Below are 57671 nucleotides of genomic sequence, written 5' to 3'. Positions count from 1 at the left end.
GACTCCGTCCGCTGGGCCTGGCGCATTAAGATCAAACTACAGCTCGATACCGAACTCTTCCTCCGTCTGCGGGAGGGAGCGGAGGAAGAGGCGATTCGAGTCTTCGGCGAAAATTTGCGCGATCTCCTTCTCGCGGCGCCCGCCGGTTCCCGCCCAACGATGGGGCTCGATCCGGGGCTCCGGACCGGGGTCAAGGTCGCCGTGGTCAGCGCCACCGGAAAGGTGGTCGACCACACCACCATCTTCCCTCACGCTCCAAAAAACCAATGGGAAGAATCGCTTTCCGTCTTGGCCGGTCTGGCCCGCAAGCATCAGGTCGAATTGATCAGCATCGGAAATGGGACCGCCTCGCGCGAGACCGACAAGCTGGCGAAAGAGCTGATCAAGCGCCACCCGGAGCTGACGTTGACGAGCCTGGTGGTGAGCGAGGCGGGGGCGTCTGTCTATTCCGCCTCGGCGGTGGCAGCCAAGGAATTTCCCGACCTCGACGTCACCTTCCGCGGGGCGGTGTCGATCGCGCGCCGCCTGCAAGACCCCCTCGCCGAGCTGGTGAAGATCGAGCCGAAGGCGATCGGCGTCGGCCAATACCAGCACGACGTCAATCAGCTCCGCCTGACCCGCAAGCTGGGGGCGGTCGTGGAAGATTGCGTCAATACGGTCGGCGTCGATGTCAACACCGCCTCCGCGCCGCTGCTGTCGCGGGTGGCCGGACTGAGCGATTCGACCGCGGCCAACATCGTCACCTTTCGCGAGGCGCAGGGGGCTTTCCGCCACCGGCGGCAGCTGCTGGAGGTTCCCCGGCTGGGGCCGAAGGCCTTCGAGCAGAGCGCCGGGTTTCTCCGGATCATGAACGGAGAGAACCCGCTCGATGCCTCCGCCGTTCACCCGGAAGCTTACCCGGTGGTAGAGCGAATCCTCGGCGCCACCGGCCGCGCGCTGCGCGAGCTGATCGGCGACAAGCCGTTCTTATCGTCGCTGGCGGTGCAGGAATTTATCGATGAGAAGTTCGGTGAAATGACGGTGCGGGATATTCTCCGCGAGCTTGAAAAGCCGGGCCGCGACCCCCGCCCCGAATTCAAGACCGCTGCCTTCCGAGAAGGGGTCGAGACGCCGGCCGATCTGGTTCCCGGGAGCGTTTTGGAAGGGGTGGTGACCAACGTCACCAACTTCGGCGCCTTCGTCGATATCGGCGTCCATCAGGATGGACTGGTGCATGTCTCGGCGCTCTCGGAGCGCTTTGTGAAGGATCCGCGCGAAGTGGTCAAGGCGGGCGATGTGGTAAAGGTGAAGGTGTTGCAGGTCGATCTGGAGCGAAAGCGGATCTCCCTCACGCTTCGCCTAAACGACGGGGCCGCTCCCGTGCGGGCCGAAGAAAAGAGCGCCAAGCGCGCCGGAGAGAAAACGGAGGCGAAGCGCCGGCCCCCCGCCAAGAACCAGAGCCCGGCGCCGATGACGACGATGGCGGAGGCCTTTGCACGGCTTAAAGAGCGGAAGTCTTAAACTTCCTTGTCGGATTGATGCGGGAATAGCTCAGTGGTAGAGTGTCGCCTTTCCAAGGCGAAGACGGATGTTCAAGTCATCCTTCCCGCTCCACTCTTTTTACGGTTTTCCTGAATCGATCAGTTGAAGGAGCGCTCCTCCAATCGAGAGATCAGGGGCTGTCGCCGGCTCACCCCGTTGCTCTCATATTGCGTCATACTTCCCAGCAAGGATCCCTCGGTTTTCCTGATCGGGCAGCTTGGAATCACCTCACAGTAACCCAACTCATATTTTCGGACCCTCGTCCCGTTTGACAGAATATCGATCGCCCCGAGCCGATAAGCGGTGGCGACCGCAAAATCAGCGGTGTACCTTGTCTGCACATCGGGCCGGCCGTTTCGAAAGAAAAGAATGGCATTCGACTGGTAATCGATCCGGTTGATATAAATCTCACCGAGCGATTCGCTCTGATTCTTATAATAGGAATAGGTGATCGTGTCGTGATGGGTGTCGGTGACCGCGTCGAGCATCCACCGAAACGTTCCCAGCGGTCCTTCCTGCCGGGAAGCGGCGGTCCGGCCGAAGAAGGACAGGGTGCCGCTCCGGTCGGTGGCCTCCCACCCGCCATTCAGGTAACGGAGGTGAATCAGCGCTCCTTCACCCCATAGCAGCCCCGGCAGAGATCCTCTCGATGAATGATCTCCGAGGAAACGCCTCCCATATTTAAGACGAAGCAAGGGGTCGGACTGGTGAGGGGATCACAGGTGTAGTCCACCCCGTCTTGGGTGCGCCGCATGATATTCCCGATCGGGAGATCCCAGCCGGCGCCGAGAAAACCGTTCCCTGCAGAAGGATTATAGATCAGGGAGAGCTGCGGGGTGAGGCCATTTCGGCCGGGAGGGATCTCAATCGGGATCGAACCGCTCCAGGGAGCGGCGCTTTTCCCAATGGACCCCTTGTCTTCCATGGGAGGCGAGTGCTGGCCCTGGGCCGAAGGGGCTAAAACGATTAAACCAATGAGCACGATCCAGCCGTTCCATCCAGACCGTCGCAACAGCTGCATCTGCCGATCCTTTCTGGTTCTTCTGCTTCTGTGAGAGCGCCTTTCCCTCACGCCTGTCTAAAACTTTTTGCTGTATCGGCTTCAAGGTAGTATTACTTAGAGCAATAACAAATTGGCTTTCACCGAGTCAAGAAAAATGTTAAAGAAGTATTCCGATAGAGCGTATGGAACGCGACCGCTTCGTCATCGCAGTCGACTGTCGGAAAAAACAGATGACAATTTAATGGTCGATATTTTATAATCCTGCAACGCTATATCAGTAATGACCTATTTTGAAAAGCGGGGAGGGAGGGGATAGGCGTTGTTCCAGCGGATGGGAGTGAAATTGAAGAATAGACATGAACGAAAAGCGTCCTCCCGGAGCGATACGGCCCGGAGCGATACGAAAGGAAGGATGGATCCCTTACTTCGGGTTGTCCTTCGCGGGGGGATTCTCTCTGCCTTTCTGACAATTTTTTCTCTCTCCTTTGCCTCGGCTCAAGAAGCAGGACACTTCGTCGAACCGCAGCGCCCGCTCACCGAATTAAGCTTGGAAGAGTTGATGAATGTCGAGGTCGTGACCTATTCGAAACGGCCCGAGAAATGGTTTGATACCCCCGCCGCCATCTATGTGATCACGCAAGAAGACCTCCGTCGCTCCGGGGTGACCAATATCCCAGACGCCCTCCGGCTCGCGCCGGGTGTCGAGGTGGCACGGATCGATTCAAACCGCTGGGCGGTGGGGATTCGAGGATTTACCAGTCAGCTCTCCCGAGATCTCCTGGTCCTCATTGATGGGAGGAGTGTCTACTCGCCGCTCTATGCCGGTGTTTTCTGGGAGGTCCAAGATCTTCTGCTGGAGGATATCGACCGAATCGAGGTCATCCGGGGGCCGGGGGGCACCGTTTGGGGCGCCAATGCGGTCAATGGGGTCATTAATATTATCACGAAGAATTCCAGGGAGACCCCAGGAGGCCTCGCCACGCTCGGCGGGGGAACGCAAGAGCGGGGTTTCGGCGCTGCTCGCTATGGCGGTGCCGTCGGCGACCATCTTCATTACCGCGTGTATGGAAAATACTTCAACCGCGATGGCGCGTTTCATCCCAACGGAGATGAGTGGGATGATGGGTCGATGGGACAGGGAGGGTTTCGGGCCGACTTAGATCTTCCGAATCACAGCCTCGTCACCCTCCAGGGGGATCTCTACAATGGAAGGGCGGGGAAGAAAGAGGCCTTTGCCCTTTATCAACCCCCTTTCTCTCGGACGGTGGAAAAAGAGGCCGATCTATCGGGGGGGAATCTCCTCTTCCGATGGAGTCAGGCGCAAAGCGAGCAGTCCGACTGGACGTTGAAGGTCTATTACGACCGGACGAACCGCAAGGAGCCGATTTTTCGAGAAGACCGCGATACGGTCGATTTTGATTTCCAACACCGAATTCGTTTTTTTACCGCCCAAGAGCTCATGTGGGGAGTCGGCTACCGCGTCACCTCGGGCGATGTCCATGGGGTGCCGACGGTTGTCTTTGACCCTCCCCGCCGCACCGACGTCCTCTACACCGCTTTCCTCCAATACCGGGTGACGCTGATCCCGGACCGGCTCGATCTGACACTGGGATCGAAATTCGAGCACAATGACTATAGCGGTTTTGAGGTGCAACCGAGCGGCCGGCTCCTCTGGAAGCCGACCCCCAAACAGGCCGTCTGGACCGCCGTCACCCGGGCGGTGCGCACTCCGTCTCGCTTGGACCAAGATCTACAGGCGGCCGTTCTGCTCGATCCGACGACCCCCACCTTTTTACGTCTGGTCGGTACAAAGTCCTTTGAACCGGAGGAGGTCCTTGCTTATGAGGTGGGGTACCGCATCCAGCCGCTTCCCCGCTTCTCATTCGACATCACGCCATTTTATAATCAGTACTCCAACCTCTCCAGCTTAGAGCCGCATCCCCCTTTTATCGAATCAACCCCTCCCGATCCGACCCGGGTGATCGTTCCCCTTCTGATCGGGAACCGGATCGAGGGCCGGACCTACGGCGTCGAGTTTATGACCGACTGGCAGGTGCAGGAGTGGTGGCGGGTCAACCTCTTCTATTCCCTTCTCCGGATCGATCTCACCCCGGAATCGGGCAGCCTGGATCGGACGACCGAGAAAGGAACGGAGGGGACGAGCCCCCACCATCAGGTCGGGGTGCGATCGCTGATGGAATTGCCGGAAAATCTGGAGCTGGACTGGTTTTTGCGGTATGTCGATAAACTGCCGAGCCAGCGGGTCAAATCCTACTATAATCTCGATCTCCGCCTTGGGTGGCATCCGACGAAAAAAGTCGAGTTGGCCCTCGTCGGCCAGAATCTGCTCGACTCGCACCATCCGGAGTTCGGCGCCGGCAACAATGGGATCATCGAAAGCACCGAGGTGGAACGAAGTGTCTATGGAAAGGTGACCTTTCGATGGGATTGAGAAACAGATCGTTCCTCCCCCTTTTGATCTTCTTGATTTGGGTTCAGACCCTCGTTTCCGTCGAAGCGCAGTCGATACCGCCGTCGGAGTACCAAGTCAAAGCCGCTTTTTTATATAACTTCGCCAAATTTGTTGAGTGGCCTACGGAGACGCTTAATGGGGGCGAGCCGTTCGTCATCGGAATTCTCGGCCGAGATCCATTCAACGGCTTTATCGATGAGGCGATCTCAGGAAAGAGCGTTCGGGATCGTCCCATTGTCGTAAAGAGGTTCTCTAAAATTGAAGAGGCCGCCGGCGCACAGATTCTCTTTATCAGCGGCTCGGAGGGGGAAAAGGTCGGCCGCCTGTTGAAGCATCTGGACCGGACTCCGATTCTCACCGTCAGTGATCTCAAACGGTTTGCCGAACAGGGAGGGATGATCCAACTGGTCATGGATGAGAATCGCGTTCGATTTGCGGTGAATCTCACCGCCGTCGAGCGGACCGGCTTGAAACCGAGCTCGCAATTATTAAGATTGGCTCGGATTGTTCCAGAGGGCGGCTCAAACAAACGCATTCCTTCTGAAGCGGTCTATGCCGGTCTCTCCGACGATCATCGGTGGAAAATGCCGTATGAGAGTGAGCGCCGAGAGGCGCCGTCGCATTTAAAAAGGAAGGTCTTCTCCGGCGCGAACCGATAGGGAAGATAGACTCTCAAGGTCAAGCTTTCTTATCTATCCATTCTAATGATCCGTGCTAAAGCCGCTCCCCTCGCACGCGAACAGGGGCTTGCGCTCGGCGCCTCTGAATACCGGATCAAGCCGCTCAACCTCAAAGAAATTATCGGAAAAGTAAAAGCGCACCTTCCTGCTTGAAGCCGTTGGATCAAGATCCTTCCGAATTCGTTATCCGATTTTTTTTGGAAAGATCAGGGGAGCCTCCCTCTACTTTCTCTTCAAGGCGTTTGATGAAGGCATAGAGCTTCGGTTTCTCCTGTTCCATATGATCAAAGCGGATGCCGACGGAGCGGCGCGTCCCGTCGTGGATCGGGGTCACCCAGACCACCTCTCCGGAGATCGAATCACTCAAGGCTTCATCGGCATCGGTCAGATGAAGCTCGATGACGACGATTTCTCCCTTTTGGTATTCTTCTTCACAATTGTATATTCCGACGCCATGGGTGGAGATATCCCGGATCGAAACCAACCGTTTCGAATCGAGGCCTTGCGGCGTCAGGCGAGCGATGGAAACAAGCGGAATTCGAACGTGTTCTCTTCTCTCATCCATGGGGGAATCCTCCGCTCAAAAAATACCAGAGATCTCTCCCCCGTCAATAAAGAATGTCGACTACGGGGGAAGAAGGATTGTGCATCAATGATTTCCCTCCCTCCCTTCTCAGGGCCAAGACCCCGCAAATTGACATCTTTGATATACTGAATGGATCTATTGAATGCCTCCGACGGTGTCATCGTTTGAATGTCTTCGAGGGGTCAGCGTTCTTATCCTGTTCAAGCCCCGATGATCGTTTGAGCGTGCCGGTACCGACGGCGAAAAAAGGTCTGAAGGAAAGCGAGATGGATTTTATCGGTCAAAAAAGACTGAAGCGTGGATTGAGATTTAAATTTGTCCTTATGCTCAGCCTCCTCTTTATCCTCATCGGATCGATCCTCGGCGTCATCCTGCTGAAAACGATTCAGAGGCATTTTGAAGATCAATTTCAGAAACGGGGCCTGGTGATTGCAGAGAACATCGCGGCCCTTTCAATCTTCAGCATCGCCACCGAAGACAACACAATGCTGTTGCCGATGCTCAAAAAGATCTCTCGCGCCGAGGGGATTGAGTATGTGATCGTCTTAAACAACGACGGGAAGGTCATCGCGCACACCGAGGTGGCGCAAATTGGGAAGGTGTTGAGCGACCCGCTCACCGGACAGGCGCTGAGAACAGGCGAGGCGACCGTGTTCCCCTATTCTCACGACGGGGGAGAATATTATGATGTCATCGCTCCTTCCGAGGTCTCGACCGAAAAAGGGGAACCGCCGACGACCAAAAGGGTCGGGGTGATTCGGCTGGGGATCTCTTTAAAAACCCTCCAGAAGGATCTCGTGAAGTTTTCCCTGATCATCCTCTCGGTCTTGACCGCATTGATGTGCGGCGGGATTCTGGTCTCGTTGATTTTCGTCGGCATCATTATCACCCCGTTGGAGCGGATGACCGAGGCGGCCACCCAAATCGCAGAGGGAGATTTCAGTCAGCTCCTCACCGCCTCCTCCCAAGATGAGGTGGGGGTCCTGGCGCATGCGTTCTCGCAAATGTCGTCCGGTTTAAAAGGGATGATTAAAAAGATTCAAGACGCCTCGCTCCTGATCACCAAAATGTCGGAGCAACTCTTTGCCAATACCCAAAAAGTCAGGGAAGGGGCGATGCATCAGGCCGATGCGGTGGTAAATACCTCTTCTTCGATCGGGGAGATGAATGCGTCGGTCAAAAACATTTCCGAAAATATCGACGGCCTCTCTGCGCTGGCCGAAACGACCTCTTCTTCGGTCATTCAGATGAGCGCCTCGGTCGGCCATGTCGCCGTCAACACCGTGCATCTGGCCTCCTCGGTGGAGGAGATGGCATCGTCGTTGGCGCAGGTGTCGCGCTCCATCAATGAGGTGGTCGACCATGTCGGCTCGCTCTCCTCTAATGCGCAACAGACAACCGCTTCCATTAACGAAATGGATGCGTCGATCAAAGAGGTGGAGAAGCACGCCCGGGAATCGGCTTTTTTGACCGGGAAGGTCAGCCAGGATGCGGCGGAGCTGGGGGTCGGGGCGATCGAGAAGACGATTGCGGGGATGGAGAGAATCAAAGAGACGGTCGAGAAATCATCGAACGTGATCGACCAGTTGGACGAGCGGGCGGAACACATCGGAAAAATCTTAACGGTCATCAATGAAGTGACCCGTCAAACGAATTTGTTGGCGTTGAATGCGGCCATCCTGGCGGCCCAGGCCGGCGAGCAGGGAAAGGGCTTCAGCGTGGTGGCGGATGAAATCAAGAATCTGGCCGACCGGACCGGAGCGTCAACCCAGGAAATCGCCCAGCTCGTTCGAGATGTCCAATCGGAGGCGAAAGACGCCGTGGTCTCCATCCGAGAAGGCTCCCACAGCGTGGAGGAGGGGATGCGGCTCTCCATCGACGCGCGGACCTCGCTGAGCCAGATCCTGGAGAGCTCGAAGCGCTCGTGCGAAATGTCGCGTCAGATCGAAAATGCGACGGTCGCACAAGTGCGGGAGACGCACCATGTGACCCAGCTGATGGAGAAAATGAATCTCATGATCCTCCAGATCACCACCGCCATGCAGACGCAGAAAAAAGGGCTTGAAGAGATTACGGAGGCCTCCGATCGGATGAAGGATATCATGCAGGAGGTCAAGGTCTCGACGGAGGAGCAGGCGAAAGGAAGCATGCAGATCAGCGAAGCGGTGGAAAATGTGACGAGCCGCTTTCAGCAGATCGCGTATTCGATGGAGGAGCAGAAACGGGGAAGCGATATTATTATGAAATCGATTGTCGAGATCAACCAGATCACTCAGGTCAGCGCAGAAATGGTTCAACAGATGAATCAGGTGGTGGAAGGGCTGGTCGATCAGGCGAATGTACTCAAAGGGGAGGTCAACCGATTTAAGATCTGATCAAAACCGATCGCTCGATCGGATGCTTCACAGCCTTGTCCCGCTTATTTTAGACACCTTTCTGAAGACGCAATTTCCAACTGTGCCCGATTCATCCTACTTCCCTCATTAAAGATCCCCATTCCAGACCTCCTGAACCGAAGCCGGCCTCGGTTCGATCGTGATTAAAAAGAAGGCAAGGAGATGTTGAAAAAGCAATGAAGATCCCGTCATACTGTAGATAAAGACGGCGTCCGGTCTTCCTGTTGAATCTTCAACGGATCTCAGATCATCTTTAAATCGGGAGGGGTGATGAAACGGTTGGCGCTCGCAGGGCTGATTCTCCTTTTTGCCGCCTGTGCTCACAATGTGACGATCCCCCCGGCCGGGAATGATGCGGCGCCGACGATCCTCATCAACGCTTTCATCGTCCAGCAGCCGAGCGGATACAGCGGCGATGTCGAACCGGGCAAAGAGAACGTGGGGACGACCACTTCGGTCGGTGTGACCGAAGGGGCGCGGGTGATGTTCAGTGGAAGTGCGAAAAACCCGGGCGGGGTGCAGCAGTTCAGCGTCACGGTCAAGCAGGCCGACAAAGTCCTCTCTCAGGTGACGGCGACCGGCGCGCCCGATTCCAGCGGCAACGTCCCCGATCAACTCAGCATCGTGGGGAGCAACGGCGCCGGGGGACCGGGCAGTCAATCGATTGAGGTGACGATGTCGGCGCCGGTCATCGTGACGGCGACCGCCGCCAACTTTCACGCGATGAGCCAGACGATTACCATCACCTATAATCCGGTGCCGAGCAGCGTGATTATCGGCGGAGGCGGTGGCGGGCCGGGTGGAGGGGGTCCGACGACCGCCTCGCTTTTCCTCACCGTCGATCATCTGTTGGGACCGTTTCAGACCCAGACCTTTCCGCCTGATTTCTGCCGGGCGACCTTGACCTGGACCGTCACCCCGCTGACCCTCACCGGAACGACCGGCCTCACCACCCCGTTTAAGAATACGGTCATGGCGAACCCGGCCCCCTCCGCCACGTACGATGCGCCCTCCGGGTTGTATACGGCGCATTGTCCTTATGGACAGATGGTGGGAAATCTCCGCACCGGGACCTGGAATGCCGCGGTGAGCGCCGACGGCGCCGGCGGGAGCTGGCAGGCGCAGTGTCAGGTGACCGCCTCTCCCGGAATGAATGTGCGGCGGTTTCTGTGGGGCCAGCCGGGCTGCCAATGAGCCCCGAGACAAAGGGGTCGGGGTCGATCAGGTAACGGGAGGGGAAACTCCGGGGCGGCATGACCGAGAAACGCGAGAAACGATTGATTAAAGGAGGTTGCCTGTCAGACTATTGCGACGGTCTGCAAGGGTCCCTGATCCCCATTTTCGATCTGCGCGATTTACAGGAGTATCTCGTCGGCTACCGCCTGGAGCTTTCACTGAGGCCCCATTTCGGTGCACCGATCGCAGGGGCGGTTTATTATAGCAGCGATCCAAGACCTTACCTGACCCAAACCAGCCACTGCTGTTATCGTGTTTCAGATTCGACCGATCTGCTATTGGGCCGTTTCAAAGTAGCCCCCCACGCTCCGTTCCATCTTCCTATTGAACCGTATCGGACCGGGAATATCAAAGCCCTCCTCGATCTCGGAAGTAAAAACGACACCGGCGGGGGGACCTACCGGATCCGTATTCCGGTTCGAGAGGGAGTCGAATAACCCCTTAGACAAACGAATCCCGGAGGTGCGGCGCCGGACGCCGCGTTGATCCTCAGATCAACCTCCGGGATTCGTTTGTATGACTATTTATTGATGCTTGTTATACCTGCTTGGAGAGGAGAATTTTTTCCCCTTCCTTGAAGGTGACCTGGATTTTGTCCCAGGACAGGCGTTCCGTCACGACCCCCAAACCAAATTTGAGATGATCGATGACATCCTTCTCCTTAAATGATCCGGTCATGCTGTAGGGAAGTTTCTTTTTTGCGGCGGACAATTGGATCATCTTCTCCCAGGTCTCGTCCGCTTTTGCTTTCTTCGACTTCTTCGGGGTGGCATCGCGCGGGATGCTCGGATCAATATAGCGGTGGAACCCGCCGCAGGTTCTGCATTGAACCTTCGCGATTTTTTCATCGGCCACGGCAGCAATAATATGCTCTAGAGCCAGTTTACATTTGGTGCAGAAAGAGGTAATTTCCCCTCCCACTTTATATGACTGCTGTATGCTCATAAGCTCCTTTCGGTAAGAGTCTCTCTATTTTACACCTTTTGGAGGAGAAGTACCATTCCCAATGTTAAGAAATATGCAAAAGATTTCGCAATTAATGGATATTTCAATAAAAAAGGGGGAGGCCGGGCTAAAATGGACTCTGGGGGCGCTCCTGCTGCCAGGCCTTGAACTCCTCCCGGGCGCCGCGCTCGCACCTCTCCCGGCCGGGGCGGCTTTCAACCGCGTAACAGATCTCGAGCGCGGCCGAGAGGTGGTGTCGGTAGTAGAACAGGGCGATTTCCCCGATCGCTCCATAACAGGCTTCAAACGGGCCCGGGGGAAGGGGGAACCGGTCACACCCGCGCGGCGCCGAGAGGCGGTACTCGGCCGGGTCGAGGTGGAGGTATTGCATGGCATTCTCCATCCAGAGGCCGTCGACGCACCGCCGGCGGGCATAGGCGTCGGGAAGGGAGGCGCAAGGCTGTTGGGCGGCGACGATATTATCAGACAGATGCATCAAGCCGTGTCCCAGGCCGTGGAGGCAAGCGTCATATGCGAGGGCCTCCTTACGGAGATCGGCACAGAGGTTGACGATGTCGAGCTGTCCAAGCGAGGCGGCGTGGTGCACCGCCGCCGCCACGACGCCATGATAATAGCCCTTGTGGCAGCTTGCATCTCCCTCATGCATCGCGCGGAGGAGATTTTTGCGGGCCTCGAAGCTTGCCTGTCCAAGGTCGTGGGCGAGCGGGTGGCAGTCATCGAGGGTCTCCGATCGGACCATCGCCGCCAGCATCTGAAGCAGCGCCGCGGTCTTTCCGGATCGGACAGCGTCCTGAGCGACCGGGGCGAAACAGCGGCGCTGTTCTGCAGGGGTGGAATGCCGGACGCAGTCGGCGATCTTTGAAATGGTCAACCCGGTTCCGATCGACCCGGTAAGGCTCGCCAGGAAGAGGAGGGCCGCGCCGATCAGGCCGAGGGCGCTCCATCGGGTCAGAAAAGAGGAGGTGAGTCGTTTATGCCGGAAAAGTTGTCTCATGCGGGTTGACGCATTATAAAGGGGATCGGCGCCGCACACAAGCCGATGGGCGGATAAGGTTAACCGCGGACGCCTATTTTAAATCGCACGTACGTGGCACCGCGCACGAAAAGGGGACGCTTTCGAAAAAGCGTCCCCCGAGTCCCGAAGAAGAAATCTCTCTTCTTATCTTTCATTATCGTTCACTCTTTAACCCTTACACTTATGCAACCCCGACGAGCCCTCCAGCGATCGCCGCGATGCCGGAGACGACCGCGGTGATAAAGGACCACCAGGCTGCGGCCGCGATGACCTTTCGGGTCTCTTCTGCCTGCCTCAGCCCCTCTTTTTTCAGTTCGTTCATCCGGCGATCGACCTCGGCCTTCATCTCTTCGGCTTTATTCACCATGTTGTCCCGGGTCGACTCGATCTGGTTGAGAATGTGCTCGGCATCTTCCGGAGAGGTATCTCTGCGGGAGGCAATGAGCGCCTTCAGGGTCTCCCGGTCGATCGCGCTGAAGCGCTGAATCAGTGCGTCGGCTCCTCCTTTGGGATCTCGGAAGAGGCGGAGGAGATCATCGCGCAGCCCCTCATACTTCAGCTCCGGGCGATTCAGCGAATTGAGATAATCGCGCAGACGGGAGATCGCCCGCTCCTGCGCCGCCGTGAGCCGTTGTTGCACCCCTCCCCCGCCGCGGGCGCGAAATTCCCGGATAATCTGCTCCGCCCGGTCTGCGGTCCGTTCCGCCTCCTCCCGCGACATGTCTTCCCGCTGCGCCAAGAGCGAGGCGACGGTCGATTTGTTGAACGCCTCAGAGGCCCGGCTCTGAAGGAGGGAGGCGCCCCGCTTGGGATCATGAACCAAAATTTCGATTTCATGTTTAATACTCTCGGGATTGAGCGCCTCCTTGCCGGTGTTGCGGAGATAGTTCTCCCATTCCTGCCGGGTTCTCTCCGCCTCTTCTTTCGAATAGCCGGCGAGGCGCAGTCCGGCATCGACGACCTTCTCCGCCGTCGGCTTCTCCGATCGGGCCTCCTCCGCCACCGTCGCAGCCGCTCCCTTCGCCTTCTCTACCGTCTCCCGCCGTTGCTCCCGGGAGCCGTATTTCGTCTCGAAAGAAGCGACGAGCTGGTCGCGGTCGAGTTGGTCGTCGTGTGTGGTCATCGCCCGAATTTCGGTATCGCTGAAGAGTTTCTCCAGCTCATTGCGGATTTCGCGCGGCTCGATCGGCTTCGGCTTGAGCTCCTGAATGAACCGCTTCATCTCGGTGCGCAGGTCGTCCGGTTCCATCTCCCCAAAGAGCTCGTTGCGCACCGACGCGGCGACTTGAGCGGCGGTGTCGGCCGCTTTCTCCTCCGGAGCGCTGCCGAAAATAGAGGTGGCCGCCTGCCGCATGGAGCGGAGTCCCGACGTGGCGGTATGGATCAGCCCACCGACCAGAGAGGTGACCGCCCCCAACTGCAGGTAGGTCATGGCGAGATAAAAAAGCCCCCAGATCGTCAGCCCGATGATCGCGCCGAGGGCGGCGCTGGCAGTGAGGCTGATCTCGACCGCGAGCCAGCTGGCAAAAAAGAGGGCGAGGCTCGCCGTGATTAAACTCCAGAGTCCATAACCGGTGGTGATCTTTCGGGCCGACGCCATGACCCCTGATTCGTCCTTCTCCATTTTTTTTGATTTTTTAGGATCGTTCGTCTCTGGCCGGTCTACCGGCCCGAGGGCGGTGACCCCGGCCGCCACCGAAAGGTGGGTGAGCGCCAACTGAAACGCGACGGCGAGAGCGATTCCGACCAGAAGCGCGGCAAAGAAATGCGGCCCGGAGAAGAGAACGGCGGCGCCGCCCGGGGTGACGGCGACCGCCGCGTCTTGTGCATAAACAGGATGAGACCAAAGCAACAATGCGACCATTGCGCCGATCTGTTTAATCGATATTCTCATAAAAATCTCCTTTCAAAATCTCCGACCCGTTGATGCTGATCGAGGATGGGCGGGGGCTTCAAAGGTCGCCGGCCGCTCATCTCCTGAGGTTTGACTTGTTCTGGATCAAATCGGTTTTCTGCTGGATCAACGTCGGACAAATCCCAATTTCTATCGTAAGAACCTAGAGGAAGGGAGTCAATTAGATCAAAGGAGGGAGCAATCTACTCGAATGGATTAAGAGCGACAGGATGAAAACGAGTAAGCGGCATTTCTGGGTTGTGATGAATTCCATAGGAGTCTTCAACGGCAGGAGGCCCAAAGCGGCCTTGCCGATTTGAGCCTCTGTCTTGGTTCTCTTTTAATGAGGGCGGGTTGTATTGAACGGCGGCTCTGCGCCTTGTTAATGACGGCAGACGATGGTTCCTTCCATTCCGAGTCTGCGGTGTCCGGGAAGGGGGCAGAAGTATTTGAACTCCCCCTTTTTCGCGACGAACTTGACGACCGTCCGTTCTCCCACGGTGTCAATCCGGGATGATTTGACGTTGATATCGGGAGCCGTGAAGATATGGGGGCCGCCATCGCCGTTTTCAATGACGAGCTCCACCACGTCCCCTTCCTGAACTTCAATCGTCGGATTTTTGGTGCCATCCTTCCCGACGAAGGCCAGATCGTCCGACATGTTTGTTTTTAAGGTAAATGTTTCAGCATGCACCCTGCCGGCGGCTAGAAAGACAAGAGAGAGAAGAAGAACCATCGAGATCTTCATTTTTTATTTTTCCTTTCTACATTCCGATTTAGGATTTATGAGAGCGCCATCGTGCTATTTTTTTCATGCCGCTCGCTTTCCATCCGATGCACCTGCTGTGCCCGGGCGGTGAGCAGACACCCCTTTGAACAGGTGACCTCGCCGTCGAAATGCGGGCAGCGGACGACGTCGAGCCCTTTTCCGATTTTTTGAGGATTCCTGAAGATGTTGATTCCGAGGCGAACCTTCATCCCCTTTCCAGACTCGGGGCAGATCACTTTGACCCGTTTCACCATCGATCTTGCCGAGGAGAGCCAGTAGACGGTGGGGATCAAGGCAAGAACCCCGATCGAGAGAAGCCCGATCCAGGGGCCGACGGTTGAAGCGGACCAGATCGCGAATTCCATGGAGTACCTCCTTGGTTGGAGACCGGCCGTATTGGACCGGTGAGATGATTCATCGTTACAATACAGAGTTTGCCTCAACCGCTCGGAGGGGACAACACCACGAAAGGGGTGTTTTTGAAGCTAAGGGAGCTAAGCATAGAGAGGCGCTTTCTGGAAGGAGAGACCGCAGACATGTTATTTTAAGAAGGGGAGAGTGATGCGATAGAGAGGAGGCGAGGTGGAGAGAAGAATATTAGGACATTCCGGATTGGAGGTGCCGGTGGTCGGGATGGGGAGCTGGCGGACCCTCGATGTGAGTGGCAGGGTGGCTGAAGCGGAAGCCGATGCTCTCATTGCGCAGGCGCTCGAGAAAGGGGTGAGCCTCTTCGATTCATCCCCGATGTATGGAGAGGCCGAGCGGGTGTTGGGGCGTGCGCTTCAAGGGCAGAGGAGCGCGGCGATCGTCGCCACTAAAGTCTGGGCGCGCTCAGAGGCGGAGGGGCGCGAGCAGATGGATCGGGCGCTCGCTTTTTTCGGCGGCTCTGTTGATCTCTACCAGATCCACAATCTGGTCCATTGGCGAACGCATCTACCGGTTTTGGAGGGGTTGAAAAAATCGGGGGAGATCACCGCGATCGGTGCGACGCATTACAGCCCCTCGGCCTTCGACGAGCTGAGCGAGGTGATGAAGACGGGACGGATCACCGCCATTCAGATTCCCTACAACCCGAGAGAGCGGGAGGTAGAGCGGATGATTCTTCCGCTGGCGGCCGACCTCGGTCTCGGTGTGGTGGTGATGCGTCCGTTTGGAGAGGGGAGCGTTTTGCGACGGCTCTCCTCAAAGGCAACCGACGCCAATCTGAAGCCGCTCGCCCCCTTCGGTATTGAAACCTGGGCGCAAGCGTTGTTGAAATGGATTTTGAGCGATCGACGCTGCCATGTGGCGATTCCGGCGACCTCCAACCTCACACACCTCAATGAAAATGCCGCCGCGGGCGCGCCCCCCTGGTTCGGGCCCGATGAGCGGGCCTATGTTGCGCGGCAGGTCGGCTAAAATGAAACGGACGACTTCCTTGAATTATTTTTTGCTGTTCTCTTACGGCGGCGTCAGGTCGAGCGGTATCTCGGTGCTGTCATCGGCATAGCTGATTTGGAGCTTCGCAGCGGTTGTGTTTCGGGGAATGACGAAGAGAACCTCTCCTTCTTTGGCCGATTGGGCCGGGATCAACGCATTTAATCCCCCGTCGGGCGCCAGCGGAACGCCGTCTAAGACCAACCGGAAAGAACGGTCCCAAAAGTTCGCGTCGAACGGTCGGTGATTCATCATCCGCAGCCGGATTTGAAGCGTTTCTTTCTCCGCCGTTCGGGGCGCCACCTCCGCCTTGAGCAAAGTAAAGGTCGCCCTGGCGCTCCCCGGCTGATTGCCGAGTTTGTAATCGCGCATCGCGGGGAGCGTCACGGCGTAGGTTGTTCCGGACGGCGAGGAAGGGGCCGGCGGCGGAGCGGTCGTCACAACCGGAGGGCTCTTCGGCTCGAACCAGCCGGTCTGTTTGATCGCCACGATCAGCCCGGCGAGCGCGGTCACAACGGCGGTGAGACTGGTGAGGATGCCGGGAAGCGTCTGCAGCCAGTTCTTGAGATTTTTTCCGTTGTTCACCGACTTCTTCCCCCGCAGAGGAACGAAAAGATCTTGTTTCAAGATATTAATATCGACATAAGGAAATTAAAGAGTCAATAGAAAAGCGGCGAAAACAAAAGGGGACGCTTTACAGCGTCCCCCCAGCTTCATCGATATCGATATCTTGTTGATCCGGATGCCGCCGGCTTAGTTGCGCTTTGAGATTTTCTCGTCGACCGTCATGTTGTTGACCACCTTTTTTACGCCGTTGATGTCGTCGACCAGCTTGGTGGTAAGGTCCTTTTCAGCGGTATTCCGGGCGCGACCGCTTAAGGTGACCACCCCGTCGTTCGTCTCCACCTTGGTGTCCCCGGCGCTGGTGGAGCGATGAGAGAGCAACGCCATCTTGACCTGAGCGGTAATGGAGGCGTCATCGATATTCTGGCCGACGCTTTCATCTCGTCTGGGTTCGTCCCGCTTTGCCCCGCTCTTGGCGACCGTCATCAGATTTTTGACCCCCTTTACCCCTTCTACTTCTTTGGTATATTCGGCCGTCAGATCCTTTTGGGCCTCACTCTCGGCTTCGCCTCGCAGGGTGACGAGCCCGTTTTTGGCGTCGACCTCCGTTTTGACGGCGCTCACATTCTTGTGAAACAGCAGGGCCGACTTTACCTTGGTCGCAAGCCATCCATCCGAATCCTTGGCGGGCCGCTCCCCTTTCACCTTCAGTTGATTGTCGACCCGTTTAACGCCGGGTAATCCTGCCACGGTTTCTTGAGCCAGCGTCTGATGGGATTCTTGGTCGACGGTTCCGGTCAGGGTGACGACGCCGTCTTTTGAGTTCACATGAATCGAATCGTCTTTGAGATAGGTTTTAAACACGTACGACTTTTTCGCGGCTGTTTCGATCCGATCATCCGTGTCGGAGGCGTGCAGCGGGGCCGACGTGACGAAGAGAGCGATTGCAGCCGCCATCAGCAGTCTTGGATAGAATGTTCTCATTTGAGTTTCTCCTTATTTATGACTCCGGTGGCTTTCCAAAAATCCGTCTATCGTGGTGCGAGAGTCACGATCTTCTCGGCGGGTGTTGAGAGCCGACGTTGTCTTATTTAGAACGCATGTGAAAATAACATCCAAAGCACAATCAAGCCGAAGGGCACTCCTAATAACCAGGCGATAAAATATCTCATTGTCTCACTTTATATAAGCAACAAGAATGCCGGAGGGAAGTATACGAAAAAATAGGAGAATCGCCGATGGTGCGATCTTTTCTTATGAAACTTTTTGCAGGTTAAAGACAAGTGATATCTCAACCAGAGATCCCACAGCAACCTTTTGACTCAGATGCCAACAGTGGGATATCGGTGAGGAGCGTATGGAGGGGCAGGCATTTTCTTTTGGACTCTGAAACTTTTTTGTTTGTTTGAAGATCTCTACCCAAACAGGTCGCGGGTGTCGCTAACCTTCTCAGGATATTCGTGAGCGGGGTATCTTTCAAAAGACCCATTAATGATAGAAAGAGAAGATCCGTTGGCATGCTCGAGGATGAATCTTTTTGATCGTCTTCTCTTTATCGCTTTCCGTCTTCTTCTCTCTTCAAGTCCAGACGTTCTTCCGCTCGGATTGCTTTCATCCTGTCCCCTCCAGTAGAGGTGAGTCCTTTTCGAGGAGCGCCTGTTTTCCCTTCTTCCCTTCATAGAGCGATGAAGTAAACGCGGCTGCGCGGTTTACTTCATCCGACCCTTCCGGACCATCCGGATCACAATCAACCCAATCAATCCGAACAACTCGGCCGCATCGAGCGGTCCGCGCGATTGTCCTTCCGTCGGTGATACCATTGTACAGCCGCCGCCACCCCCTCCGCCGGCGCTGCTTTGCGCCGAGGAGACGCTCGGCGTGATTCCGGCCAGGCTGGCCGACGCATGGGCCGTGTGCTGGTAGTTGCCCGATCGGTCGTAAGAGGAGGCGGAGTAGTAGTAGGTCGTATTGGTTTCCAAGCCGGCGTGGACGGTGCTGACCGATTCGCCCGGCTGGCCGGAGAAGTCGCCGAGCACCGTCCCGTCGTTGAGATCGGTCGGGAAGCGGTCGGTCCGGTAGACGACATGGACCCCGACGAAGTCGGAATCGGAGGGATTGACCCAGTCGAGTGTGACCTGGTTATTGCCGGGGAGGGCGGTGAAACTCTGAACGTCGGCCGGCGGGGTGGTGTCGATCAGGCTGGTCGTCGTGAAGGTCTGGTCACTCGAGACGGAGAGATTCCCCAGCGCGTCGGCGCTCCGAACCCGGTAATGATAGGTCGTGTTGTTTTGAAGGTTGGTCACGGTTTGTGAATGGCTGTTGAGGAGTGTTGCATTCAGTGTGGTCAGCGTGCCGTAAGCGACCGTCTCTCCATACTCGATCTGGGTGGTGGCCGGCTCATCGGTCCCCCAGCTGATCGTTACCTGGTTGGCCCGGAGGTCGCTCGCCGTGATCAACGCCAGCACCGGCCCGGAGCTGTCGGGGGCGGCCGCGGTGGTGAAGGTGTTGTCGCCTGAAAAAGCGGTGTGGTTGGTCGCATCTTTGCTGATCACCCGGTAGTGATAGGTCGTGGAAGGATTCAGGCTGCTCAACGTTCGGGTATGGCCGGTCACGAGCGTTGTGTCGAGCACGGAGAGGGCGCCGTAGGCCGTCGTGGCGCCATACTCTACCTGAGAGGTGGCGACTTCGTTCGTGCTCCACGAAATCTGAGCGGAGGTGGCGGTCAGATTCCCGGCGGCGATGCCGGAGAGGACCGGCGGGGTCGTGTCAGGGAGCGCGGCGGTGGTGAAGGTGTTGTCGCCGGAGGTGGAGAGATTCCCCGCGGCATCGCTGCTGAGAACGCGGAAGTGGTAGGTGGTCGACGCCGAGAGGCCGGTCAGGTTTTGGCTGTGGCCGGTGGTCAACGCGCCATCGCGGGCCGTCGACGCGCCATAGGCCGCGGTGGTTCCGAACTGCACCTGGCTGTCGGCCGCTTCGTTCGTTGTCCAGCTGATCGTCGCGGCGCTGTTGGAGAGGCTGCCGACCGTGATCCCCGAGAGGACCGGCACCGTCGTGTCAGGCGCGGCGGTTGTGGTGAAGGTGTTGTCGCCCGAGGTGGCGGCATTGCCGGCGGCGTCTTGGCTGAGGACCCGATAGTGATAGAGGGTGCTCGGCTGCAGGCCGGTGAGGCCCTGGCTGTGAGAGATCGACAAGGTACTGTTGAGCGGCGTGATCGACCCATAGGCCGTGGTGGTGCCGAACTGCACTTGCGTGTCGGCTATTTCATTCGTGGTCCAGTGGATCACCGCGCTGCTGTTGCTGAGGCTTCCCGCGGCGATTCCCGAGAAGGTCGGCGGGGTCGTATCGGGCGCGGCCGGCGTGGTGAAGGTGTTGTCGCCGGAGGTCGCCGCATTGTTCGCCGCATCCTTGCTGATCACCCGGAAGTGATAGGTGGTCGAGGCCGAAAGGCCGGTGAGGCTCTGACTATGGGAGGTCGACAAGCTGCTATTGAGCGACGTCGACGATCCATAGGCGCTGGTAGTCCCGAACTGCACCTGGGTGTCGGCCGGCTCGTTGGTGGTCCAGCTGATCGTCGCACTGTTGTTTGAGAGACTCCCTGCGGCGATTCCCGAGAGGACCGGCGCGGTCGTATCGGGGAGATCGGGTGTTGTGAAAATATTATCGCCGGAGGTCGCCGCGTTGTTGGAGGCATCTTTGCTGATGACCCGATAGTGGTAAGTCGTCGACGCGCTCAAGCCGTTTAACGGCCGGGTGTGGCTTGTCACAAGGGTCGTATCGAGGGTGGACAAAGCGCCGTAAGCGGTCGTCGGCCCAAACTCCACCTGAGAGGTCGACAGCTCGCCGGTGCTCCAACTAATCACCGCCGAGGTGGGGGTCAAGCTGCCGGCGGTAATCGCCGACAGGGTGGGGGCCGACGTGTCGGGCGGGGCGGTGGTGGTAAAGGTGTTGTCCGCCGAGGTGGCTGTGTTATTGGCGGCATCTTTGCTGACGACGCGGAAATGATAGGTGGTCGACGGATTCAGACCGCTCAAGGTGCGGGAGTGGCCGGTCACCAGGGTGGAATCGAGCGCCGAGGAGGCGCCGTAAGAGGCGGTCGTTCCAAACTCCACCTGAGAGGTCGCGTTCTCATTGCTGTTCCAGGTGATCGTCACCGACGTGGCGCTGAGATTATTCGTCCCGATTCCCGAGAGGGTCGGCGGGGTGGTGTCGGGGGCGCCAGGGTGGTAAAGGTGTTGTCCCCGGAGGAGGCGGCGTTGCCGGCCGCATCTTTGCTGACGACGCGGAAGTGATACGTCGTAGAGGCCGAAAGGCCGCTGAGACCCTGGCTGTGGCTGGTCGTCATCGAGGTATTGAGGGTCGTTGAGGCGCCGTAAGAAGTGGTCGTGCCGTATTGAATCTGGGTGTCGGCCGCTTCATTCGTCGTCCACGAAATCGTGGCCGAGGTCGGTGTGATCGCGCTGCTGGCGATGGTGGAGAGCGCCGGCGGGGTCGTGTCGGGGGCCGCCGGGGTGATAAAGGTGTTGTCCCCGGAGGTGCTGAGGTTTCCGGCGGCATCACGGCTGAGGACCCGGAAGTGATAGGTCGTCGACTCAACAAGGCCGGTGAGTCCTTGGCTGTGACCGGTCGTTAACGTGCTCACGCGGGTCGTCGATGATCCGTAAGCGGTCGAGGTGCCGTATTGCACCTGGCTGTCGGCCGGCTCGTTGGTGGTCCAGCTGATCGTCGCGGCGCTGCTGGCGAGGTTTCCGGCGGTGATCCCCGAGAGGACTGGCGGGGTGGTGTCGGGCGGCGCCGGGGTGGTGAAGGTATTGTCCCCGGAAGTCGCTGTGTTATTCGCCGCATCTTTGCTGACGACTCGGAAGTGATAAGTCGTCGACGGATTTAGACCGCTCAAGGCACGGGTGTGGCCGGTGACGAGGGTCGCGTCGAGTGCCGAGGAGGCGCCATAGGAGGTCGTCGTACCATACTCCACCTGGGAGGTCGAATTTTCATTGGTGTTCCAGGTAATGGTCGCCGAGCTGGCGGTAAGGTTTCCGGCGGCAATCCCGGAGAGGGTTGGGGCGGAGGTGTCGGGGGGCGCCGGCGTGGTAAAGGTATTGTCGCCGGAGGTCGCCGTATTGTTCGCCGCATCCTTGCTGACGACGCGGAAGTGATAGGTGGTGGAGGCCGACAGGCCGCTGAGCCCTTGGCTATGGCTGGTCGTCATTGCTGTGTTGAGTGTCGTGGAAGAGCCATAGGAAGTGGTGACACCGAACTGAATTTGGGTGTCGGCCGCTTCATTCGTCGTCCACGAAACGGTCGCAGATGCCGAGGTGATTGCGCTGCTGGCAATCGCGGAGATCGCCGGCGGGGAGGTATCGGGGGCCGCCGCGGTGGTGAAGGTGTTGTCGCCAGAGGTGGCGACATTCCCGGCGGCATCTTTGCTGATCACACGATAATGATAAAGGGTCGAGGCGGTCAAACCACTCAACGTCCGGCTATGGCTGGTCGACAGGGTGCTGTTGAGCGGGGAGAGCGCGCCGTATCCGGTCGTCGTCCCATATTCGACCTGGGTGGTCGAGGTCTCATTGGTCGTCCAGGTGATCACGGCGCCGCTGCTGGTAAGGCTGCCCGATCCAATTGCGGAGAGAACAGGGGGGGTCGTATCGGTAAACGTTTTGTTCACCTCGGTGGAAAAGCCGCTTTCGTTCCCGGAAGTATCATAGGCGGTCACGGCGAAATAATAGGTCTGGGTTCCCAATCCGGTGACGGTATAGGAGGTCTGATTCCCGACATCGACCGGGGCGCCATAGCTTCCGACGGCGGTGCCGTAATAAACTTTATATCCCGCCAGGCTCGCCTCCTTATTGGGATCCCAGGAGAGGAGCGCATTTCCGGCATTCGCCAGACTGTTCCAACCAAAAAGGATGATTAAAACGACTCCGATGATTGTCCCACGCTTCTTCATTCCGCATTGCATGACGTGGTTCCTCCTACAAAAATAAAAAGCCGCCAAATAGAATTTCCTTTGGCGGCTCGGCGGGCATGGCGGGTGGCTTTAGCCCCGTTGCTCTGCGTCCCCATCTTTCGATGGGTTTGCTCTGAACAAAGGTTGAATAACCAGGTCAAAAAAAGGCCCGTTCCTCGGAACGGGCCCCTGCCTAAAGATGCGGCTGCATCCTCATGGCAACCAGACGAACCTTGGGAAGTGAACTCACCCCCCCACACCTAGGTCTCTTGGCTTTGCGTCCTACCCTCTCGGGTCGTTTGCCCTTTTTCACGAGTGGTACGAAAATCGATGTTGTTGGAATGAATACGCAACTGAAGTGCCAATGTGGTGAAAAGGGGGCCGACTCTGGAAGGTCTCCAAAAAATCTTAAAAAGAGACCGGTTGGCGGTCGTCCGCCGGGACTACGGATTTAAATCCAGGGATGGAGCAGGTTTAAGAATTATTGAAAAAGTATTCAGGAATGGAATCGGTAGAAGCCAAATAAGGGATAGGGCGAGACATTTTTTGACGGACCCTTATGGCAGGGGCTTCCCATCCTTATCCAAACGCTCAAACGGCGCGCCGGCGTGAAAACGGACAAAGTCCACAAAACCGGTAAACGCTCCCTTCCATCGGTTCCCTTCTCTGTAATGAGGAGAAGCCTTTTCCCGGCGATTTTAGAGGACCTCTTGCATTGTCTCCTCACAAACTTCTATACTGATCGGATGCAAACCGACACGAGAATCAAGATCCTATTGACAGACGACCGGCCCGAGAATTTGCTTGCATTGGAGGCGATTCTCGACTCCCCGTCCTACGGCATTGTAAAGGCGCGATCCGGAGAGGAGGCGTTGAAAGCGCTTCTCACCCATTCCTTCGGATTGATCCTGCTCGATGTGCAGATGCCGGGCCTCAACGGATTTGAAACCGCGAAGCTGATCAAGGCGCGGGGGGTGTTTCGGCACATTCCGATCATCTTCATGAGCGCGATCCATAAAGCCTACGAATATGTTTTGAAAGGGTATGCGGCCGGCGGGGTTGATTACCTCTTTACCCCTTTTGATCCCGATATCGTTCGGGCGAAAGTCGCGGCCTTGGTCGAGCTTCATCACCAGAGCGGAAGTCTGGCCCAAGAGCAGGCCGATGTGATCCATCAGAATGAACGGAGAAAGCGCTACCGGAACTTGGCCGATTCGATCCCAATCATCGTCTGGACGGCGCGTCTCGATGGCCCCATCGACTATATCAATAAAGAATGGCGGAACTATACAGGATTGACATCCGAGCAGAGCAAGGGGTGGCGGTGGATGGAGGCCGTTCATCAAGAAGACCTTCAAGAGTGTCTCGACCACCTGACCCATGCGATCCGGCGCGGCCAGGGTTGCGAGGTTGAATGTCGATTGAGAGGACGGGATGGAAGCTATCGCTGGCATCGGCTTCAAACCGTTCCGGAGAAAGCGCTCAAAGGCGAGCTCATCGGATGGTTTGGAAGCGCAATCGACATCCACGATCAAAAGCAGGAGGCATGGAAAAAGAAATTAATGCGTCTTTCCTAATTCGCCTGATCCGCCTGATCTGCGCTGTGGCTGCGGCGCCGCCCCCTCCGAGGTCAGCCCCGCCTTTCCCTGATATGGAATTAAGAAATGTCCCAAGAGAAACGAAATATATTGTTGGTGGATGACCATCCGGAGAACCTGCTTGCGCTGGAGGCGGTCCTCGACCTTCCCGAGTATCACCTGGTCCGGGCCCGCTCCGGGATGGAGGCGCTCAGACTGCTCCTCAAAAAGCAGTTCTCCCTCATTTTGCTCGATGTCTGTATGCCGGGGCTCAATGGCTTTGAGACCGCCGCATTGATCCGGGAGCGTCCGAAGACGCGAAATACGCCGATCATTTTCGTGACGGCGGTCAACAAAACGGAGCAGGATGTGGCGAAAGGGTATTCCGTCGGCGCTGTGGACTACATCCTCAAGCCGTTTGATCCGGACGCGCTCAAGGCCAAGGTGGCGCTTCTGTCCGGCGTCCACGAAACGGATCGGATGGGACCGCGCGCCGCGCCCCCGACCCTTCAGGGGAGAATCTCCTCTCTAAACAGATCGAAGGGGGTTCCTCCGCATTACCTGAATCTGGCCAATGCCATCCCGCAGATCGTCTGGATTGCCGCGCCGAACGGCGTGATCGATTTTTTTAACCAACCCTGGTTTAACTATACCGGCCTGACCTTTGAAGAAAGCGAGGGATGGGGCTGGAAGAAGCTGATCCATCCGGAAGATCTTCAACCGGCATTGGACGGATGGTCGGAGGCGATTCGTCTGGAGAAAGATTATGAAATCGAATACCGTCTAAAACGGGCCGACGGCGCTTATCGCTGGCACTTGGTTCGCGCTTTTCCGGAGCGAGATCCGCAGGGGCGGATCCTCGCTTGGCATGGAACGTCGACCGATGTCAACGACCAGAAGCAGGTGCAGGAGAAGCTGCAACGTACGATCGAAGCATTGGAACAGAAAAAAACCGAGGCGGAGATGGCGACCCGTCTTAAATCGGAATTCGTCTCCAATGTGTCACACGAGCTGCGAACCCCGTTGAATGCCATTTTCGGCTATACCGCCCTTCAATTACAAGGGGCGTACGGCGAGATGACGGAAGAGCAGAAGGTTCCGGTGGATCGAATTCAAAAAAATGCGGCCGAGCTGCTCGGCTTAATCAATAACCTCCTCGATCTCTCGAAGCTGGAGTCAAACCGGATTCCGATCCTCCTGGAGCCGGTTGATCTAAAGTCCCTTCTTCCGGAGGTGTTTAAAAATGTGGCGCCGTTGATGGATGGAAAGCAGGTGGAGGTCCTCTGGAGGATTCAGAACGACCTCGCTCCGCTTCAGACCGATTCTTTAAAAGTCCGGCAGATTTTTATGAACCTTCTAACCAACGCAATCAAGTTTACCGACCAAGGCTCCATTACCCTCTCCATTTTCAATGAAGCGGGTGGAATCGGTCTTTCCATTGCAGATACCGGAATCGGAATCAAAGAAGCGGACCTCCCGATCATCTTCGATCCTTTTCGCCAAATCGACGGCTCGACCACCCGGCGGGTCGGTGGAAGCGGTTTAGGGCTGACCATTGTCAAGAAGATGGTCGACGTGCTTCAGGGTCGGATCGACGTCAAAAGTGAATTCGGAAAAGGATCGACCTTCACCGTGTTTTTGCCGCAGCTGCGCGCCGCCTCCTCTGAATCGACCCACTCCCAGGAACAGGCGCCGGCGGCCTGACGCGCCGGCCCCGCCTACACTTTCTCGGGCTCGCCCAACATCTCTCCCACCGGCTTTAGCCGCTCCGAATGATCAAAAACCACCCGCATCAGCGCTGTCAGCGGCAGCGACAAGATCGCCCCCCAAATCCCCCAGAGCCAGCCCCAGAACATCAGCATGAGAAGAAAGGTCAACGGATTGATGTCAACTTTGTGGCCGACGGTGAGCGGGATGAAAACATAATCATAAATCACCTGCAGCCCCACCAGAAAGATCAACGTCACGAAGAACGGTCCCGGACGATCAAACTGGATCAACGCCATAAAGAGGGGAGGAATCGCGCTGACGATCAGCCCGACGACCGGGATGACCCGGAGCACCCCCGAAAAGATTCCCCAAAGAAAGGCATATTGGATGCCGATGGCCCAGAGGCCGAACCAGACGGCCAACGCCACGGTTAATTGCGCCAGCGCCATTCCAAACAAAAATTGCTGCATCACCTCCGAAATCCGGTTGAACATCTCTTCCAGCCGGCTCCTGAGTCCTTTTCCTACCATCAGCATGATTTGCTCTTTTAAAGCGGGGGAGTACATCAACATAAAAAGGGAGAGAAAGAAGATCAGGATTAAATTGATGACCAACTCGGTGATCCCTCCAAACCAGGCCGGCAGATGAGCCAGCAGGGCGTTGAGGGCCTGACCGAAAGGGATTTCCGGCGCCTCCCCACTCCCAGGGAGATGTTCTGCAAAGTTTTTATAGGCTTCCTGGAGGGGATGAAAGAGTGCGGTAATCCGCTCTTGATACTGAGGAAGGTTCGCGATCAGCACAGCGAGCTGACTGAAAAAGAGATAGATAAAACCGGAAAGGATCGTATAAACCAAGAGGAGGGCGAGAACGATCGCCAGAGGAGCGGGAAGATGAAACGGTTTCCCCTTCACTCCGATATGAAGCCGCACCATCCGCCGGACCAGCGGATGGACCAGATAGCTCAACAAGATGCTGAAGACCAGCGGGATCATGATGACCGAAGCGAGGCGAAGAAAAATGAGGGTGATCGCGACCAAAAGGGTCACGTGGGTCAGCGTCCGCAACGTGGGGTTCATCGGGATTTCCTTCAACGAGGACTCTAGGGTGAGGGACTCTACAATGAGAGTAGCATAGCCGTACTTTTCCCCGCCAGTCGCGCGATCCGATCCTCTCTTGACAGGAGGTCAAACGAGACCCGGAAGCAGTGCGGTAGGAGGATCAGGAGGCCGATCTAAGCGGGCTGAATTTGCGGGGCGCTGGGAAGGCCCGGTCGAGCTCCGTCAGGTCGTCGCTGCCGAGGCGGACTTCGAGGGCGGCCCGATTTTTCAGCAGATGCTCGAAATGGCTCGCTTTAGGGATCACCATTGTCTCTTCTTTCTCAAGCAGCCAGGCGAGCGCGGCCTGCGCCGGCGTGATGCCGCGCCGCGCCGCAATCTTTTTCAGGGCAGGCTCGCCGAGCATCCGCCCTTGCTCAATCGGCGAGTAGGCCATGATCGGAAGGTGGCGCTCGCGGCACCAGGGGATCAGATCGAGCTCGACCTCCCGATGGGTCAGATTGTAGAGAACTTGGTTCGCCGCAACCTGCCGGCCCTCCGGAAGGGCCTCCAGCGCCTTCAGATCGGAGAGATCGAAATTGCTGACCCCCCAGTTCCGAATCTTGCCGGAGCGCACCAACGCTTCAAAGGCCTCCACCGTTTCAGAGAGGGGATAAATACTCCGCCAGTGAAGCAGATACAGATCGATCCGGTCGGTCCGCAAGCGCTGAAGGCTTCGCTCGCAGGCGGCGAGGGTGCCGCGCAGATTGGCATGGTGCGGATAGACCTTGGTGACGAGGTAGACCGCGTCGCGCCGGCCCTCCATCGCCTCCGCAACGACCCGCTCCGCCCCTCCTTCACCATACATTTCCGCCGTGTCGATGAGGGTCAAGCCGAGATCGAGGCCGAACCGGAGGGCCGCCACCTCTTCCGAACGCCGGGACCGCGACTCCCCCATGCCCCAGGTTCCTTGGCCGAGCGCCGGGACTTTTAATCCGGAAGGAAGTGTGACCTGCCTCATGATCTCTTCTCCGCACTTAAATCGGATCGTCTGATTCTCTTTCGCGATCACACGATCTGATGTTCTCGCGAAAGGGGTCCATTGGATTAACGTTATTTTACGGAGAACCCACAGAGGGAGACAATAGACAGCGGAGATGATCCCCATCGGATGTATTGACTGGAGGCTTTTTTCCGATAGCGGATGAGACAGAAACTGCGGGGGGTTGCAGAAGAGAGAAGGGGATGATAAAACAAAAAGAGAAGGAGTGTATCAGATGGGAATCGCCCTGTTGAAAACGAAATCGATTCATTCTCCCATTGAGCCGGAGAAAGACGGCTTGCGTATTCTGGTGGCCCGTTTCCGCGGACGCGGGGTGAAGAAATCGCACTATGACGTCTGGATGGCCAACTTGGGGCCGAGTGAGCCGCTGCTGCGGGGCTTCCTCGGCGGCACCGTCGATTGGAAAACCTATACTCGTCGGTATAAGGCCGAGATGTTCCAGCAAGGCGGGGTCGATCAATATAATAAGGTGATCCGAAATCATGGGCAGAAGTTTACGCTCCGACTGATTAAGAAGCTGGCGGAAAGCCAGCCGGTCACCTTGCTCTGCCATTGCGCAGAAGAGGAAAAGCATTGCCATCGCCATCTGCTTAAAGAAATGATTTTAAGCAAGAAGGTCTGACCTTTTTTGATTGCGGCGACGCCGCTTCCCACCCGCCATGCATCTCGCATCCTTACTAAAAAACGCGATCGGCTAATTTATCTGCGCCATCGGCTAATTTATCTGAAAGACGCCATCCGCTGAGACTGAGAGATTCCCTGCCGCATCTTTGCTTTTGACCCGGTAATGATAGAGGGTCTTGTGTTTAAGACCCTTGAGCGTTTGGGTATGAGCGGTCCGCATTGTCGCGTCGACCGGGGTCGATTTGTCGTAAGCGGTCGTCGACCCATACTCGACCTGCGACGTGGCCGGTACATCGGTATTCCATACAATCGTCGCGCTATCTTTAGTGATATTGTTTGCCGCGACCCCGGAGATCGTCGGCGGCGGGAGCGGGGTGGTCGCGCTCGACGGGGCCGATTGCGCGGAGAGATTTCCAGCGCCATCGATGGCTGCCACGGTGTAGCTATAGGTCGTATTGGCCGACAGACCGGTATCGGCGTATCTCGGCACGCTGCTCGTTCCGATCAGACTCCCTCCGCGATAGATCGAATACGATTGAATGCCGCCGGCATCGGCCGGGGCGTTCCAGGAGAGATTAATTTGCGATGGAGAGACGGCGGTGGCCGTCAAAGAGGCTGGGACGGAGGGGGAGACGGCCTCGGAGGAGGTGGTAAAGGCATTGTCGGCCGAGACCGCCAGGTTGCCGGCGGCATCGCGGCTCAGGACCCGATAGTGGTATGCGGTTCCCGCCTGTAGCCCGGTCAGGCTCTGCGCGTGGGTGGTCACCATCGCCGTATTGAGGGGAGTCGATGCGCCATAGGCGGCGGTGGTCCCGAACTGCACCTGGGTGTCGGCCGGCTCATTGGTTCCCCAGGTGATCGACGCGCCGTTGGAACCGATCCCCGAGACCGTCAAGTTGGAGATCAGAGGCGCCGTTGTATCGGGCGTGGTGCGAATGGTTTTGCTCACCTCATTTGAAAAAAGGCTCTCATTGCCGGAGGCATCATAGGCGGTGACGGCGAAGGAGTAGCTGCTCCCCGTGGTGAGACCGCTCATCGTCCAGGTGGTCACATTCCCGACATCGATCGGGGCGCCGTAGTTTTGTGAGGCAGCGCCGACATACACCTTGTAGCCGGCGACGGTGGTGTCGGGACTCGGATCCCATGCGAGAATAGCCTCCGCTGCGAAGAGGAGCCGGTGATCCAGAGAAAACAGAAGCATAATCAGCAGAAGAAGAATCGGTTTTCGGATTGCGTCTCGGATCATTTGAGTTACCTCCACATAAAAAAAGCCGCCATGAATTTTTCGGCGGCCAGAGGTATTTCACATCCGCTTTCTTTGCGCTCTGTTTCCAAGCTCTTGAAGGAGAATGTTTTTACTTTAGGCCTAAATACAACCGAGGCACAATGCTAGAAGCTCAATAAAACCCGTAAAAAATCTTAACCGTGCGACCGACTCAGGAGATCCGCCCTGCCGATTGCCTATTTTCCGGCTCCTCTATCCATTTCGTCCCATCTTGTTAGGAGTAAAGTATGGATGGTTCGAGATCGGGCAACATAGGAAAACTTTATCGGTCTTCGCTTCTCTGGTATTAGATATCGCTTTCAATCCACGCGCGTGTATCCCATGTAAGTATTAATACAAATGGATAGACCCAAATGGTTTTAAAAACTCGACATTTCATCCTGCCAGAAAATAGACGGAATCAGCCGAAGCGTCCGGTAGGGAAGCCTTGCCTCTCTTGCGGGTCCTTCTTTCTTTCCGGTCGATTAATATGAAAAGGGATTCCCTGTGTAAATGGATGGGAAAGGCCAGCTTGCCTGTTGACGTAATTTTCAATGTTTTTTTGTCATTTTTCGCTTGATTTATTCGCGCTTCCGGGTTATCTCTGAGGGTGCCTATCCAGAGACAATGATACGTAGAAACTAATCTCTATCCCGAAAAGAATTTAAATTGAAGCAGACAAGAAAGACGAACCGAAAGAGCCCGGCCAGAGAACCAGAGCGAAAACGGCGTGTGGCTCGGCCGGCCGATTACCGGAAGGAGGCCGAGAAAAAACTAAGCGGGAAAAAACAAGGCCCGCGCAGGGAGCTGTCGCGCAGCGAGATCGAGGCGCTGCTTCATGAGCTCGCGGTGCATCAGGTTGAATTGGAAATACAAAATGAGGATCTTCGCGCAGCGCGGGATGAGCTGCAGGCGTCCCGAGACCGGTATGCCGATCTCTATAATTTCGCTCCGGTTGGTTATTTTACCCTCGATGACAAAGGACAGATTCTCGAGGTCAACCTGACCGGTGCCGAACAACTCGGCCTTTCCAGAAAACAGATGGTCGGGATCCCTTTTAGCCGGTATGTGGCCGATGAGAGCCGGGGCGCATTCTATGCCCATCTGAACACCGTTTTTAGCAGCCGGTCTCAACATCGTTGCGAGCTGAAAATCAGACGGATCTGCAACGAAGGACGACAAAAAAAAGGCGCTTTTTTCAACGCTGAGATGGAGAGTCTCTACGCGGAGACGGAGAACGGGCGCGGGGGGTGTCGGACGATTCTCAGCGACATTTCCGAACGAAAGAAAGCCGAAGCGGCGATTCAGGCGATGAATGAGGCGGTGCAGCGTAAAAACATTCAGCTGGAGGAGGCGAGCCGGGCCCGAAATCGGTTGTTCTCGTTTATCTCGCACGAATTGAAAACCCCGCTCAACAGCATCGTCGGGTTTACCCACCTTCTCGACAATGGAACCTATGGTCCCCTCTCCCCGGAGCAGAAGAGGGTCTTGCTCCGGCTTTCGGTGAATGCGGAGGAGATGGTTCGTCTGATCAATAATATTTTGGATCTGGCTCGGATGGAGGTTGGAAAGGTCGACGCAAAATGGATCCGGACGGATGTCCGAGAGCTGCTGGAGAGAATTATCTTCTCCTTCGAGCCGTTTCTCAGGGAGAAAGAGCTCTTTCTGGAGAGCCGGTTTGCCCTCGATGCTTCGGAAGCCGTGTCGACCGATCCGGAGAAGGTTCGGAGCATCGTCACGAATCTGTTGAGCAATGCCGTCAAATTTACCAAGACAGGCGCGGTTCGGTTGGAGGTGACCTCCCTTCCGATAGGGGGCGGGATTCGCCTGGTCGTCTCCGACACCGGCATCGGGATTGCGCCGGAAGATCTGGAGAGAATCTTCGAGGAATACGAGCGATCCGGGTTCGTTCAGGAGAATCCGATCCGGTACACCGGCGGAACCGGCCTCGGATTGTCGATTGTCAAAAAGACGATCGACCTGCTCGGGGGGACCGTTCGGGTCGAGAGCAGGCTCGGCGAAGGGACCACCTTTACGGTCGACCTTCCTGAAAAAGAATACCGCTAAAAAACGCCGCGAATCGGTTATCCCGTATAAAGTCCCTCATGATTCCTGCCGGCGGATCAGCGCCGGCAATTCATAGAGTCCCTCACTCGTGAGGCCATAAAAGACCGGAAGGCCAAGGAAGACGGCCAGCGCCGCCGGTGGACCGATCAGGTAGCCGAGCACGCCGGCCGCGGCATAGAGGGCGACGCCGGCGAGCGCCCGGATCTGCTCCCCGGCGAAATATCCTTCCGGAACATTCCTTTCGACCAACTCCCGATGTCGGGCGAGATAGCGGTAGAAGATCAGCCAGCTCAGGCAGAGGAGCGCGCCGATCAACGCATAAAACCCGACGGCGGTCCGCTCGTCGGCCCGATTGCCCGACTGCATCGTCTTGGAGATTACGGCGGTGGGGAAAGGGAGCAATGCGGTCGTAAAAAGAATCCCCAGATTGGCCCAGTGAAGCCCCCGGTCAATCAATCGAATCCGCCTGAAGGCCGCTTTGTGATTGGTCCAGACGACCCCGACATAGAGGTAAGAGATGACATAGGCGAGGTAGGTCGGCCATTGATGGAGCAGACCGGAGAGAAGCCGCCCCGGCTCAACCTCCGGCGGACGGAGGTCGAGGACCAGCAAGGTGATGACAATTGCGAAAATCGCATCGCTGAATGCTTCGGCCCGTCCGGTATCGGCTACCGTGTCCCTCCGATCTGCCATCGGCTCCCTCCGTCGATAGAATGGAATGATTCCAGCCTAGAGCGCCGATTGAGGCGATGTCAATCGACAGAAAGGGGTAATCGCTTAGGGGGACCTCCATTGCAAAGAGTCAGACGAACGGAGGGTCGAATTGTCCGAGAGAAGGTATCGGACATACGGAGCCGATCATAGGCAATCAAGCCGATTTATGATATTATTCCGTTCCGATCATTTCCGGCTCCGTCCGAGCCGATATTGTTCTTGAAACTTGAACGGAGCGCTGCTTTTTGGAGGTATTTTGATTCATCAATTAGCCGGGTGGGCGGTCGCCGCCCTGATTGTTCTGCTCCCGCGAATGGGATATCCCCAATCGGAAGGAGCCGGTCTCGTTCCGAGTCACATTCACAACGCAGTCTATGAAGTGATCGTCGCCAAGCCCCCGGAAGCCTCTTTGACGTATGAAAAGCCGCTGCCGATGGAACTGCTTCCCTTCACCATCCGAAATGATAAATATTACTCGATCGGCACCGCCTTTGCGATGAATGAAACCGAATTGATCACGGCGGCCCATGTCCTCAACTTGGGGGTCCGAAGCCAATTTAAAGAGATATTCCTCCGAGACATCAACGGCAAGGTCTTCCCGCTCGACAACATCATCAAGTTTTCCAGCCGGCGCGATTTTGTGGTCTTCACCGTCAAAGGCAGAACCTCCCCGGAGCATCTGGAGCTCAATCCGAATTCCCAGATCAATGAAAAGGTCTATGCCGTCGGAAATGCATTGGGTGAGGGGATCGTCATGCGGGACGGCCTCTACACCTCGAACACCCCGGAAGAGATCGATGGCGCCTGGAATTGGATCCGATTCTCCGCCGCCGCCTCCCCTGGCAACAGCGGCGGCCCGTTGCTCGATCATAATGGAAAGGTGATCGGCGTGATGATCCGAAAATCACCGAATGAAAACTTAAATATGGCGCTGCCGGCGGCCGAGGTTCAGAAAGCCGACAGCCGATTCGCTGAGATTTACCAGAAGAGCGTTTATCAATTGGATATTTTTGATTCAATTAAAACCGGAACGCTCGATACCCAAATAAAGCTGCCGATGGGATATAACGACTTCAGAAAGAGCTATATCGATCTGAGAAATGAATTTAATATTCAACTTTTAAAAGCGCTGCTGGCGGAAAACAAAGAGACCCTCTTCCCGAACGGAGCCGGCGCCCAGAAGCTGCTCTACAAGAACATGGCTCCCGAGTTTCCTCAGTTGATCGTGAAGCGGGTCGACGGCAATTGGGATGCGGCTTCACCTGAGAAATTGGATCGCTCCGACCTGGGGAACCGGGGATACATTACCCACGGTAGAGTGAAAAGCACCCTCTTTCTAAAAATTCAAAAACCCGACACCGTCTCCCTGAGCGATTTTTATTCCGATTCGAAATTATTTATGGACCTCATCTTAAAAGGGATCCCTTGGTTCCGGCTGATCGGCCCGGAGCGAATCAAGGTGACCTCGTTGGGGAAGGCCGACAGCGAGTCAATTTACATCGACGCGTATGGCCGGAAGTGGATGGTCAAAACATGGCCGATCCCCTATGGCGATCAAGAGATGGTCGCCTTCTCGCTGCCGGTCCCGGGCGGTACCGTGACGATGTTGCGGGTCGATCAGACGGGCGACGCTCTCGACGGGCATATTCCCGATTTAAAGACGCTGAGCGATTTTATCAACCTCTCGTTTGACGGCACCTTTAAAAAATGGCGCGAATATCTCGGGATGAAGGAGATCATTCCCCCCCTGTTCAACAGCATTGAATTGACGGTGAACAAGGACGAGTTTCGATACAAGTCGAAGCGGTTCAAGGTGTCGGCCACCTCTGAGGTCATCCCTCTGAGCGACCAAAGCATGCTCACGATCGGATTCGGCTACTATCGGGGGAGCGATCATTCGACTATCTGGGATGTGTCGCGATTGTTTTTTAACGAAGACAATTTCAAACACAACGGCTTCACCCTCAATCGAAACATGAAGGTCGACGAAGAGGTCGATGATGCCGATTTGAATCGGTGGAAGAGACTTCTGGAGGGAGACAAGCCGTACGATATGAAGGCCTATCTTCTCAAAGACAATACCGCCATCAGCACCGTCTACAAGAATGTCTCGGCGATGAAAACCAGCCAAACGGTTTCCGTATTATACGACCTCACCCATATTAAAACCGGCATGGTCGACCAGAGTACGATGGAATCGAGCCTCAGTAAAGTGCTTAAGGAGGTGGTCGTCTACGAGAATTGATCCAACCGATCATGCCGTACGCTGTTGTCGAGCGCCCGATTCAGAAGACCGGGAGAGGTTCGATCGTTGCCGGGAGAGGAGCCGCGTGATCTCTTCGGCGGGGAGGGGATGGCTCAAAAGATATCCTTGGACCTGGTCGCATTGAAGCGAGCGTAAGAATTGAAGCTGCTCCTCCGTTTCCACCGCTTCGGCGATCACCTTCCGCTTCAGGCTGTGCGCGAGGGTGATGATCGCGGTGACGATCGCCCGGTTGTCAGGATCGGTGGTGATGTTGTGGATGAAGGTGCGATTGATCTTCAAGGTGCTGACCGGAAACTGCTTGAGGTGATGCAGAGAGGAAAAGCCGCCTCCAAAGTCATCGATTGAAATGTCGATCCCGATCGCCCTCAGCTGCCGCAACGTGGTGACGGTCGTCTCCGAGCCCTTCATCAGGGTGCTCTCTTTCAGCTCCAGCTCCAGAGCGTGTGGGGAGAGGCCGGTCTCGTCAAGCAGCCGGGTGATCGCTTCATAAAGATTCTTTCTCCGAAAGTGGGTCGCCGAGATATGGACGGCGATCCGAAAGGGGGCCAGCCCTCCCTCCTGCCAAGTTCTGTTTTGCACACAGGCGGTCCGTAAAACCCACTCTTCAAGCGGTATGATCAGGCCGATCTCTTCCGCCAGCGGAATAAACTCGGCCGGGAGGAGCGTTCCGGCGCCGGGACGGATCCAACGGACGACCGATTCCATCCCGATGATCTGCCGGGTCGCCAGATCGACCTTCGGCTGATAATGCAATTGGAACTCCTTCCGCTCCAACGCACGGCGAAGGCCGTTTTCCAGTCCGAGCCGATCGGTCGCCTGATCGTCCAGCGCGGGCGCATAGAGCTGGAAATGATTTCTCCCTTGCCCTTTCGCACGGTACATGGCGGTATCGGCATTCTTGAGCAGGGTCTCGCAGTGATCGCCGTCGTCGGGGTAGATCGCGACCCCCATGCTGGTGGTGATAAAGAGCTCCCGTCCTTCTAATTTAAAGGGGGTTGACAGCGCCTCGACGATTTTTTGTGCGACGAGAAGGATGTCCTGTCGCGCTTGAAGCTCTTCCAAGAGGATCACAAATTCATCGCCGCTGAGGCGGGCCACGGTGTCTTCTTCCCGGATACAGCCGGTCAGCCGTTCCGCCACGAGCTTCAGCAGCAGGTCTCCGAACGGATGCCCCAACGTATCATTGATCGTCTTGAAATGATCCAAGTCCAAAAACAGAACGGCCACGGGACGCAGCGGCCAGCGGGCCCGGGCGAGGGCCTGGCCGAGACGTTCGTAGAAAAGGGTCCGGTTGGGGAGATGAGTAAGGGGATCGAAATTCGCCAAATGCTGAAGCCGCTCTTCCGTCTGCTTCCGCTCGGTGATATCCCGAAAGCTCCAGACCCGTCCGACGGTCTTCCCGCCGATCCGCTGGGGCTGCGAGAAGAGCTCAAACACCCGTCCATCTTTCAATTCCAACAGACCCTGATGTTCCGTCTCCGACGCCGCATATCGCTTCCGGAGGTCGATTAAGAACCCCTCGGGGTCTTTCAACTGGCTGACGATATGGGCCAAGGCTTTTTCATTCTCTTGCGGGGCGATAAAGGAGCCGGGGAGATTCCACATTTGGATAAACTTTTGATTGAACCGGACGAGCTTCCCTTCCCTGTCTACGACGAGAATGCCGTCGGCGGTCGACTCCAGCGTGGCGCTGAGCAGAGAGAAGGTCCGCTTGAGCGCTTCCTCCGCTTGCCGGCGATCGGTCTCGTCTTTCAGCGTCAAGACGGCGCCGACGATCAGGCCATGTTCTCGGATCGGACTCAGGGCCGAATCGACCCGCCGCGGGGTGCCGTCGCGGCGCAAAACGATCCGATCGATCCTTTGCTCGGTTTTTCCATCCTGAAGCAACCGAGGCAGGTCGATTCGGGGCGAGTCGTCCTCCGTATTCTGCAACACCCGATCGATCGGCTGTCCGACGAGGGCGTCGAGCGGATAACCGGTCATCGCCGCCGCGGCCGGATTTGCAAAGGTGATGATCCCGCGCGGGTCGAGGCCGATGATTGTTTCGCCCGCGGAGTTTAAAACGAGATCGGCCCGGGCGTGGGCCTGCTCGCTGATCCGCCAATTTGCCAGGAGGACGACACTTTCACACCCGATAAACACCGCATGGATCACGGCCCATTTCCAGGGATGGGCAAAGGCGTCGGGATGATTGTAGACGAGGCTCGGAACGAATTGACCGGTAAGCCCATGTTCCATGCCGACGAAGAGGATGGCGAGGAGATAAGGAACCCAGTCTTGGTAGAGGGAAATGATGGCGAGCATGACGAAGAAGTGAAAGTGCGCTTCAATATAACCACCCGAGAGCTGGACGAGAATGGCGGAGGAGGTGATCAGGCCGAGGCTGGCGGCCGCGGCCCGGTCGCTGCGGCTGAGCTTGCTCCACGAACCGACCATCGCGGCCGCAGCGATCAGCGCCCCCTCGCCGAGGCTCTGGAGGGGACCGAACCCGCGATAGAAACCGAAGGCGGTCAAGCCGACCGCATGGAGCCAGGTCAGGAGAAGGATGGCACGATGTCGCGCCTGCCACTCTTTCTCAGGAAGGGCGCGTCCCTCGGGAATCACCTTGCGGATGATTCCCAGGAGCCGACTGAATTGAAACCGCCTCCGCTCCATGGTGGGTGTCTCCTTCTCTCCGCCGAAATGATGCGCCGCGCTGATGTCTTTATCGATCGTGAGCCGCCGCCGGAATGTCTAAATCCCTCTTTGTTAAGGCTAAATTCATTAAAGATCATCCCTGGGTAAAAGTCAAGCAAGGAGGGAGATGCGTCATAAATACTATTTCGCGGCCGGTCGCGCTCAACGCTCCAACCCATCCGATCCGGCATTGATGAAATATTCTGGGTGTTTACCGGGAAGAGTGTGATAAAATCGATCCCATTCCGGACCCTTATCGATTCTGCACGTGATTCATCTTAAGGTGAAAGATCATCGGAGGAATGAAGATGGAGAGTCGGATGCCGCGTCTCTTAATTATAGAAGACAGCCCTCTCGAAGCCGATCCATTCAAAGCGGCCTTGGAAGGGGTCGGTTACGAGCTGGTTTTTGCCCAAAGCGCGCTTCAGGGATTGAAAGCGGCGCGCGACACCCCGCCCGATCTGGTGTTGCTCGATCTGGCTCTCCCCGACCCCGACCTGGATGGACGGGAAGTCTGCCGCCAGCTTCAGGCCGGGGACAGGCTCCGCGGCGCTCCGATCATCGTGGTGACGATGCGGGGAAAGACGGAGGAGAAGGCGGTCGGCTTGGAGGGGGGGGCGAGCGACTGTCTCGCGAAACCGTTTGAGCCGATGGAGCTGAGGGCGCGGGTCGGTGCCGCCCTTCGGATGAAGCGTCTTCAGGAGGAGCTGGTCGAGAAAAATAAGGAGCTGGCCGGCAAAAGTAGAGAATGTGAGCTTCTCCTTAAACAGATGCAGACCTTGGCCATCACCGATTCGGTGACCGGCCTTTTCAACCGTCGTTACTTCCAGGAAGTGTTAAACCAGGAATTCTCCCGTGCGCAGCGCTACTGCACCCCCTTTTCCTGTCTCATGATCGATGTCGATCAGTTCAAAAGAATCAACGACACCTACGGCCATGAAGCAGGCGACAAGGTCTTAGAGGGGCTGGGGAAGATCGTTCAAGAGCAGGTCCGAAAGGTCGACCTCCCGGCCCGGTATGGCGGCGATGAGTTTGTCGTTCTTCTGCCGGAGTCGCTTCGGGACGACGCGGGCCAGGTCGCCCAGCGGATTCTGGAGCGGGTCCGCGTCGCCGACTTTTCGATCTTAAAAGAAAAAAAGCCGGTCACCCTTAGCATCGGCGTCTCCGGATTTCCCGACCCCGAATTGCGAGATGCCCGCCAGGCGATCCTCGCCGCCGATTTCGCCCTCTACCGGGCCAAACGGACAGGGGGAAATCGGGTGGAGATGATGACCGTCGCGGAGATGGAATCGGCCTGAACCGGGGTCCCGTTTTTAGGAGCGATCTCTCCTCATTTACGGTCAAGCGTACGGTCAAGCGCTCAAGAAAACCGATTTGGTTTTGGCTCTTTTTTCTCGATTGACATGCGCCGGCTTTTTGTATAGGATAGCGTCCGCTATGGCGGAAGAGTTAGAGAAGCGAATCGATCGTTTAGAAGCCGAAGTGCTTCGATTGCAAAACCACCTTCATACCCTTCAGTCTGAGGTAAATCTTTTTTTAAAGCGCTACGTCGCCGCCTGTCCCTCCTGCCGGAAAGAGTTCGATCTCCTCGTCAATCATTATAGTATCGGCCTCTTCGATAACCTGGTCTATGTCAAATGCCCGCATTGTAACAAGTCGATGCCGGTGGTCGACAAAGAAGGCGGGGGGGTCGGGGTCATTTCGGAGTAGTCGTTCGGCTGTCAACGCTCCCTTCCATTACACCCGTACATGTAACCCGCTCCCACTGCTTAATAAACGGTTATTGCTATTAAAAAGTTGTTTTTAAAAAAAGAGGGTGCTATAATGCTCCCACTTTTTGGTAGACTGCCTGATCTCTCAGATTTAGTTCGCAGATTCAGCTTGCAACGTCCGCTGTAGATCGCTTGATATCATCAGCGATGAGAATCGATTTAAGGGGGGCCTTCTCTATGTATCGATCTATCTATATCCCTGTAGATAATTCGGATTATTCCAACACCGCCATCGATATCGGCGTGATGTTGGCGAAGCAGTTCGGCGCAAAAGTCATCGGCAGCCATGCGTATGCCGCCAAGCTTCACGACAAGCGCTTTAAGCAGATGGAGGCCGGTCTTCCCGAGGAATATCACGATGAGAACGAACTGGAGCGACAGCGCAAAATTCACGACTCGCTGATCACCCGCGGACTGGAGATTATCACCGATTCTTACCTCGACATCGTTGATCAGAAGTGTCGAGAAGGAAACGTCCCATTGGAGCGCCGGTCGCTCGAGGGGAAGAATTTCAGGGTCCTCGTCGACGACATCGTGCAGAACAGCTATGACCTGGTTCTCTTAGGGGTGCTCGGCGTCGGCGCCGTCCGCGAGAGCATGATTGGAAGCGTCACCGAGCGGACGATCCGCCGGGTTCGCAAATCGGATATCTTCGTGGTGAAGGAGACGAAGCCCCCCGAAGTCGGAAAAATGGGGAAGATCGTCGTTGCTGTCGACGGAAGCCACTACTCCTTCGGCGGATTCAAGACGGCGTTGGCGATCGCCAAGGCATACAACCTCGAAATCGACGTCGTCTCCGCCTTCGATCCTTATTATCACTATGCCGTCTTCAATTCGATCTCCGGCGTCCTCTCGGAAGAGGCGGGGAAGGTCTTCCGGTTCAAGGAGCAGGAGAAGCTCCATGAAGAGGTGATCGACTCCGGTCTCGCGAAGATCTATCAATCCCACCTTGAAATCTGTCTGAAGATCGCCGAAGCGGAGGGGGTGACGGTGAAGACCTCCTTACTCGACGGCAAGCCGTTTGAAAAAGTCATTCAATATGTGAAGAAAGAGAAGCCGTGGCTCCTGGTGGTCGGCCGGATCGGCGTCCACTCCGACGAAGAGATGGATGTCGGGAGCAACTCGGAGAACCTGATCCGAATGGCCCCTTGCAACGTGCTCGTCTCGAACCAGAAATATATTCCGCCGATCGACGCCATCGCAGAGTACACCGTTGCCTGGACCGAAGAGGCCTCGAAGCGGATGGAGAAGGTGCCGGTCTTCGCCCGCGGCGTCGCCAAGACGGCCGTTTACCGGTATGCGATTGAAAAAGGCTTCACCATCATCAGCAACGCGGTGGTCGACGCGGCGATGGGAGATATCCTTCCAAAGTCGGCGATCGACGCGATGAAAAACCTCGGCCGGGTTCTCGACGAGAAGGGAATCGATCGGAATAAGATGACCGCCGCCGAGGGGGTCTCCGAGACGCTTCAAGGAAACGGTCTTGCGGGAATGATGACGCAAATTGTCGGGAATGCAGACGCCGAGCGCGCCGCCAGCTATGATGAAAAGGCGAAGCTCGATTTCCACATCTGCGGCGGCTGCGGTTACACCGCCAAAGGGGAGCGGCCGGTGAGATGCCCGATCTGCAGCGCCGAGGGAAGTTCCTTCCAATACCTCGATAAATCGATCTTCGAAGCGGCCGCGAAAGCGGAAGGAGGGCTCGTTCAGGAGGTCGGCTATGATGGGGTTCCGCTCAACTGGACCGAAGAAGCGAAGAATATTTTAAGGAAGGTGCCGGCCGGGTTCGAGCGGCGGCGCGCCAAGGCGAAGGCCGAGAAGATGGCCCGGAAGATGGGCTTTAAAACGATCACCAAAGAATTTTCAATCCGGATGATCGAGGGGGGGGATCTCGACGAGGCGGTCGAAATGAGCGCGAAGACGATTGCCGGCGCCATCCTTCCGAAGGAAGAGGCTAAGACCGAAGCGAAGAAACCGGAAGTGAAGGGGCCGCAATTCACCTGGACCCCCGATGCGCAAGAGCGGATTAACCGGGTGCCGGTCGGCTTCATGCGGGATGGAACCCGTCAGCACATTGAGAACTACGCCTACAGCCATTCGATCAGCGAGATTACCCTGGAGGTGGCGGAGGCCGGCATCAAGAAGGCGACCGAAGAGATGGAATCGGTCCTGTCGGGCGCAACCAGCCTCGAAGAGATCAAGAAGCGGATCGCGACCCTATCGATCGGTGGGGAGGCCGTTCCGGCGGAGGAGCTCTTCCACTTCTGCGGAATGTGCGGCCATGTCGTCCGGCAGGTTCCTTCGCAGTGCCCCATCTGCGACGCCAAAGCGGCCCGCTTCGTCCTGATGCAGAAAGAGAGCGACTACTTCATCTGTACGATCTGCAGCCAGATCGCCTCGCAGCGGATCCCCGATCATTGCGACCTCTGCGGCGCCGGCGGGGAGTATTACAAGAAATTAGAGCGCAAGGAGAGCGGCCTGGAGAAGGCGCTCGCCTCGATTGCCTGGACCGATGCCGCCAATGCGAAGCTTCTGGAGATTCCGGAAGGATTGATTCGGGAGATGACCCGCTGGCGGATCGAGGTCGATGCCCGCAAGAAGGGGATTCGAGAGATCAATCCCGCGGTGATCGAAGCCAAATACAGCGAGTGGGCCCATGTTTCGCGCCAGATCGAACGGCGTCTTCCCTGGGATGCGGAGGCGGAGATCCGGATCGGTCGGATCCCCTCGTTTGTCCGGGGGACGGTCGTCAAGGAGATCGAGGCCTATGCCGGCGAGAAAGGACTCGGCCGGATCAGCGTCGAGATCCTTGATCAGGTGACCGAGCGGTGGGCCGAAGCGATGCGGTCGCAAGGCTTCTAGTCGCCTGTCCATGAACGGCCGCCTGCTGTGTGGTTCGCTTTGCTCACGGTGTGAGTGGACGTGCTTTGCACATTAGGAAGAGGCACACTCTCGGTCGCTCGGCAATAGTATATTCCGGTTGCCTCGCTCCCCGCGGTATTGCGACCCGCATTAAGCGATAATGGGAGTATCGGAAGTCCCCGAAGGGACATCTGGCCATTCCTAAACAGGCTTACCGTTTTGTATTTTCATTAGAGATTCTTTCAATGGGACATCAAGCTTATTCCGTTTCTTGGAACCTGACCCAGCGCTGCAATCTCTTCTGTACCCACTGCTACATGAGTGCGTTTCCCCACGCCGACATCTCCCAAGACTTCACCACCGAAGAATGTTTTAAAGTCGTCGATGACATGGCGAAGGTCAACCCGAATCTCTTTCTGATCTTGACCGGGGGAGAGCCGCTCGTCCGAAAAGACATCTTCGACATCGCGACCTACGCCTCCGACAAAGGGTTTACCTGCGTCTTGGGGACGAATGGGGTGCTGCTCGGAAAGCATGAGGCGCGGCGGATGCGGGAGAGCGGGCTGCAGGGGGCGTCGATCAGCCTCGACTCGGTCGACCCGCAGCGGCACGACAACTTCCGTCAGCTGACCGGCTCCTGGAAATCGGCCCTCCGGGGTATCGAGCATTTAAAAGAAGAGGGGCTCGACTTCTCGCTCCATATGAGTGTCATGTCGTGGAATGTCTCCGAGATCCCGCCGATGATTGAGCTGGCGCGGAACATCGGCGCCAAGGTTCTCAACTTCTTTTTTCTCGTCCAGACCGGCCGCGGCGAAAACCTGATCGACATCCGTCCGAGCCAATATCGGGAGATCCTGACCTACCTTGCGCGGGCGCAAGGGGTGGGGGCGAAGGAGCACAATCCGGGTCTCTTCCAAAATTTCGACGATCCCTGGACCACCTCCGCCGGGCAGATGGGCGATCTCATCCTCCGGGCCAAGTGCGCCCCCCATTTTCGCAAGATCATTTATGAACTCGATCCGAATTCGCCCCTTTTAAAAAATTACGCGCAGGGGAGCTGCCCGGCCGGGAAGCACTATTGCCGGATCACCCCGGAGGGGGACATTACCCCCTGTCCCTACATGCCGGTGTCGGCGGGGAACCTTCGGAAGCAGACGTTTGACGAGATCTGGAATACCTCGCCCGTTTTGAATGATCTGCGCGAGCCGCAGCTCGGCGGCCGGTGCGGCGAGTGTGAATTTTCTCAGATCTGCGGCGGCTGCCGCTGCCGTGCGTATGCGGTCAACGGCAGCTATCTGGCGGAAGATCCCGCCTGCGACTATCAGCCGGGACAGTATGGCGGAAAGCGGATCGTGCTGCCGGCGGAGCAGACGTTCGGATTTGAGGCGAAGTTTACCCTCGACTGGTCGACTGAGGCGAAAGAGCGTCTTCAACGGCTTCCTTCCTTCGCGCGGGGGATGGTGGCGAGCAGCGTGGAGCGATATGCCGCCGAGCATCAGATCGATTGCATCACCCCGGAGGTGATGCAAAAGGTACGGGAAGAGGCGGAGGTCCGGTTGGGGAGGAGCTTTAAGTTCTCCGAATTCACCCGCTCCGTCCCCGAGAAAACCCCGGCGGTCCGCCAGGACATTTATCCTGGATAACAGAAATGCGAATTGCGGATTAAAAGATAAATGATCGTTTATCTTGCTTTTTTTATTCCGCATTCCGCAATAGAAATTTGAGGGAAAGCGATGCAAGAAAATAATGAGACGATTACCTGGACGCCGGCGGCGGAAGAGCGGCTGAAGAAGGCTCCTTTTTTCCTCCGCGGAATGGTCCGGCGTCTTTCGGAAAAGAAGGCGCGGGAGCTGGGAATCAAAATCATCACCGAAGAGGTCTTGGCCCAGTTTAAGGACAAGATGATGAACCCGATGGCCGGCGCCGGCGCCGGGACCTCGCACAAAGAGGCCGGTGTCGAGACGAAGGCGCTTGCCTGGACGCGCGAGGCGCAGGAGCGTCTTGAAACCGTTCCGGAATTTATGCGGGCGATGATCAAGCAGATTGCCGAAGAGGTGGCGCTCGAGCGGGGACATCTCGAAGTCGATTTGGAATTGCTTAAAAAGGCCGAGGCCTTGGGAGAGGAGCCGGAGGAGACCCGACCGGAGATCGAATGGACCGATGCGGCGAAAGTCCGTCTCGATCAGAAGATCGCCGACTCCCCGGAGATCGCCCGCGATTTTGTCCGGACGATGCTGAAGAATGATGCGGAGGACCTGGCGCACGAGATGGGCTTGACCCGGATCGACCTGGCGGCGCTCACCCAGATCTGGGATGCGCCGAAGAGTGACGTGACCTGGACCAATGAGGCCCACAAGCGGCTGATGACCTCGCCCGATTTCGTCCGCAGCGGCATCAAGAAGGCGGCCGAGCGGCGCGCCCGGAAGATGGGGATGACTTCGATTACCTCGGAGCTGCTGACCAAATTTCGAAATGAAGCGATGATGAAGGCGATGAAGCGGCTTCGCGCCTTCGGCTATGACGAGATGACCTTCGACGGCTTCAACGATGCCAAGGAGAAGATCCGGCGCCTGAAAGACAACCCCGAAGCGGCGAAGCGCCTCGACGACATCAAAGAGTATATGGGAAAACGAGGGAAGGTCGGCCTGATCGACGAAGAGATGCTCCAGAAGATGAAGGATTATCTGAAAGACCCTTCAAAGAAGGAGATGTGAATGCGGTGAGGCGCCCCGCCTCGGATTCCCCCCTCTTGTTTCGGTGTCGATGAATTTCTTCGCGGTTCTGAATCACTGGCTCCATCTCATTTCGGTCGTTATCTGGATCGGCGGTACCGCCTTTCAGGTTTTCGTGGCCGCTCCTTTCCTCAAAACAGGCGATCCCTCTTATACTTTTCTCAAAAATGTGTCGAAGCGATTCCGGCATATCGTCGGACCGCTGCTGCTGGTCCTGGTGGTGACCGGCGGGATTAATTTCGGCTTCCGAAGGGCCGGTTACGACATCCTCCCTCCCGGATATATCTCCGCATTGGGGGTGAAGGTCTTTCTCGTCGCCATCATCGCGTCGCTTTACTTTTTCGATCTCATCCGTGCGCGACAGGAAGAAGAGCCTCAACAGAAATTCCAGCCAAGATCGGAGGAAGGCCCCGCTCTTCCGGGGTTTGCCTACACCCGATTAACCTTGATTATCGGATTGGTCATCATCTTTCTAGCGTCGATGTTAAGGCAGTGGAAGTTTTAAAGCGCGGCAGGACAACCGGTTCGGGGTCGATTTTATCTCGGCCGACTCGATTTCCGAAGCGGGCGTTCCTTCTCTTATCGCTCGGGCTGGTGTTCTGGATGATCTGCCCGGCAGAGCTGCACGCCATCCATTTCGTTATTAACAGCAGCGAGCGGATCCAGAGAGAGCATGGCCGATTGAAGCTGGGGATGTCGCTGTCGGACTTCATCAAAGCGATTAAGAGCAAAGAGGCTTCCGGAGAGATCGGACAATTTGAAGAGGAGCGTCGCTTCCATGCCGATCCGGCCTCTTTCGGCCCGAATGCCTCGGAGGTCCTCGCCGATTTTTATAAGGAACAGCTTTTCCGCATCGAGGTCAATTATCCACCGGTTCGATTGGATTCGGCTGCCGTTGAGGAGGTCAAGGCCGGCCTGACAGGTCATTATGGCCCCCCCCGGACAAACTCTCTTCCGGGAACCGATCTCTTTTTTTGGGATGATGGCAAAACCCGTTTGATTTTAGAGCGGGATCTGGCGGAACAGTCGATGGCCTACTCGATTACCTATATCGATGACGACCTTTTTCATCATGCAAGCCACGAACGGGTGGGGAAGGAAACCGACGGAAGATCGACTTATGGACGTTGAAAAGCAGATCGATTGGCACGTAATCAGGCCTTTCACTGCGTTTTCCACAAAAGGTGTGAATATATTGTGGATAAGTGCCGTCCGCACCCTCATTTGCCGCATTATTTCCTGCCGGCGACGAAGATGCTCAAAAAGTGTGCACACAATTCATATATAAAATCAACAGCTTAACTGGTTTTGGAAGACCATAAATTTTTTGACGCAATATTCCATCGTTGTATCCCCGGCAGCGGGCACTATATGTTGAAAAGGGGGCGGAATAGACACTATATATAGCCTGGGGATGGTCTCGAATCTTCAGATGGGATCTCTCTGCTTTCGTTATACGTTATTTTAGGTATGGATGGTTTCTCAGCTTAAAGATTGTGAATTGAATCAAGATATGGTATAAGGTCGGGATATGGAGAAGCGGCGACATTCGCGTGTTCCTTTATTCACCAAGGCGACAATTACGACCGCGGCGAGGCCGGTTCAGATCACCATCAGCAACATCAGCCTGGGCGGTCTTCTCTTCCATTGCTCGAAAGACTTCGAGCTTGGGAAGGAGATGGTGGTCCAGATCAAAGGGACCCATCGACGCAAGGATTTTGAAGAGAAGGTGACGGGAAGGATCGTCGCCATTCATCGCGGCACCGCCGGAAAATCGTATGGGCTCCAATTCGGTGCCTATCTCGATGAAGATCGCCAGCCGGCGCTCCTGGCGTTTGTGAGCGGCAGCAAGAAAAAGGCGATCACCTCTTTCTTGCGGGATGAATAACCGCCGGTTGCTCCCGGCCTGAGGATCGTCGCCGGAGATTCCATCTTTCTCCCATTGCGAGGGATTGCATTGCGGCATCTGATCAGAGAGCGCTTCGGACGTTCGCGGACCCGCGCTTGGGACCTCTTCTTCTTTCTGTTTCTCCTCCTCTCCAGCTGCGCGCACGCTCCCCTTCAGGTCGCCCTTCCCGATTCATCCGTTCCTTATGATCGTGCATGGAAAGTCGCATTAGATACCAGCCTGAACTACTATGATCGCATCGCCGTTGCCGACAAAGAGGCCGGTTTTTTTCAGACCGTCTGGACGATTGAGAAAAGCGGTATGATCCTCGGCAATCCGGTGAAGCGAAGCCGTCTGATCGGCAACGTCGTCAGCAAGGCCCCCTTCCGTCTCTACTTGACCCTGGAAGAAGAAGCTTTTTCATTGGAACTCGGCCGATGGGTGAAAGAGACGAATGAGCCGCTCCTCACCCAGATCGGTCAGGACATCGCCTCCAAGCTCCAGTTCTGACGCGCCCGTCCACCCATATGAAGGGCCCCGACCATGCTCGCGAAGATCTTCAGCGCCGTCTTGTATGGGATCGAGGCCTTGCCGATCGATGTCGAAGTCGATCTCTCCCAGGGCCTTCCGCTCTTAAATATCGTCGGCCTTCCCGACCTCGCCGTCAAAGAGAGCAAAGACCGCGTTCGCGCCGCCATTAAGAACACCGGCTTTCACTTCCCGATTAAAAAAATCACGATCAACCTGGCCCCGGCCGATCTCAAGAAAGAGGGGGCCGCTTTCGATCTGCCGATGGCGCTCGGAATCCTCGCCGCCGACGGCGTGTTGAAGGAAGCGCGGCTGGAAGACTATTTGATCGTCGGCGAGCTGTCGCTCGACGGAAAGATCAAGGAGGTGAAAGGGGCGCTCGCAATGGCGATTCTGGCGAAGCGGATCGGAAAGCGCGGCCTGATCGTCCCGGCGAAGAATGGTCCCGAGGCGGCGGTTGTCTCCGAAATCGAGGTCCTCGGGGTGGAGACCCTTCCACAGGTGGTTGAATTCCTGAACGGCTCACTCACCCTGCCACCGGTCGAAACCCCGCTCTCCCCCCTCTTTGCGGCGCAGGCACTCTACGGTGAAGATTTCTCCGAGGTCCGCGGCCAGGCGCATGCAAAGCGCGCCTTGGAGATTGCGGCGGCCGGCGGCCACAACCTGCTGATGGTCGGGCCGCCCGGCTCCGGCAAGACGATGCTGGCCAAGCGGTTTCCGACGATTTTGCCGAACATGAGCTTTGAGGAGTCGCTGGAGACGACGTTGGTCCATAGCATCTTCGGTCTTCTCTGCGATCAGCCGCTGATCGTCTCCCGCCCTTTTCGCTCGCCGCACCACACCGTTTCCGACGCCGGCCTCATCGGCGGCGGACAGGTCCCCCGCCCCGGCGAGGTGAGCCTGGCCCACAACGGCGTTCTCTTTCTCGACGAGCTGCCGGAGTTCCGACGCAACGTCTTGGAAGTGCTTCGCCAACCCTTGGAAGAGGGGCGGGTCACCATCGCCCGCGCCAGCGCTTCATTGACGTACCCTTCCCAATTTATGTTGGTGGCCGCGATGAACCCCTGCCCCTGCGGCTATCTCACCGACCCCACCCGCAGCTGCTCCTGCACCCCGATGGCGATCCAGCGCTACCGCGCCAAGGTCTCCGGTCCGCTGCTCGACCGGATCGATCTGCACATCGTCGTCCCCGCCGTTCCTTTCCGGGATCTCACCACCGAAGCCGAAGACGAAAGCTCCGAGACGATCCGCAAGCGGGTCCTCGCCGCACGCGAGATCCAGCGCGCCCGCTATGAAAAAGAGGGCATTCGCTGCAACGCGCAGCTCCGCCCGCGCCAGATCAAGAAACACTGCCAGATCGATGTGCCTTCCCGCCGGTTGGTGGAGCTGGCGATGGAGCGCCTGGGGCTCTCCGCACGCGCGTACAACCGCATCTTGAAGGTCTCCCGCTCGATCGCCGACCTCGATCAGCGCGAGCGGATCTCGGCGGCCGACATCTCTGAAGCGGTGCAGTATCGGAGCCTGGATCGGAAGACGTTCGGGGGATGAATGCCGGATAGCTCTCGCACTGGGTTTCTTGCCATGCCGGCGGCTACCAGGCCGTTCAGCTCCGGGTTGCCGAGCAGTATATCAACCCATTCGGGAACCTGGCGAAAGAAGGAAATACGCTGATCGTGCCGGCGACGCTGAGCGACGCCAGCTCCATGGTTGCGATGGCGATAAACATCATCCGATCCGGCTCCAACCCTGAATTACCTCCCGCTCATTCCCAGAAATAATCGGGGTTCCGCATCGCTCCCTGCCCGTGGCGTGTCAAGAGAGCGCGCGATCAAACCCTTGGCTTTTTCTATGTTACACAGTGGCTCCCTTATCTATTGCCAGCTCAATGCCGACGCCAAAAAACCAATATCAAGATATAATAAACCGGTAAGGTTCCACTCCGGAGTAAGGCCTAAGGAGTGGAACCATGGCGAGTTCAACGGGTGGGAGCGCTATGCAAGAAGACCAAAGGGAGTGCATCCGGGTGCCGTTAGCCACGGTTGCCCTGATCACGAAGGTAGGTGAAGACGTTTCTCGTCCCGTCCGAGTTCATGACCTCGGTATAAAGGGAATGGGCATCTATACCCATGCGGCTTTACGAAAAGAAGACCAGCTGCTCATTGAGCTGGCTCTCCCGACGGCGCAAAACGAAGCCGAAATTGTCTCCGTTCCGGGAGAGGTGGCCTGGATTGAGCCGATCCAAGAAGGCGTTCAGTATCTCGTCGGCATAAAATTCTACCTCTTATTCGAGCTGGAATCCAAACTGCAGAAGTATATCGATCACATTGAGAAAGCACTGAATATTGAAAACAATGAATTCAATCAGGAGCAAATCTAGCGTCGGCAATCACCCCTCCGAGCGGTCCCCCTGAACGAAACGCGCATCCACCCTATCCTCCCCGGTCAGTTTTAGCCGCCCCTCTCCCGCTTCAAATCAGAAAGAATTGTGTTGAACATCCGGACGATACTCATTTAGTATTATCCCTATACGGTGGTATACAGGCGAGAGGCTGTAGTGATGATCCAGGAGGTGCCGCTCAGAGATGAGAGGCGATCCAAAGCCGCTCTCTCGCAGTCGGCGGTCTTATTTATAGGAGATGCATTAAAGTGAATAAAAAGAAGCGCACCCTGGTTGAAGAATCCCCTTTACTAATCAAGCCGAGAGCCCTTACAAAGCGAGAGACAGAGGTGGTTGAACTGGTGGCCAGAGGATATAAAAATCGGGAAGTGGCTAAGAAGTTAGGCGTCGCAGTTAAAACGGTGGAGACCCATCGGGCCAACGTGATGAACAAGCTTGCGCTTCGCAACATTGCTCAGCTCATTCGTTATGCCATTCAGAAGGGAATTGTCTCTACCGACTTCGAATAAAGCCGATCCGTGTAATGGCCGGTGTCAATAAATTAAAAATGATTACAACTTTTCTTCGGCTTTTTTAGGCCGCCCCCGGTACAACCCCCGAGCTGAGAGCCAAAGATGATTGGAACTATGGGAGAGATGTCATACTTCAGATGAAAAAGGTGTGGTGGAAAAAGTCTTCTGATAAATAAAGATCACTGGAAAGCCAGCGGGCGATTCTGGCGGAAAGATTTTCAATCTACATCATGTTCAAAAATAAGTAATGCTTCTACAAAGGGTGAACACGGGTCCAATATCCAGCGTTGTCCTTTTAATCCAATTTCCATTGACATCGTATTCATACTTATAGATTGTTTCACCCGCCAGAACGCCAGACCGATAAGAGGAAATTCCGGAGTAGTTTCCGTGGTCATCGTAGGTGTATACATGTTTCCCAAGTAAAGAGCCGTCCGCGCTATAGGAAAAATCTTCGGTGAGGTTTCCCTTTTCGTCATAAACGTTGCGCCACTTACTTGTGACAGCGTCGTTTGTCTCGAATACCCTCATTTCAATAATTTTTCCTTCATTATTGTTGATATAGAGAACCTTGCTCGAAGACACACCGTCGTCATCATAATAAATTTTTTCAATTATATTTCCATCGGAATTGTAAATTTCTTTGGTTTTTAGAACGTGACCTTGAAAGCGATATTCTTTCTTGGCGAAACCCCCATGATCATAAACATATTCTTCTCTACTATAAACGGCGCCGTTACTATAACTTATCTTTTCCTTTAGCCTTCCTTGAGTGTCATATGAATAGACGAATGTGGTCCTTCCGACGCCATTTTGATCATAACCTACTGCCTCGATAATGTTTCCTTTCACATCGTAATATGCTGTATTTAATATGTCAGAATACCCTTCCTTGTTTTTCTCACAATCGATGATAGACACACTACGAACAGGTCCAATTAGCCTTTCCTTCTCCTTATCCGGAGTCTCCTGAGCGAACGCCGGCTGGAAGACTAAGAGACTGAAAATGAATATCATCAGGGCGTGCTTCATAACAGAAGTGATTCCCATCATCTTAAGCCCTTATCCAGCACAAACAAAATTCAACAGGGGAGTGGCTACAGTTAAATTGGGATTGACTAAATAACAATTCTTTAATGATATATACCATTTTAGAATATAAAAAACAATATTTCAACTTGAATGTCGATCGGATCAGGAGTGACTGATATAAGGCTTTCAGGAGGAATGATTGATGAGCGGACGTGACGTTTAATCCGAATGAGCCTCAGAGCTCCCTTCGAACCGCCGATAAAGGGTCAGGTCTACTTGCCGAGTAATACTGTATAGGCATGCTATGAGTGGAGCCATTATCCCGAACGTATTGGATCCAAATGACAGGCGTCGTTGCCAGGGGCCGATACGCGACTCATTTGCCGGCACCCCCAGCGATCAGTCTTCCACACCCACACCGATGACGATGAGAACCGCATAGTCTTGCTTTTTGCAGCCCTCGACCGGAGGCATCGCTCGTCCTGGAGCCACTGGAAACGCAGTTTTCTGCACGTTTACCGGCGAACACGAGCCCTCACCCGCCGCCGGTCGATAGCGCGCGGAGCGGCAGGCCAGGTGCGTCACGTCAAAGAGCGTCGCGCCGTTATCGAGCTCCCATCGGCTCTCACCATTCTTGTCGGCGGCATGAATGGTCAGCACAGTCGTCACTTCGCGTTTACCCGTGACCCGGTATTTGCCAGGAGGGACCGGAAAGTTCGGCTGCTCCATGATCAAGCCGTGTTCCTCCTGCCACCAGTCATTGCCGTCGAATTTCCACCGCGCCGGGGCGACGCCACCGGCGCCCTTCAATTGATCATAGCGGTTCAGCTCAACTCCCCGAGGGCCCGGATCCAGAGGCCACAGACCCCACGATTGCGCGCTGCTTCCGGAGGTCGCGCCCGGATCGCCCAATGCGGCGATGTACTGCGTCGAAATGCGCTGGAACTTCGTTTGACCTCCGCCCACGGCGGGAACCGACTGACTTACGGCGGCCATCGTCACAAGCAAAGCCGTCGCAAGGCATGCGCGGCGGATCAGGTGCTGCGTTCTCTGCATTGGTTTCAACATCGTACCTCCGTCGTACCTCGCTGTGAAGAGGGTTCGCACCCTGATCGTCCTGAGGCCCTGAAATCATCTTTCGACTTTCCTTTCAAGACGGGCAAGCAGCGGTTATGCCGCAAAAATTCGTATTGTTTCCACCGTAGGTTTAATAGTAGCACTTTATGGGTTAATACAAACAACGTTTTTGGAGCCCCGATGCTGAGTTCCAACGGATGCCATTTTAAGAATAATCAACTGTGCCGGAACGGATGTGGAGAAATCTCAGAAGGCTGTGTAGGAAAGGACTTAATCTATAAAGCCATCAGTTAGAATGAACGAATACCATTTGTACTTTTCAGGATAATAGCAGGTTTCAAATTGGGAGTTCAGGAAGGAACTCTGAACTGGATTGAATGCGTCGGAGGTAAAAAATAGCAATAAAATCGGGGAATTAATTCAGCCCAAGAGATCAAAAGCGGCCGGCTGGAAAGAAGGCAAAAGCCCTCTTTCCAGCCGGCGAATAAAGATCCATCAGCTGCTAAGAATGTTGCGCTATCCGTCCCTCTTATTTCGCAGGAGGTGCTGAGGGAAGCGTCCAGACAGAGCCTGGAATAAATGTGGTCACGTTCCACATAAAGAAGACAAGGAGCACCAGGACGCTTAGGATAAGAAGAGGCAATCCATAATTGTTGATAAATTCAAACAAAAGGTCAAAGCCTGGGGCAACGACTGTTCCTGATTTTTGATTTGAAGCCATTTTTTTCTCCCCTGTTTCCATTGAATACCGGTGGGTTTCTGACCCATCCAAATGGCACCCTCTTGAGTACCATTGAAAGTCCCTCCTTCCTTATCGGAAGGGCTCGTCATAGAGCCTCTCGGAGGCGCTCGGCGGTCAGCAGTCAGGTTGCCGAACGGAACGAATATATCATATTCAAAGGAGGAGATAAATAAAAAAAGAGAGGAAGAAGGATTCAACTTTGATAAAAATAAATGCTCAATCCTACGTGTAATAATGGATCCACTCACGATTCCCTGTCTCATTCAATGAGCTCTTCCAAATCGATCCCCTCCAATGGGCTAACCCTTTGTGGGAAATAGACAATTCTATTGGAGAAGGACTAACGTAAATTCAAGGGGATGGTGCCGAAGGAAGCCCGGAAGGAGGCTCGGTCGGATTTGCGGCCGGCCTCGATATAAGGAGGGATTATGGCTGGCGATGAGATCGATATGAAAGACCGGCTTGGATTGATCGGTTTAGGGCGAATGGGGACGGCGATGGCCACCCGCTTAATCGCCGCAGGGTATCCACTCAAAGTGTACAACCGAACGTGGGAGAAGAGCCGGCCGCTTGAAGAAAAGGGGGCGATCGTGGCGGGGAGTCCTCGGGAGTTGGCCGCCGCCTCCGAGGTGGTCCTCTCCTCGCTCGCCGATGATGCGGCGGTCGAAGCGGTGATGTACGGTCCGGAAGGGGCCCTCACGGGGGCGCGGCCGGGAACGATCTTCGTCGAGATGAGCACCGTCTCCCCGAAGACGTCGCGGCGCCTGTTTGAGGCGGCCAGGGAGAAGGAGAGCCCGCTGCTCGATGCCGCCGTTTCGGGGAGCACCCCGCAGGCGGAAGAGGGAAGTCTCGTCATCTTGGTCGGGGGACCGGCTGAGACCTACGAATATTGCCGGCCGATTTTCGACGTCTTGGGGAAGAAGCACTTCCACATGGGAGAGAGTGGCAGCGGGTCGATGATGAAATTGGTGGTCAACACCCTTTTGGGGGTCGGGATGCAAGCGGTCGCCGAGGCGATGGCGCTGGGGGAGAAATGCGGATTGGAGAAGGAGGCGCTCATCGATGTGCTCAAGGAGACCGCGGTGATTTCGCCGGGCCATAAGATGAAATTGGAGAACGCGCGGCGCGGCGAGTACCCGGCGACCTTTCCGATCCGGTTGATGGAGAAAGATTTTAGGCTGATCCTCAATCAAGCGGCGGCCTGCGGCATCTCGATGCCGACGACCGCCGTCGCCGAACAGCTCTGCATCGCCGAGCGGGCGAAAGGGGCCGAGGACGATTACTCCGCGGTGATTCGGTTGATGGAAGAGCTGGCGGGTCAAATTGAGACCGGCGCCCCAAAAAGAAGTTAGGAGAACAAATGAGAAGGGTAGACGCTTTTATGGACGGAGGTCGTTCTTATGGCAAATAATAAGAGTCTGGAGGGATTGCGGGTCGCCATCGTGGTAACCGATGACTTTGAGCAGGTCGAGCTGACCGAGCCGAAGAAAGCGTTGGATGACGCCGGGGCGATCACCCAGATCATCTCCCCGCATTCGGGAGAGATTCAGGGGATGAACCACGATGAAAAGGCCGATCGGTTCAAGGTCGATAAGACGCTCGATCAGGCGAACCCGGATGATTACGACGCCGTTCATCTGCCGGGGGGGGTCTTCAATGCCGATCTGTTGAGGATGGAGCCGAAGGCGCAGGAGTTTATCAAGAGAGTCGAAGCGGCGGGAAAGCCGATCTCCGTCATCTGCCATGGTCCCTGGCTGCTCGTCTCCTCCGGGCTGGTTCAAGGGCGGACGATGACGAGCTACTACACGCTACAAGACGATATCCGAAATGCCGGAGGTCGCTGGTTGGACCTGCCGTTCGTCCGGGACAACAATTGGGTCAGCAGCCGCTCTCCGAAGGATATCCCGGTTTTCAACCCAGGAATGATCGAGCTCTTCTCGGAGCTGGGAAAGCAGCAGGGGCGCCTGCGCGCGGCATAAGATAAAGTTATCCGCCGGAGGGGGCGGTCGGAGCGGCCGCCCCTTTTGCGCGGGCCAAAGCCGATTCGACCTCCCGCTCGAAGAGGGGGAGGGGAATCGCCCCTTCGACCTTCCGGCCGTTGATAAAAAAGGTCGGGGTGGCGCGGACCCCCCGGTCGACCGCCTCATTGTAATCGGTTTCGATCCGGACGAGGAGGTCCCGGTCGCGCAGCGTCTCTTCAAACAGCTTCATGTCGAGATGGAGCTGGCGCGCATAGCCGAAGAGATCGTCTCGGGAGACCCGGTCTTGGTTTGCGAAAAGAAGATCGTGCATCTCCCAGAAGCGTCCTTGCTCTCCGGCGGCGATCGCGACGAGATGAATCGCCGGCGCGGTCGGGTGGGACGAAAAAACCGGAAAGTGCCGAAAGATCCATCGGACCTCTCCGGGATATTTTTCGAGAATTTGTTTTACGTTCGTGACGCTCCGGGCGCAGTAGGGACACTGAAAATCGGAGAACTCCTCGATCGTCACCGGCGCCGCGGCGGCCCCTCGAACGGGAAGGGCCCCCTTCGGCGGAGCAGGCGCTTCCGATTTTTGCTCCACCCGGCTCGGCTGCGCCGCCGGTGGACCGGTCGGGACGTTTGATAAGGGGGGGCGCGGCCAAAGAAAATAGAGGCCGGCGGCGGCGACAACCAGGGCCGACCAGAAGAAAACCGATTTTCGAGCGCTCCGTTCGATAGGTTTCATGACCGTGCGGTGAGTCTACTGTCGAACGGCGGCAAAGTCAATTGTTCAATCCATTTCAAAGCGAAGGAAGGTTCCCGATGACGGTTGTGGAACAGCTTGCCTCATTTGTCAGCGACACCTCTTATGAACAGCTCTCCAAAGATGCGCTGCAGTCGTTAAAAATCCGGATCCTCGACGCCCTCGGCTGCGCCATCGGCGCAATCGGAGAGGAGCCGATCCGGGTGATTCAGAACCAGCTCGACGATTTCGGCGGGACCGAGCGCTGCACGCGCATCGGCGGGGGAGGGACGGCCCCCGACCGGGCGGCGTTTTACAACGGCGCGTTGGTTCGCTACCTCGATTTCAACGACAGCTATCTCGCCAAAGGGGAGACTTGCCATCCGAGCGACAACCTCGGCGCGGTCCTCGCCGCGGCGGAATATGCCGATCGGAGCGGCCGCGAGCTGCTCACCGCGCTGGCGGTCGCCTATCAGGTCCAGTGCCGGCTCAGCGATGTGGCGCCGGTCCGCGACAAAGGGTTTGACCATACGACCCAAGGGGCGTACGCCGTTGCGGCGGGGGTCGCCCGGGCGCTCGACCTCGATCGGAACAAAACCGCCCATGCCCTCGCCATCAGCGGGACCGCCTTCAATGCCCTTCGCGTCACCCGGACCGGGCTGCTCTCGAATTGGAAGGGGCTCGCCTATCCCAACACCGCCTTCGGCGCCACCCATGCGACCTTCCTCGCCATGCGGGGGATCACCGGACCGCTGGAGGTCTTCGAGGGGAACAAAGGGTTCATGGAGAGCATTGCCGGGCCGTTCGAAATCGATTGGTCGCGGGAAGATTTGGAGCGGGTGAACCGGACCATCGTCAAGAAATTCAACGCCGAGATTCATTCTCAGTCGGCGTTGGAGGGAATCTTGGAGCTCAAAGAGGAGACCGAATTCTCCCCGAGCGACATCGAGCGGATCGAGATTGAGATCTTCGACGTCGCGCATAAGATTATCGGCGGGGGAGAGGAAGGAGACAAGACGATCGTCCAAACCAAAGAGCAGGCCGATCACAGTTTGCAGTATATGGTGGCGGTCGCACTCTTAGACGGCCAGGTCATGCCGGAGCAGTATCTGCCGGGCCGGATTGAGCGGGCCGATGTCCAGTCGCTCCTCCGCAAAGTGATCGTTCGGCCGAAAAAAGAGTACAGCGACTGCTTTCCCCGCGAGATGCCGTGCCGGATTACAATCTTCCTGCGAGACGGCCGGCGCCTCGTCAGAGAAAAGCGGGATTACGAAGGTTTCTATGCCCGTCCCATGGGATGGGAGACGGTCGGGCGAAAGTTCGACCGTCTCAGTGAGGGACATGCCGACGCCGCGCTGCGCCGTGAGATCGTTGACGCTGTCCGCGATCTTGAATCAATTCAGGTCGTCGAGCTGACCCGCCGTCTTGCAAAGGTTCAAGTGTAACGCAGCTTACTTATCATTGTAAAATGATCCATTATTTATCTCACATTTCCCGCCTTTTTGGTCTTTTAGGGCCTTTTTCACCTCCGAACTAAGACAAATCCCAATAGCTATAAAAATCACATCTGCTATTTTTAGCAACCGAGCCGACAGCTCAGCAAGAGCCTGTCGCGCTCTTGACCCGAAGCAAAGACGTATGGCTGACCTGCGATTTCTGTTTTTGACTGATGACATTGAGTGAGATGCGTCGCGCCCTTCGGGTAAAGGAGACTTCGATCTAGATCTTGTACGGGAGGTGGGATGGGAAAGGGAAGGTTCGTCTTTGAGGCGTCGGTCTGTGCCATCGCCTTCTTATTAACACTGGTCCCGTTTACCGGGACGGCCGACGCGATGGGGGTGTGGGTAGATCATGCCACCGTGAAGATCCGGCCGAACAGCCCTTCGAAGCCCGAACAAGCCTCCGCACAGCTCAAAGCGGCTCGCAATGAGTTTGAATCTTTCCAATTGGTGGTCACCGCCGAC

50 protein-coding genes, 1 tRNA gene and 2 riboswitches (1 of these 53 running past the window's edge) are annotated in these 57671 nt (G+C 56.4%); of the genes, 30 read left to right on the top strand and 21 right to left on the bottom strand.

Features of this window, described 5'->3' with window-relative positions; translation table 11 throughout:
* Together HY282_13155 and HY282_13150 are read left to right on the top strand one after the other, a co-directional pair.
* Positions 1 to 1500: the 3' portion of an RNA-binding transcriptional accessory protein gene (locus HY282_13155; protein ID MBI3804698.1), read on the top strand. The gene continues 825 nt to the left of window position 1, outside the view; the window shows 1500 of its 2325 coding nt (coding positions 826-2325); its start codon lies off the left edge, out of view; its stop codon occupies positions 1498 to 1500.
* Positions 1501 to 1519: 19 nt separating this feature from the next.
* Positions 1520 to 1593, top strand: a tRNA-Gly gene (locus HY282_13150).
* Positions 1594 to 1619: 26 nt separating this feature from the next.
* Here the strand turns inward: HY282_13150 and HY282_13145 are convergent.
* The gene (locus tag HY282_13145; GenBank protein ID MBI3804697.1) at positions 1620 to 2216 is read right to left on the bottom strand and encodes a hypothetical protein; all 597 of its coding nucleotides are present in this window, start codon (positions 2214 to 2216) and stop codon (positions 1620 to 1622) included.
* Positions 2126 to 2542 (bottom strand): hypothetical protein, encoded by a 417-nt coding sequence (locus HY282_13140; protein MBI3804696.1) that lies wholly within the window; start codon positions 2540 to 2542, stop codon positions 2126 to 2128. The genes HY282_13145 and HY282_13140 overlap by 91 nt, the downstream gene beginning before the upstream one ends.
* Before the next feature lie 394 nt (positions 2543 to 2936).
* On the opposite strand from HY282_13140, the gene HY282_13135 reads away from it, so the two are divergent.
* Positions 2937 to 4976 carry a TonB-dependent receptor gene (locus HY282_13135; protein ID MBI3804695.1) on the top strand — a complete coding sequence of 680 codons (2040 nt, stop codon included), beginning with the start codon at positions 2937 to 2939 and terminating at the stop codon, positions 4974 to 4976.
* Positions 4967 to 5656 (top strand): YfiR family protein, encoded by a 690-nt coding sequence (locus HY282_13130; GenBank protein MBI3804694.1) that lies wholly within the window; start codon positions 4967 to 4969, stop codon positions 5654 to 5656. Before HY282_13135 ends, HY282_13130 begins: the two co-directional genes overlap by 10 nt.
* A 184-nt stretch (positions 5657 to 5840) precedes the next feature.
* On the opposite strand, the gene HY282_13125 is transcribed toward HY282_13130, so the two are convergent.
* Positions 5841 to 6242 carry a PilZ domain-containing protein gene (locus tag HY282_13125; GenBank protein MBI3804693.1) on the bottom strand — a complete coding sequence of 134 codons (402 nt, stop codon included), beginning with the start codon at positions 6240 to 6242 and terminating at the stop codon, positions 5841 to 5843.
* 287 nt (positions 6243 to 6529) lie between these two features.
* On the opposite strand from HY282_13125, the gene HY282_13120 reads away from it, so the two are divergent.
* The 3 genes from HY282_13120 to HY282_13110 all read left to right on the top strand — a co-directional run bounded on the left by HY282_13120 (position 6530) and on the right by HY282_13110 (position 10332).
* The gene (locus tag HY282_13120; protein MBI3804692.1) at positions 6530 to 8638 is read left to right on the top strand and encodes a HAMP domain-containing protein; all 2109 of its coding nucleotides are present in this window, start codon (positions 6530 to 6532) and stop codon (positions 8636 to 8638) included.
* A gap of 291 nt (positions 8639 to 8929) precedes the next feature.
* Complete coding sequence (locus HY282_13115; GenBank protein MBI3804691.1) at positions 8930 to 9853, top strand: hypothetical protein; 924 nt, start codon at positions 8930 to 8932, stop codon at positions 9851 to 9853.
* 59 nt (positions 9854 to 9912) lie between these two features.
* Positions 9913 to 10332, top strand: coding sequence for a hypothetical protein (locus HY282_13110; protein MBI3804690.1), 420 nt, complete (start codon positions 9913 to 9915; stop codon positions 10330 to 10332).
* 100 nt (positions 10333 to 10432) lie between these two features.
* Here HY282_13110 and HY282_13105 read toward each other — a convergent pair whose 3' ends face one another.
* From HY282_13105 to HY282_13085, 5 genes are all read right to left on the bottom strand, one after another.
* The gene (locus HY282_13105; GenBank protein MBI3804689.1) at positions 10433 to 10840 is read right to left on the bottom strand and encodes a hypothetical protein; all 408 of its coding nucleotides are present in this window, start codon (positions 10838 to 10840) and stop codon (positions 10433 to 10435) included.
* Between the two features lie 127 nt (positions 10841 to 10967).
* Positions 10968 to 11855, bottom strand: a complete 888-nt coding sequence (locus HY282_13100) for a hypothetical protein (GenBank protein ID MBI3804688.1) — start codon at positions 11853 to 11855, stop codon at positions 10968 to 10970.
* Between the two features lie 202 nt (positions 11856 to 12057).
* Positions 12058 to 13770, bottom strand: a complete 1713-nt coding sequence (locus tag HY282_13095) for a hypothetical protein (GenBank protein ID MBI3804687.1) — start codon at positions 13768 to 13770, stop codon at positions 12058 to 12060.
* Positions 13771 to 14152: 382 nt separating this feature from the next.
* Positions 14153 to 14518 carry a cupredoxin domain-containing protein gene (locus tag HY282_13090; protein MBI3804686.1) on the bottom strand — a complete coding sequence of 122 codons (366 nt, stop codon included), beginning with the start codon at positions 14516 to 14518 and terminating at the stop codon, positions 14153 to 14155.
* A 35-nt stretch (positions 14519 to 14553) separates the two neighbouring features.
* Positions 14554 to 14904, bottom strand: coding sequence for a hypothetical protein (locus HY282_13085; GenBank protein MBI3804685.1), 351 nt, complete (start codon positions 14902 to 14904; stop codon positions 14554 to 14556).
* Between the two features lie 217 nt (positions 14905 to 15121).
* Here HY282_13085 and HY282_13080 point away from each other — a divergent pair, with 217 nt between their 5' ends.
* Complete coding sequence (locus HY282_13080) at positions 15122 to 15937, top strand: aldo/keto reductase (GenBank protein MBI3804684.1); 816 nt, start codon at positions 15122 to 15124, stop codon at positions 15935 to 15937.
* Positions 15938 to 15979: 42 nt separating this feature from the next.
* Here the strand turns inward: HY282_13080 and HY282_13075 are convergent, their stop codons facing one another.
* From HY282_13075 to HY282_13060, 4 genes are all read right to left on the bottom strand, one after another.
* A complete protein-coding gene (locus HY282_13075) occupies positions 15980 to 16540 on the bottom strand; it encodes a hypothetical protein (protein ID MBI3804683.1) in 561 nt (186 codons plus the stop codon).
* A 168-nt stretch (positions 16541 to 16708) separates the two neighbouring features.
* On the bottom strand, positions 16709 to 17503 hold the full coding sequence (locus HY282_13070) for a BON domain-containing protein (GenBank protein MBI3804682.1): 795 nt from the start codon (positions 17501 to 17503) through the stop codon (positions 16709 to 16711).
* A gap of 725 nt (positions 17504 to 18228) precedes the next feature.
* The gene (locus tag HY282_13065) at positions 18229 to 20670 is read right to left on the bottom strand and encodes a fibronectin type III domain-containing protein (GenBank protein MBI3804681.1); all 2442 of its coding nucleotides are present in this window, start codon (positions 20668 to 20670) and stop codon (positions 18229 to 18231) included.
* The gene (locus HY282_13060) at positions 20667 to 22478 is read right to left on the bottom strand and encodes a hypothetical protein (GenBank protein ID MBI3804680.1); all 1812 of its coding nucleotides are present in this window, start codon (positions 22476 to 22478) and stop codon (positions 20667 to 20669) included. Before HY282_13060 ends, HY282_13065 begins: the two co-directional genes overlap by 4 nt.
* Before the next feature lie 47 nt (positions 22479 to 22525).
* A riboswitch (cyclic di-GMP riboswitch) is annotated at positions 22526 to 22609 on the bottom strand.
* A 71-nt stretch (positions 22610 to 22680) separates the two neighbouring features.
* A riboswitch (cyclic di-GMP riboswitch) is annotated at positions 22681 to 22780 on the bottom strand.
* A gap of 432 nt (positions 22781 to 23212) precedes the next feature.
* On the opposite strand from HY282_13060, the gene HY282_13055 reads away from it, so the two are divergent.
* Complete coding sequence (locus HY282_13055) at positions 23213 to 24043, top strand: response regulator (GenBank protein ID MBI3804679.1); 831 nt, start codon at positions 23213 to 23215, stop codon at positions 24041 to 24043.
* An 87-nt stretch (positions 24044 to 24130) separates the two neighbouring features.
* The gene (locus HY282_13050; GenBank protein MBI3804678.1) at positions 24131 to 25747 is read left to right on the top strand and encodes a response regulator; all 1617 of its coding nucleotides are present in this window, start codon (positions 24131 to 24133) and stop codon (positions 25745 to 25747) included.
* A gap of 14 nt (positions 25748 to 25761) precedes the next feature.
* Here the strand turns inward: HY282_13050 and HY282_13045 are convergent, their stop codons facing one another.
* Entirely contained in the window at positions 25762 to 26829 is a 1068-nt protein-coding gene (locus HY282_13045) for an AI-2E family transporter (GenBank protein MBI3804677.1), read from the bottom strand.
* Between the two features lie 142 nt (positions 26830 to 26971).
* Positions 26972 to 27808 (bottom strand): aldo/keto reductase, encoded by an 837-nt coding sequence (locus tag HY282_13040; protein MBI3804676.1) that lies wholly within the window; start codon positions 27806 to 27808, stop codon positions 26972 to 26974.
* A gap of 256 nt (positions 27809 to 28064) precedes the next feature.
* Here HY282_13040 and HY282_13035 point away from each other — a divergent pair, with 256 nt between their 5' ends.
* Entirely contained in the window at positions 28065 to 28472 is a 408-nt protein-coding gene (locus HY282_13035) for a DUF488 family protein (GenBank protein ID MBI3804675.1), read from the top strand.
* 93 nt (positions 28473 to 28565) lie between these two features.
* On the opposite strand, the gene HY282_13030 is transcribed toward HY282_13035, so the two are convergent.
* The gene (locus HY282_13030; protein ID MBI3804674.1) at positions 28566 to 29720 is read right to left on the bottom strand and encodes a fibronectin type III domain-containing protein; all 1155 of its coding nucleotides are present in this window, start codon (positions 29718 to 29720) and stop codon (positions 28566 to 28568) included.
* A 687-nt stretch (positions 29721 to 30407) separates the two neighbouring features.
* On the opposite strand from HY282_13030, the gene HY282_13025 reads away from it, so the two are divergent.
* Positions 30408 to 31805 carry a PAS domain S-box protein gene (locus HY282_13025; GenBank protein ID MBI3804673.1) on the top strand — a complete coding sequence of 466 codons (1398 nt, stop codon included), beginning with the start codon at positions 30408 to 30410 and terminating at the stop codon, positions 31803 to 31805.
* Between the two features lie 36 nt (positions 31806 to 31841).
* On the opposite strand, the gene HY282_13020 is transcribed toward HY282_13025, so the two are convergent.
* Positions 31842 to 32498 (bottom strand): DUF1211 domain-containing protein, encoded by a 657-nt coding sequence (locus tag HY282_13020; protein MBI3804672.1) that lies wholly within the window; start codon positions 32496 to 32498, stop codon positions 31842 to 31844.
* 277 nt (positions 32499 to 32775) lie between these two features.
* Here HY282_13020 and HY282_13015 point away from each other — a divergent pair, with 277 nt between their 5' ends.
* On the top strand, positions 32776 to 34764 hold the full coding sequence (locus tag HY282_13015) for a trypsin-like peptidase domain-containing protein (protein ID MBI3804671.1): 1989 nt from the start codon (positions 32776 to 32778) through the stop codon (positions 34762 to 34764).
* Between the two features lie 9 nt (positions 34765 to 34773).
* On the opposite strand, the gene HY282_13010 is transcribed toward HY282_13015, so the two are convergent.
* Positions 34774 to 37440: an EAL domain-containing protein gene (locus HY282_13010; protein MBI3804670.1), complete on the bottom strand. Its 2667-nt coding sequence runs from the start codon at positions 37438 to 37440 to the stop codon at positions 34774 to 34776.
* A 341-nt stretch (positions 37441 to 37781) separates the two neighbouring features.
* Here HY282_13010 and HY282_13005 point away from each other — a divergent pair, with 341 nt between their 5' ends.
* The 13 genes from HY282_13005 (at position 37782) to HY282_12945 (ending at position 50150) form a co-directional block, all read left to right on the top strand.
* The gene (locus HY282_13005) at positions 37782 to 38759 is read left to right on the top strand and encodes a diguanylate cyclase (GenBank protein MBI3804669.1); all 978 of its coding nucleotides are present in this window, start codon (positions 37782 to 37784) and stop codon (positions 38757 to 38759) included.
* Between the two features lie 139 nt (positions 38760 to 38898).
* Positions 38899 to 39171, top strand: coding sequence for a hypothetical protein (locus HY282_13000; GenBank protein ID MBI3804668.1), 273 nt, complete (start codon positions 38899 to 38901; stop codon positions 39169 to 39171).
* Positions 39172 to 39410: 239 nt separating this feature from the next.
* The gene (locus HY282_12995) at positions 39411 to 42095 is read left to right on the top strand and encodes a universal stress protein (GenBank protein ID MBI3804667.1); all 2685 of its coding nucleotides are present in this window, start codon (positions 39411 to 39413) and stop codon (positions 42093 to 42095) included.
* 245 nt (positions 42096 to 42340) lie between these two features.
* On the top strand, positions 42341 to 43738 hold the full coding sequence (locus HY282_12990) for a radical SAM protein (protein ID MBI3804666.1): 1398 nt from the start codon (positions 42341 to 42343) through the stop codon (positions 43736 to 43738).
* A 90-nt stretch (positions 43739 to 43828) separates the two neighbouring features.
* Positions 43829 to 44809 (top strand): hypothetical protein, encoded by a 981-nt coding sequence (locus HY282_12985; GenBank protein MBI3804665.1) that lies wholly within the window; start codon positions 43829 to 43831, stop codon positions 44807 to 44809.
* 49 nt (positions 44810 to 44858) lie between these two features.
* Positions 44859 to 45332 carry a hypothetical protein gene (locus HY282_12980; protein MBI3804664.1) on the top strand — a complete coding sequence of 158 codons (474 nt, stop codon included), beginning with the start codon at positions 44859 to 44861 and terminating at the stop codon, positions 45330 to 45332.
* A 98-nt stretch (positions 45333 to 45430) separates the two neighbouring features.
* Positions 45431 to 45958, top strand: coding sequence for a hypothetical protein (locus HY282_12975; GenBank protein ID MBI3804663.1), 528 nt, complete (start codon positions 45431 to 45433; stop codon positions 45956 to 45958).
* Between the two features lie 400 nt (positions 45959 to 46358).
* On the top strand, positions 46359 to 46715 hold the full coding sequence (locus HY282_12970) for a PilZ domain-containing protein (GenBank protein ID MBI3804662.1): 357 nt from the start codon (positions 46359 to 46361) through the stop codon (positions 46713 to 46715).
* Between the two features lie 69 nt (positions 46716 to 46784).
* Complete coding sequence (locus tag HY282_12965; GenBank protein ID MBI3804661.1) at positions 46785 to 47225, top strand: hypothetical protein; 441 nt, start codon at positions 46785 to 46787, stop codon at positions 47223 to 47225.
* Positions 47226 to 47258: 33 nt separating this feature from the next.
* Positions 47259 to 48791, top strand: a complete 1533-nt coding sequence (locus HY282_12960; GenBank protein ID MBI3804660.1) for a YifB family Mg chelatase-like AAA ATPase — start codon at positions 47259 to 47261, stop codon at positions 48789 to 48791.
* 80 nt (positions 48792 to 48871) lie between these two features.
* A complete protein-coding gene (locus HY282_12955) occupies positions 48872 to 49021 on the top strand; it encodes a hypothetical protein (protein MBI3804659.1) in 150 nt (49 codons plus the stop codon).
* A gap of 188 nt (positions 49022 to 49209) precedes the next feature.
* Positions 49210 to 49620 carry a PilZ domain-containing protein gene (locus HY282_12950; GenBank protein MBI3804658.1) on the top strand — a complete coding sequence of 137 codons (411 nt, stop codon included), beginning with the start codon at positions 49210 to 49212 and terminating at the stop codon, positions 49618 to 49620.
* A gap of 269 nt (positions 49621 to 49889) precedes the next feature.
* Positions 49890 to 50150, top strand: a complete 261-nt coding sequence (locus tag HY282_12945; GenBank protein MBI3804657.1) for a response regulator transcription factor — start codon at positions 49890 to 49892, stop codon at positions 50148 to 50150.
* Between the two features lie 237 nt (positions 50151 to 50387).
* On the opposite strand, the gene HY282_12940 is transcribed toward HY282_12945, so the two are convergent.
* From HY282_12940 to HY282_12930, 3 genes are all read right to left on the bottom strand, one after another.
* Entirely contained in the window at positions 50388 to 51206 is an 819-nt protein-coding gene (locus tag HY282_12940) for a hypothetical protein (GenBank protein ID MBI3804656.1), read from the bottom strand.
* A 378-nt stretch (positions 51207 to 51584) separates the two neighbouring features.
* Positions 51585 to 52241 (bottom strand): hypothetical protein, encoded by a 657-nt coding sequence (locus HY282_12935; protein MBI3804655.1) that lies wholly within the window; start codon positions 52239 to 52241, stop codon positions 51585 to 51587.
* Between the two features lie 645 nt (positions 52242 to 52886).
* On the bottom strand, positions 52887 to 53267 hold the full coding sequence (locus HY282_12930) for a hypothetical protein (GenBank protein MBI3804654.1): 381 nt from the start codon (positions 53265 to 53267) through the stop codon (positions 52887 to 52889).
* 165 nt (positions 53268 to 53432) lie between these two features.
* On the opposite strand from HY282_12930, the gene HY282_12925 reads away from it, so the two are divergent.
* Complete coding sequence (locus tag HY282_12925) at positions 53433 to 54356, top strand: NAD(P)-dependent oxidoreductase (GenBank protein ID MBI3804653.1); 924 nt, start codon at positions 53433 to 53435, stop codon at positions 54354 to 54356.
* Positions 54357 to 54404: 48 nt separating this feature from the next.
* The gene (locus HY282_12920) at positions 54405 to 54983 is read left to right on the top strand and encodes a type 1 glutamine amidotransferase (protein ID MBI3804652.1); all 579 of its coding nucleotides are present in this window, start codon (positions 54405 to 54407) and stop codon (positions 54981 to 54983) included.
* A 7-nt stretch (positions 54984 to 54990) separates the two neighbouring features.
* Here HY282_12920 and HY282_12915 read toward each other — a convergent pair whose 3' ends face one another.
* Entirely contained in the window at positions 54991 to 55710 is a 720-nt protein-coding gene (locus tag HY282_12915) for a DsbA family protein (GenBank protein MBI3804651.1), read from the bottom strand.
* A gap of 77 nt (positions 55711 to 55787) precedes the next feature.
* Between HY282_12915 and HY282_12910 the strand changes: the two genes are divergently transcribed.
* Together HY282_12910 and HY282_12905 are read left to right on the top strand one after the other, a co-directional pair.
* Positions 55788 to 57152, top strand: coding sequence for an MmgE/PrpD family protein (locus HY282_12910; protein MBI3804650.1), 1365 nt, complete (start codon positions 55788 to 55790; stop codon positions 57150 to 57152).
* Between the two features lie 297 nt (positions 57153 to 57449).
* Positions 57450 to 57671, top strand: a 222-nt coding sequence (locus tag HY282_12905; GenBank protein MBI3804649.1) for a hypothetical protein, incomplete at its 3' end; no start/stop codon positions are given.

It is taken from the genome of Candidatus Manganitrophaceae bacterium (assembly GCA_016200325.1).
Taxonomy (GTDB): domain Bacteria; phylum Nitrospirota; class Nitrospiria; order SBBL01; family Manganitrophaceae; genus Manganitrophus.
Note: the sequence above shows the minus strand (reverse complement) of the source record. Positions and strands in the feature narration are given on the sequence as shown.

Coding starts and splice junctions, on each gene's coding strand:
- HY282_13140 (MBI3804696.1), bottom strand. CDS start 2,542: ATGCAGCTGTTGCGACGGTCTGGATGGAACGGCTGGATCGTGCTCATT.
- HY282_13135 (MBI3804695.1), top strand. CDS start 2,937: ATGGATCCCTTACTTCGGGTTGTCCTTCGCGGGGGGATTCTCTCTGCC.
- HY282_13130 (MBI3804694.1), top strand. CDS start 4,967: ATGGGATTGAGAAACAGATCGTTCCTCCCCCTTTTGATCTTCTTGATT.
- HY282_13125 (MBI3804693.1), bottom strand. CDS start 6,242: ATGGATGAGAGAAGAGAACACGTTCGAATTCCGCTTGTTTCCATCGCT.
- HY282_13120 (MBI3804692.1), top strand. CDS start 6,530: ATGGATTTTATCGGTCAAAAAAGACTGAAGCGTGGATTGAGATTTAAA.
- HY282_13115 (MBI3804691.1), top strand. CDS start 8,930: ATGAAACGGTTGGCGCTCGCAGGGCTGATTCTCCTTTTTGCCGCCTGT.
- HY282_13110 (MBI3804690.1), top strand. CDS start 9,913: ATGACCGAGAAACGCGAGAAACGATTGATTAAAGGAGGTTGCCTGTCA.
- HY282_13105 (MBI3804689.1), bottom strand. CDS start 10,840: ATGAGCATACAGCAGTCATATAAAGTGGGAGGGGAAATTACCTCTTTC.
- HY282_13100 (MBI3804688.1), bottom strand. CDS start 11,855: ATGAGACAACTTTTCCGGCATAAACGACTCACCTCCTCTTTTCTGACC.
- HY282_13095 (MBI3804687.1), bottom strand. CDS start 13,770: ATGAGAATATCGATTAAACAGATCGGCGCAATGGTCGCATTGTTGCTT.
- HY282_13090 (MBI3804686.1), bottom strand. CDS start 14,518: ATGAAGATCTCGATGGTTCTTCTTCTCTCTCTTGTCTTTCTAGCCGCC.
- HY282_13085 (MBI3804685.1), bottom strand. CDS start 14,904: ATGGAATTCGCGATCTGGTCCGCTTCAACCGTCGGCCCCTGGATCGGG.
- HY282_13070 (MBI3804682.1), bottom strand. CDS start 17,503: ATGAGAACATTCTATCCAAGACTGCTGATGGCGGCTGCAATCGCTCTC.
- HY282_13060 (MBI3804680.1), bottom strand. CDS start 22,478: ATGCAATGCGGAATGAAGAAGCGTGGGACAATCATCGGAGTCGTTTTA.
- HY282_13055 (MBI3804679.1), top strand. CDS start 23,213: ATGCAAACCGACACGAGAATCAAGATCCTATTGACAGACGACCGGCCC.
- HY282_13050 (MBI3804678.1), top strand. CDS start 24,131: ATGTCCCAAGAGAAACGAAATATATTGTTGGTGGATGACCATCCGGAG.
- HY282_13045 (MBI3804677.1), bottom strand. CDS start 26,829: ATGAACCCCACGTTGCGGACGCTGACCCACGTGACCCTTTTGGTCGCG.
- HY282_13040 (MBI3804676.1), bottom strand. CDS start 27,808: ATGAGGCAGGTCACACTTCCTTCCGGATTAAAAGTCCCGGCGCTCGGC.
- HY282_13035 (MBI3804675.1), top strand. CDS start 28,065: ATGGGAATCGCCCTGTTGAAAACGAAATCGATTCATTCTCCCATTGAG.
- HY282_13030 (MBI3804674.1), bottom strand. CDS start 29,720: ATGATCCGAGACGCAATCCGAAAACCGATTCTTCTTCTGCTGATTATG.
- HY282_13020 (MBI3804672.1), bottom strand. CDS start 32,498: ATGGCAGATCGGAGGGACACGGTAGCCGATACCGGACGGGCCGAAGCA.
- HY282_13010 (MBI3804670.1), bottom strand. CDS start 37,440: ATGGAGCGGAGGCGGTTTCAATTCAGTCGGCTCCTGGGAATCATCCGC.
- HY282_13005 (MBI3804669.1), top strand. CDS start 37,782: ATGCCGCGTCTCTTAATTATAGAAGACAGCCCTCTCGAAGCCGATCCA.
- HY282_13000 (MBI3804668.1), top strand. CDS start 38,899: ATGGCGGAAGAGTTAGAGAAGCGAATCGATCGTTTAGAAGCCGAAGTG.
- HY282_12995 (MBI3804667.1), top strand. CDS start 39,411: ATGTATCGATCTATCTATATCCCTGTAGATAATTCGGATTATTCCAAC.
- HY282_12990 (MBI3804666.1), top strand. CDS start 42,341: ATGGGACATCAAGCTTATTCCGTTTCTTGGAACCTGACCCAGCGCTGC.
- HY282_12985 (MBI3804665.1), top strand. CDS start 43,829: ATGCAAGAAAATAATGAGACGATTACCTGGACGCCGGCGGCGGAAGAG.
- HY282_12980 (MBI3804664.1), top strand. CDS start 44,859: ATGAATTTCTTCGCGGTTCTGAATCACTGGCTCCATCTCATTTCGGTC.
- HY282_12975 (MBI3804663.1), top strand. CDS start 45,431: ATGATCTGCCCGGCAGAGCTGCACGCCATCCATTTCGTTATTAACAGC.
- HY282_12970 (MBI3804662.1), top strand. CDS start 46,359: ATGGAGAAGCGGCGACATTCGCGTGTTCCTTTATTCACCAAGGCGACA.
- HY282_12960 (MBI3804660.1), top strand. CDS start 47,259: ATGCTCGCGAAGATCTTCAGCGCCGTCTTGTATGGGATCGAGGCCTTG.
- HY282_12950 (MBI3804658.1), top strand. CDS start 49,210: ATGGCGAGTTCAACGGGTGGGAGCGCTATGCAAGAAGACCAAAGGGAG.
- HY282_12940 (MBI3804656.1), bottom strand. CDS start 51,206: ATGATGGGAATCACTTCTGTTATGAAGCACGCCCTGATGATATTCATT.
- HY282_12935 (MBI3804655.1), bottom strand. CDS start 52,241: ATGCAGAGAACGCAGCACCTGATCCGCCGCGCATGCCTTGCGACGGCT.
- HY282_12930 (MBI3804654.1), bottom strand. CDS start 53,267: ATGAGACAGGGAATCGTGAGTGGATCCATTATTACACGTAGGATTGAG.
- HY282_12925 (MBI3804653.1), top strand. CDS start 53,433: ATGGCTGGCGATGAGATCGATATGAAAGACCGGCTTGGATTGATCGGT.
- HY282_12920 (MBI3804652.1), top strand. CDS start 54,405: ATGGCAAATAATAAGAGTCTGGAGGGATTGCGGGTCGCCATCGTGGTA.
- HY282_12915 (MBI3804651.1), bottom strand. CDS start 55,710: ATGAAACCTATCGAACGGAGCGCTCGAAAATCGGTTTTCTTCTGGTCG.
- HY282_12910 (MBI3804650.1), top strand. CDS start 55,788: ATGACGGTTGTGGAACAGCTTGCCTCATTTGTCAGCGACACCTCTTAT.